Consider the following 57,671-nt stretch of genomic DNA (forward strand, 5'->3'; position numbering starts at 1 on the left):
AAGCCATCCCGAAGAATACATGTTCAGCCGGACGCCGGTGGCCATGGGGGAACAACCCGTCAGCGGCAAGGACGGATACATCGAATATGCATTCAAGCTTCGGGAAGAGCATGATCACCGCCCCCAGGAGACCGAAGACGGCAAAGTGAATTTCAAGGAGCTGCTGAGCCTGAACAACGTCATCAAAGGGCAGCTGATCGCGAAGAGGATCCCGCCCGAACCCGGCAAACCCGGCACCGCGGTCACCGGTGAGCCGATCCCGTTCAAACCCGGAAAAGAGGCTTATTTCAAGGTAGGAAAAAATGTGGTTCTCGATCCGGAGCAAACGGCCATGTACGCGGCCATCGACGGGCTTGTGACGACGACGGAAAAAGGCAAAATCAACGTGTTCCCGGTTTATGAAGTAAACGGCGACGTGGATTACAGCGTAGGAAACATCGATTTCGTGGGCACGGTCGTGATTCGCGGCAACGTGTTGACGGGCTTCCGGGTGAAAGCCGCGGGGGATATCCGCGTCGTGGGCGGCGTCGAAGGCGCCGAGCTGGAAGCCGAAGGTTCGATCGAAATTACAAGCGGCATCATCGGCTATAACAAAGGCAGCGTGCGGGCAGGGAAAAACGTCAAAAGCTCGTTCATCCAGGACGGAAACGTCGTAGCGGGCGAAGACGTCATCGTATCGCAAAGCATCATGCATTCGAATATCCGCGCGGGCAAAAACATCATCTGCAACGGAACGAAAGGTTTGATCGTCGGAGGCAGCATCCAGGCGGGGGAAAGGGTAACGGCCCGTACGATCGGCAACACCATGTCAACGACGACCTCCATCGAAGTGGGCGTCCAGCCCGAGCTCAGAAACGAACTAACGGAACTTCGCCTGCGCTCGAAACAGTTGATGGAAGCGCTTGACAAAGCGGACAAGGCGTTGAACCTGCTAAATCAGCTGGCATCGACGGGGCAGCTGTCCTCGGACAAAATCGCGCTCCGGCTGAAGCTGAATGCGACTAAAAAATCCACGCAGCGCGAGCAGGACGAGGTCAGGGAGCGAATTTTCGAGATCGAAAAAACGCTGGAGGAAACCGTCAAAGCCCGGGTCGACATCATCAAAAAGATTTATGGCGGCTCCAAAATCGTGATCGGCAGGTACACGAGGTTCATCAAGGATCCGGCGGAAAGGGTGTCCTTTTATTTTCACGAAGGCGACATCACGATGATTCCCTACATTTAATTCAGACACGCGGGGTGTATGACGTCGTAAGTCATTTTTTTTGCAGGCAGGTGAATGTTCGTGAGTATGAAACCGGTAGAGATGCAAATCGCCATTCCCCGTACAACGGAAGCAAGCAAAATACAAAACGATATTCATCACCGAACCTCGCAGGAGCAGCAATTTTTGGCGGGGCAGCAGCTTAAGGAAAGCAGGGAGCTCCGCCAGCGGAGCACGGGGGTCGACGAAACGGCCAATGCCGCGGTGCGGGACGAAGGCAAACAGCAATCTTCGCCGAAGAAGGGTTCTTCCCGCCAGCCGTCCAAGCAGGAGCCGGGAGAACATCAGGATGCGGAGCATCCTTATAAAGGACGCCGTCTCGATGTGTCTCTCTGAGTCTCGTCATGTTGTCGGCATGTTTAGAAATTCGCATCTATTCGTATTTATTCGCATTTAAAGGAGAACAAAAGTTTTGGAACCGTGGATGATTGTCGTTATTTTAGGCGCCGCCGCCATTGTGTACGCCCTCATGCTGCCTAAACGGCAAGTCAACAAAACGGCGGACAAGGAGCAAATGGTCCGGGAAGTGGAAGCGACGCTGGAGCAGTACATGGCGGATATCGAAAGAGAAAACGAAGAGCTGGTCGAGCTGATCGGCCAAATGAAGCAGGACATGACCTCCAGGCAGCTTGCCCAGCAGGAGCAGCTTGCCGAGATGAGGCAGCGGCTGGTTCAGCTTGAGCAGCAGCATACGCAGGCTGAAACTCGCCTTTCCGAGGTAGAACAAGGAAACCGGCTTGCGGCTTCCGCTTCCGCCCTTGGTACGCAGCAGGAAACGGCCGCAGCGGCTCAGGAATCCGGCCAATCGGCGGCTAACGATACCGAAACGGATCAAGAGGAGGCGAAACAGCCATCCATCCGGGACCGGTATCCGGAGCTGTTCGAGCTTCACGCCCAAGGGAAATCGATGGAAGCCATCGCAAAATTCACGGGGCTGCAAAAGGGAGAAGTGCAGCTGATCCTGCAGCTGGCGAAACGGGAGGGATCGCTGTGATCAAAAATCGTTCCTTTATGATCGGCCTCGGCAGCGGGCTGCTCGCCGGAGCGCTCCTTTTGCAGCTGATGAACGCGGGAGCGGAGCAGCAGGTTTCGTCCCGGCCCCCGGAGGCCGTGAAGCTGACGAAAGACCAGCTGCAGGAACAGGCCGAAGCCTTGGGCCTGCAAATCATCGACGCCGATGACGATCGGATGACCGAAGAGGAATGGAAGCAGCGGATGATCGACAAAAGCGCGAAACCGCAAGGAAGCGGCGTCAAGGCACCGGCAGCGGGGCAAAAGGCCGAAGCGCCGAAAACGCCCGAAAAACCCGCTGTCCCGGATTCCAAGGCCGCCGGCCAAACCGCGAGCGCGGGGAAAGAAACCGGTTCAGGCGTTAACAAGCCGAAAGCGCCGGAGGCTCCGCCGATCACGGTTAAGATCGCAAGCGGCAGCAACCTGACGGATGTCGCCGACAAGCTGAAAAAATCCGGGGTCATCTCCGACGCAGCCGCTTTCGTGGAAAAAGGGAGAGGGCAAAAAATGAGCACGAAAATCCGCTCCGGAACTTACGAATTTGCTCCAGGCGAAGATTTCACCAGCATCATTGCCAAAATCACGACAAAACCGCCGCGCTGACGCGAACGCAGCCGTTGCGGTTTTTTGGTGCGTCCCGGCAGGCGTTGAAGGGGATGGATAACCCGTCGGGATTATAGCGGCCGCCCGGGTTTGCGACTTGCGAAAATGGTCGTTTTGGAAGGCGTTCCGGGCGGCGGCGAAAATCCCGTGAATAGGCGTTGCATCGGGCATTCACTTATGGTATATTAATTGACGGTGTTAAAACACACGCTGTCGGATTTCGTAAAGGGTGCTTTCCTGATGGAAAGTCTTGACGGGAAATGAAAACAGCGGAGGACACAAAAAAACCAAATTTAGGAGGTGTGTGAAGATGGCAGTTATTTCCATGAAACAGCTTCTTGAAGCTGGCGTTCACTTCGGTCACCAAACTCGTCGTTGGAACCCGAAAATGGATAAATATATCTTCACCGAAAGAAACGGTATTTACATTATCGACCTGCAAAAAACAGTGAAAAAGGTCGAAGAAGCTTTTAACTTCGTTAAGAGCGTAGCTGAAGAGAACGGAACAATTCTGTTCGTCGGCACAAAAAAACAAGCTCAAGACTCCGTGAAAGAAGAAGCTGAACGTTGCGGCATGTACTACATCAACCAACGCTGGCTCGGCGGAACTTTGACAAACTTCGAAACGATCCAAAAACGTATCAACCGTTTGAAAGAACTCGAGAAGTGGGAAGAAGACGGCACATTCGCCGTTCTGCCTAAAAAAGAAGTCATCATTCTCCGCAAAGAGAAAGAACGTCTTGAAAAATTCCTGGGCGGGATCAAAAACATGAAGGGTCTTCCTAGCGCCCTGTTCATCATCGATCCTCGCAAAGAGCGCATTGCGGTTGCCGAAGCTCGCAAATTGGGTATCCCAATCGTGGGCATCGTCGACACGAACTGCGATCCGGACGAAATCGACTACGTTATCCCTGGTAACGACGACGCGATTCGTGCCGTTAAACTGTTGACCGGCAAAATGGCCGACGCTGTGGTGGAAGCTCATCAAGGCGAAGAAACCACTGCCTAAGATCAGCAGGCAAGCTATAGACATGAATTAAATGAAAAGGGTGGTTGGTAGGTGCATAACCTCTCACTGCCCTTTTTTTAAGATATAAGGGAGAAGGCTTCGGAGAATACTCTCCTTATATCGCCAAAAATCAATGAATTAACTTTTGGAGGGAAAATCCTATGGCAGTAAGTGCTAGTGCGGTAAAAGAGCTTCGTGAAAAAACAGGCGCAGGTATGCTGGATTGCAAAAAAGCGCTGGAAGAAGCAAACGGTGACATCACAAAAGCGGTCGAACTTCTTCGCGAAAAAGGTCTGGCAGCGGCAGCAAACAAAGCCGGACGCGTAGCGACCGAAGGTGTTGTCGAATCTTACATCCACGGCGGCGGCCGCATCGGCGTCCTCGTCGAAATCAACTGCGAAACCGACTTCGTGGGCAAAACGGATCAATTCAAAGAGTTTGCTCGCGACATCGCAATGCACATCGCCGCTTCCAGCCCTCGCTACGTAGCGCGTGAAGAGGTGCCTGCGGAAGAAATCGAAAAAGAAAAAGAAATTTTGAAGGCTCAAGCTTTGAACGAAGGCAAGCCTGAAAAAATCGTTGAAAAAATGGTTGAAGGCCGCATCGGCAAATACTTCGAAGAGTTCTGCTTGCTGGAGCAGCCGTTCATTAAAGATCCGGACAAAACCGTCGCTACGTTGCTGAAAGAAAAAATCAGCACGATCGGCGAAAACATCTCGATCCGCCGCTTCGTTCGTTACGAACTGGGCGAAGGCATGGAGAAAAAAGTGGATAACTTCGTTGAAGAAGTTATGGCGCAGGTTAAAAACTAAGCGGGAAGCATGCGCGTTTTATGCGCCCTCGGATGAATATGGAATGATGAAGAGCGGAACACGCCAGTGTTCCCTCTTTTTTCAGAGATCAGTAAAATAACAGCTTTGCGTGGAATGCCGCCTGATCTCGTAAGAAAAACATCCGCTGCAAGGCCGCTACAGCCGGCATCGGAAGTTTTTCTTTTGAGTATGAGCATGACATCAGTTCTGGTAGCTCCGCCCCGCGGAGCGGGAAGCAAAGACGTTTTCTAAACGGGCACCAGACAGGTGCTGTCTTAAAGTGGAGGGTAAACATTTTGAAAGAGCCAATTTTTAAACGAGTTGTCTTGAAAGTCAGCGGGGAATCCCTCGCGGGCCAAAACGGATACGGCATCGATGCGGCGACGATCGCATCCATCGCTGAACAAGTGAAGGAAGTTGTGGAGCTGGGCGTTCAAGTCGCGATCGTTTGCGGCGGCGGGAACATCTGGCGCGGAATCGCCGGAAGCTCCAGCGGCATCGACCGCGCGACGGCGGACTATATGGGCATGCTGGCCACGGTGATGAACTCGCTGGCGCTGCAGGACGCATTGGAGCAGATCGACGTACCGACGCGTGTGCAAACCTCGATTGCGATGCAGCAAATCGCCGAGCCCTACATCCGTCGCAGAGCGATCCGCCACCTGGAAAAAGGGCGCGTCGTCATTTTTGCCGCAGGAACAGGCAACCCGTTCTTCTCGACGGATACGACGGCCGCGCTGCGCGCAGCCGAAATTGAAGCCGAAGTCATCCTGATGGCCAAAAACAAAGTGGACGGCGTATATTCCGCCGATCCTTTCAAAGACAGCACGGCAGAAAAGTATGAGCAGCTGACGTATCTGGACGTACTGAACAAAAACCTGGGCGTGATGGATTCCACGGCATCTTCCCTCTGCATGGATAACAACATTCCGCTTATCGTATTTGCGATTACCGAGCAAGGAAACATTAAACGGGTCGTTCAAGGCGAAAAAATCGGAACGATCGTTAAAGGGAGTGTAGATTAATGCCTCAAACAGTGAAAAAGAACGCGGAAGAGCGCATGGAAAAGGCGATCTCCGCTTTGAAAAGAGATTTGGCGACTTTGCGCGCGGGCCGCGCTACCCCAGCCCTTTTGGATCGGGTACAGGTCGAATATTACGGTGCGATGACACCGCTGAACCAGTTGGCCAACATCAACACGCCGGATTCCCGGACGCTGATGATCCAGCCTTGGGATAAATCCTCGTTGTCGGACATTGAAAAAGCCATTCTGAAATCCGATCTCGGATTGACGCCTGCGAATGACGGAAACACCATCCGCCTTGTCATTCCGCCGCTGACCGAAGAACGCCGCATGGAACTGGTGAAAATGACCAAGAAATTCGGCGAGGAAGCCAAGGTGGCCATCCGCAACATCCGCCGCGATGCGAATGACGACATTAAAAAAATGGAAAAAACCGATATATCTGAAGATGAATCCCGTCGCCATCAGGACGACATTCAGAAAACGACGGATAAATTCATCGCGGAAGTCGACAAAGTGCTCGCAGCCAAAGAAAAAGAGATCATGGAAGTATAAGAGACTTGCGGCCCCTCCTTTTATGGTGGGGTTTATGTCTTTTTTGCAGAAACCCGCATGGAGGAACTAGAATGATCAAACGAGTTCGATCGTGGTGGAAACGGGAAGAGAAAATAGAGCCGCCGGAGCGATCAATAGACAATGTTCCTGAGCATGTCGCCATCATTATGGACGGTAACGGACGCTGGGCGAAACGCCAAGGGCTTCCGCGCATCATCGGGCATCAGAACGGAATGAAAGCCGTCAAGCGGACGACGATTGCAGCGGATAAGCTGGGAATCAAATATTTGACGCTGTATGCCTTTTCGACGGAAAATTGGAAACGTCCGAAGGACGAGGTCGATTTTTTGATGCGTCTGCCGCAGGAATTTCTCGCCATCGAATTGGATGAGCTGGTAGAGAAAAACGTACAGGTTCGGATGATGGGCGATCGGGAAGGGCTGCCTTCCCATACGGTCAAAGCCATGGAAGAAGCCGTCCGCCGTACCGAAACCAATGATGGATTGGTGCTGAATTTTGCCCTCAACTACGGCAGCAGGAAGGAAATTACCGACTGCATGCGCGAATTGGGGCGGAAAATTGAAGCGGGCGCGCTGAACCCGGAAGACATTACGCCTGAAATGCTGGATCGCCATATGCTTTCCGGCGGTCTCCCCGATCCGGATTTAATCATACGTACCAGCGGAGAGATGCGGGTCAGCAACTTTATGCTCTGGCAAATGGCATATAGCGAAATGTGGTTCACCGATATCTATTGGCCTGATTTCAATGAACATTATTTATACGAAGCGGTTGCCGAATATTCGCGCAGAACGCGGAGATACGGCGGCTTGACTTAAGCCATATGGAGGATGGATTATCGTTGAAACAACGACTGATTACCGGTATCATTGCTGGAGTTGTTTTTTTGGGATTATGCCTGCTTGGAAGGCTGCCGTACCATCTGATCGTGCTGGCGATGGCGCTGATCGGCTATTTCGAATTCGTGCGCATGACGAAGGTTTCTCCTTTTAGCGGTACGGCATGGCTGGGATATTTGGGCGTGCTTACGTTCGTGTTTCCATGGAAGCTGCTGGACATCGCTTTTCCGCTGACATGGGATCATGCCATCTGGCTGCTGATGTTCCTGTTCATGCTGGTAACGGTTGTGACGAAAAATAAAATCGGAATACAGCAGGCGGCCATGCTGTTTTTGGGCGCGGTTTACATCGGGGTCGGCTTTGCCTATATCGCCGGTACCCGGAATGCGCCGGACGGGCACGGGCTGTTCTGGACGTTCCTTTTGCTCGTGTCGATTTGGTCCAGCGATGCGGGAGCTTATTTTGTAGGAAAATGGATCGGCCAAAACAAGTTGTGGCCCGCCATCAGCCCGAACAAAACCATCGAAGGCGCCCTGGGAGGCGTCGTTATTGCAATGGTGGCCGCCGTCGTGTTTTCCCTCCTGTCCGGAGGGATCCTGTCGTTCGGACGGGCCCTTGCGATCGGATTGGCCTGCGCCGTGGCGGGACAGCTCGGGGATTTGATCCAATCCGCCTATAAGCGCGTATACGGCATCAAGGATTCCGGCACGCTGCTGCCGGGGCACGGAGGCATTTTGGACCGCTGCGACAGCTGGATCATCGTCTTTCCGTTCGTACATATCGTGATGCTGATGCCTTATTAAAACGAGAGAAGGTTTCGATATGAAGAAAATTAGCGTGCTCGGCTCCACGGGCTCGATTGGAACGCAGACACTGGATGTGGCGGCGAAGCATTCTGAACATTTTCAAATCGAAGGACTTGCTGCGGGCGGCAACACGGACTTGCTGCTTGAACAGGTAAGGCGGTTCAAACCGCGCAAAGTCTCGGTGGCCACGCGCGAGCTGGCTGAACGGATCCAATCCGAGGTCCCGGCAGGCACGGAAGTGTTCTACGGGGATCAAGGCTTAATCGAAATCGCGGCCGGAACGGACGCCGACATGGTCGTCACGGCCGTCATGGGGAGCCTCGGGCTCCCTTCGACGCTGGCCGCGATCGAAGCCGGAAAAACCATCGGCCTGGCCAATAAGGAAACGCTTGTGACGGCCGGCCATATCGTGACGGCGCTCGCGCGGGAAAAAGGCGTCAAGCTGCTCCCGATCGACAGCGAGCATTCGGCGATTTTTCAATGCCTGAACGGAGAAAGTCGCAAGGACTTGGCCTCCATTACGTTGACGGCATCCGGCGGCTCCTTCCGCGACCGGACGCGTGAGGAATTGAAGCGCGTGACGGTGGAGGATGCGCTCAAGCATCCGAATTGGTCCATGGGGGCGAAAATTACGATCGATTCGGCGACGATGGTGAACAAAGGGCTGGAAGTGATCGAAGCGCACTGGCTGTTCGACCTGCCCTATGAGCAAATCAACGTGCTGCTGCATCCCGAAAGCATCATCCATTCTTTCGTGGAGTTCCGGGATACGAGCATCATCGCCCAGCTGGGCAATCCGGACATGCGGGTTCCGATCCAATACGCCCTGACGTATCCGGAACGATGGGATTCGCCGGCGCAGAGGCTTTCGCTGGCCGAGGCAGGCAAGCTTCAATTCCGCGAAATGGATTTCGAACGCTTCCCTTGTTTAAGACTGGCCTATGAATGTGGTAAAATGGGTGGTACAGCCACGACCGCATTTAATGCCGCCAACGAGGTGGCGGTTGCGCGGTTTCTGCGCAAAGAGATTTCATTTTTGCAAATTGAGGATATCATCGAAAGAGTGCTCGAACGGCATCACAACATTCCAGAACCGGAACTTGCGGAAATTGAAGATTGCGACAAGCGCACCCGGGAGGCCGCAGCCAAGCTTTGACCTTTCGAACGGCGCAAAACACCGCAAACATCCACTCTTCTCCCTTATCTAAAAAATGACTCAAAAGTGATTCTCTTGTGCGGGTCCGGAGAATAATGATAATCTATATAGACTGAATCGAGAGACGAGCCTTATACGGGCGCCAGCCCGCACGGCAAGGCTGAAACAGCCCATAACGGAGAATAATTCATTCTATGGGATCGGCGGCCGCCGCCGATCGTGGATTATGAAGCTTCGGCCTCAGACAATAAAGGGGGATGCGTCGAATTGGAAATGGTGCAGGTAGTTTTTTTGACGGTGCTCATGTTTTTCGTCATCGTAACCGTGCATGAATGGGGACATTATTATTTCGCCAAACGCGCAGGCATACTGGTTCGGGAGTTTGCGATCGGTTTCGGTCCGAAACTGTTTTCTTATAAACGGGGGGAAACCCAATTTACGCTTCGTTTGCTGCCGTTTGGCGGTTATGCCCGCATGGCGGGTGAAGATCCGGAGCTGGTGGAAATCCATCCCGGGCAAACGGTGGCCGTCCGGGTCAAAGACGGCGAAGTAAAAAAGATTTATTTGGATCAGTTGGACAACCGTAAAAACGTCATCCGCGGCGAGGTCGAATTCATCGATTTGACCGACAGCCTGAAAATCCGTCTGGATGTGGACGGCGAAGTTCAGCAGTTCCCGATCCATCCGCAGGCGATGCTGGTCGCCAAGTCCCAGGAGACGCAAATCGCGCCGAGGGACCGGCAGTTCGCCAGCAAGACGGTCGGGCAGCGGGCGATGTCGATTTTTGCCGGCCCGCTGATGAACTTTATCCTGGCTTTTATCTTGTTCGGAATCCATCTTCAAATGGCCGGCATTCCGGTCGAAAATCCGACGTACATCGTGATCGGGGACGTTTCGAAAGGAATGCCGGCGGATGAAGCCCATTTGAAAAAAGGCGACATCGTCGAAACGATCGACGGCGTCAGCATCGGCACGGATTATGAGAAGATGATCGATATGACGGCCAAGTCCGAAGGCAAGCCGATGAAGTGGACAATCCGCCGCGGCGACGAGGTGTTCAACGTGACGCTGACCCCTCGGTCGATGGAAGGGCAAGAGGGAGGGAAAATCGGCATCTCACCCGCATTCCCTACGCGCAAGGCCGGCATTGGTGAGACCTTTACCGGGGCAGGTACCGCCATGGTTGATTGGACCAAAATCATTTTCCAGGGTTTCGGCAAGTTGATCAAGCAGTTCAATATGAACGATATCAGCGGACCGGTAGGGACCTTTGAGATTACGGGCCAGATTGCCAAGCAAGGAATTGCCCAGCTCACGCAATGGGCTGCGATATTGAGTTTGTATCTGGGCATTTTCAACCTGCTGCCGATTCCGGCCATGGACGGAAGCCGGCTCGTGTTTCTTGGCGTTGAAGCCGTCCGCGGGAAGCCGATCGATCCGAGCCGGGAAGGTATGGTGCATTTCGTCGGGTTTGCGATGCTGTTCCTGTTAATGATTGTAGTAACTTATAACGACATATTGCGTTTAATCAACGGATAATTGACGATACATTGGGAGGAAGTCCATTTTTATGTCAAACGATAAACAATTTGTGACCGAGATAACGCCGCAGGGGGAAGACTTCTCGCGCTGGTACATCGACGTGATTAAAAAAGCGGATCTTATGGATTATTCGCCTGTGCGCGGATGCATCGTTTTCCGCCCGGACGGCTATGAAATTTGGGAGCATATCCAACAAGAGATGGACCGCCGTTTCAAAGAAACGGGCCACCGCAACGCCTACTTCCCGCTTTTCATTCCGGAGAGCTTTTTCCAAAAGGAAAAAGAGCATGTCGAAGGATTTAATCCGGAGCTGCCTTGGGTAACCGAGGCGGGCGGCGACAAGCTCGAGGAGCGTCTGGCGATCCGTCCGACCTCCGAAACGATGTTTGGCCACATGTATTCGAAATGGATTCAATCCTATCGCGACCTGCCCGTCCTGATCAACCAGTGGGCCAACGTCGTGAGATGGGAAAAACGGACGCTGCCATTCCTGCGCACGAGCGAGTTTTTGTGGCAGGAAGGCCATACCGCCCACGAGACGGAAGAGGAAGCGCGCGAAGAAACGATGAAAATGCTTGAAGTTTACCGCAGCTTCGTGGAAGAATATTTGGCGATCCCGGTCATTACCGGCCAAAAAACGCCGTCCGAGAAATTTGCGGGTGCGGTCGACACGTTCTCCATCGAAGCGATGATGAAGGACGGACGTGCCGTGCAGGCGGGAACGTCGCATTACCTCGGAACGAATTTCGCGGTTGCGTTTGACATTCAATATTTGAGCCGCGAAAACAAGCAGGAATACGTGCATACCACTTCTTGGGGGACAAGCACGCGTCTGATCGGTTCGATGATCATGGTGCACGGGGATGACCGCGGGCTTGCGCTGCCGCCGAAAGTGGCGCCGACCCAAGTCATCATGATTCCGATCGGTCCGCCGAAAACGTGGGACGCGGTCGTGGGACGCACGGACGAGCTGTTCGCCGAACTGAAAAAGGAGGGCATCCGCGTTCGCGTCGATGACCGGAACGACCTGCGTCCTGGCTGGAAGTTCAACGAATACGAGATGCGCGGGGTGCCTGTACGTCTCGAAATCGGTCCGCGCGATATGGAAAACGGCGTTTGCGTGCTGGTATCGCGGATTAGCGGCGAGAAAAAGGTCGTTCAGCAGGCCAACCTCGTGGAAGAGGTTCAAGCGATGCTGGACCAGGTGCAGCGGGAAATGTTCGACCGTGCGAAGCAGTTCATGAACGACCATTTCTACTCCGTGGATACGCTGGAAGAAATGAAGGCGAGCATGGAGGAAAAACGCGGGTTTACGCTGGCCGGCTGGTGCGGGTCGGAAGCCTGCGAAAGCAAGGTCAAGGAAGAGACCGGCGCAACAAGCCGCAACATTCCGTTCAACCCTGCCGAGGAAAAGCATACTTGCCTCGTTTGCGGACAACCGGCCAAACATACGGTTGTGTTTGCTAGAGCTTATTAAGAAGAAGCAATCCGTATCCGCCGGGACCAATTTGCAAAATATCAGGAACTTTATTTTGAACTGTTGTATGGGATAGGTTTTGTACCGATTCAACAATAAACCAATGAGGAGCTTCTGCCAGAAGTAGGCCCGGTGTGCTGTGAACCCGGTATATATGACTGGATTCAGAAGCTTTTCATTTTTAGCAGTGGGAGCAAGGGGGAAGAGAGCATTGGACATGACTGGCGAGAAAAGAAAACGGTTTGAGCTTCTGATGAAGCAGGGCGAAATCCCCCCCGGATTGGTCGACCCTTATTTTTTGGACGGTTACATCGAGCAGGTGGAGACGAGCCGGAGCAATAAAGAGTGGATCATTACGATCGGCAAAGAGACGCTCGTGCCTGCAGAGGTATACCGGAATTTTTGCCTGAAGCTTAGGGAGAAAATGCAGCATATCGCTAAAATCACGTTTATTTTCAAATATGGTTCTGCGGTAGATGCTGGCGAAATCGTCAATACGTACTGGAATTTGTTCTTGGAATGGGTTCACAGGGAAATTCCGTCGGTCAACGGCTGGATGGCCAGAGCGGGACATGAGCTGGACGGGGACTTGCTGCTTGTAAACATGACGGATCCCACCTCGCTCGAGCTTGCGCGCAAAAAGCAGATCGATCAGGCGATCATCCGTTTTTATCAGCAATATTTTGCGCTTCCGCTCAGGGTAAAAGTTCAAGTCGGGGAAATCAACCGGGAAGCCTACGAAGAATTTGAGCAGAAAAAACGCGCGGAAGAGCTTGAAGTGATCCAGCAGATGATGACGAGCATAGAAGCCGAAGCGCGCGAGGCCGAGGATGACGGGGAAGAGGTACGGCTGCAGGTCGGTTACGACATCAAGGACCAGCCGGTGCCGATCCAGGAGATTCAGGACGAGGAGAAAAAGATTACGGTTCAGGGAACCATCTTTGGACTGGACAGCAAGGAGCTCCGCAACGGCAGCACGCTGTTTATGTTCAACCTGACGGACTTCACCGATTCGCTGCAGATGAAAATGTTTGCGAAGACGAAAGAGGATTTGAAGATTTTAGGCTTGCTGGCCAACGGCAAATGGGTGAGAGCGCGCGGACGGGTGGAGTATGACCGGTTCATGCAGGTTCCCGAGCTGGTGATGATTCCATCCGATTTGGTCGAGGTTCAATCCCCTCCCGCCCGAAAGGATGCCGCTCCCGAGAAACGCGTGGAGTTTCACCTGCATTCGACCATGAGCACGATGGATGCGGTGACGCCCGTCGACCAATATATCAAAACGGCGGCCAAATGGGGCCATAAGGCGATCGCGATTACCGATCATGGCGGCGTGCAGAGCTTTCCGGACGCGGCCAAGGCGGCGAAGAAAAACGGCATTAAAATGATCTATGGCGTGGAGGCCAACGTGGTCAACGACTCGGTTCCGGTCGTCATGCAGCCGAAACCGATCGAGCTGAAATCGGCGACATACGTCGTATTCGATATCGAGACCACCGGCCTGTCGATCACGAACAGCAAAATTACCGAGCTTGCCGCGGTCAAAATGCACGAGGGCAAAGAGATCGGACGGTACGCAACGTTCGTCAACCCGCACGAAAAAATCCCTTACCATATTCAGCAGCTCACGAACATTACGGATGAAATGGTGAAAGATGCGCCGGACCTGGAGCCCGTTCTGAAGGAATTCGTCGAATTTATCGGCGACGGCGTGCTCGTGGCCCACAACGCAAGATTCGACGTGGGTTTCATCCAGGCTTCCTTGAAACAATACGGCATGCCGCAGCTGGACAACCCGGCGCTCGATACGCTTGAGCTAGCCCGCTTGCTGCATCCAGGGATGAAAAACCACCGGCTGAACACGCTGGCGGATAAATACAAGGTGCTGCTTGAAAGCCATCACCGGGCGATCGACGATACGGTGGCGCTGGCCGGCATTTTGAACGGATTGTTGGCCGATGCGGAAAAAATCAAGGGGCTGACGATGCTCGACCGGCTGAACGATTACGTCGGCAAGGATCTGTCCAATACCCGTCCGTTCCATTGCGGCATTTATGCGCTGAACCCGATAGGCAAAAAAAATCTGTTCAAGCTGATTTCGTTGTCGCATACCGAATATTTCATGCGGGTTCCATGCATACCGAGATCCAAGCTTGTCGAGCTGAGGGAAGGGCTGCTTGTCATCTCCGGCTGCGAAAAAGGCGAATTTTTCGAGACGGTGCTGAACAAGACGGTCGAAGAAGCGATGGAAGTGGCGGAATTTTACGACGTGCTGGAAATTCAGCCGCTGACGATGTACATGCACCTGGTCGACAAAGGGCTGGTCGGAAGCCCGGCCGAGCTGAAGGCGGCGATCAAGACGATTTGCGATATCGGCGAAAAACTGAACAAGCCGGTTATCGCCACGGGCAACGTCCATTATCTCGATCCGCGCGACAAGCTGTTCCGCGACATTACGATCCACGGCATCACCGGTTTCAGCCCGCTGAAGGATATCCGCAAGCCGGACGCGCATCTGCGCACGACGGACGAAATGCTGGAAGAATTCGAATTTTTGGGCAAGGACAAGGCCTTTGAGGTTGTGGTGAAAAACACCAACGAATTGGCGGACCGTTTCGAAGAGCTCGAACTGTTTCCGGATAAACTCTTTACGCCGATCATCGAAGGCGCGGACGAGGAGATCCGGAACACCTGCTATGAAACGGCGAGGTCGATTTATGGGGAAGACCTGCCGGAAGTCGTCGTCGCCCGGCTGGAGAAAGAGCTGGAGCCGATCATTAAATACGGCTTTTCCGCCAACTATCTGATTTCCGAAAGACTCGTTAAAAAATCCAATCGGGACGGTTATCTTGTCGGCTCCCGGGGTTCCGTCGGTTCTTCCGTCGTCGCCACGTTCCTGGGCATTTCGGAGGTTAACCCGCTCCCTGCGCATTACATTTGCCGGAACGAAGCCTGCAAATACAGCGAGTGGTTCCTCGACGGCAGCGTGCCGAGCGGATTCGACCTTCCGGACAAGGAATGCCCGAAATGCGGCCAGATGCTGAAGGGCGAAGGGCAGGACATTCCGTTCGAAACCTTCCTTGGCTTCAAAGGCGACAAGGTTCCCGATATCGACTTGAACTTTTCCGGCGAATACCAGCCGCATGCGCATAACTACACGAAGGAAATTTTCGGCGAAAAATGCGTGTTCCGGGCGGGAACGATCGGTACCGTCGCGGAGAAAACGGCGTTCGGCTACGCGAAAAAATACGAGGAAGACCATCATAAAAGCTGGCGCGGCGCCGAGCTGAGCCGCCTTGCGGCCGGCTGTACCGGCGTTAAACGCAGCACCGGCCAGCATCCCGGCGGGATCGTCGTCGTGCCGGATTACATGGAAGTGGAAGACATCACTCCGGTCCAATACCCGGCGGACGACACAAGCGCGGAATGGAAAACGACCCATTTCGATTACCACGCCTTTGACGCGAACTTGCTGAAGCTCGATATTCTGGGGCACGATGATCCGACGATGATGCGGATGCTGCAGGATTTGACGGGGGTCGATCCGACCACCATTCCGATGAACGATCCGAAGGTCATGAGCATGTTCAACTCGACCGAGGCGCTTGGCGTCACGCCCGAGCAGATCCGGACCCCGGTCGCCACGTACGGCGTGCCGGAAATGGGAACGAAGTTCGTCCGCCAGATGCTGATCGAATCGAAGCCTTCGTCCTTTGCGGACTTGCTGCAAATTTCGGGCCTGTCCCACGGAACGGGAGTTTGGCTCGGAAACGCCCAGGAACTGATCAAAAACGGCACCTGCAACATCAAAACGGTGATCGGTTGCCGTGACGATATCATGCTCTACTTGATTTATAAAGCCGGCATGGATGCCAGCCTCGCCTTCAAAATTACGGAAAGCGTCCGTAAAGGCAAGGGGCTGACGCCGGAATGGATCGAGGAAATGAAACGATGCAAAGTGCCGCAGTGGTACATCGATTCATGCCTGAAAATCCAGTACATGTTCCCGAAAGCGCACGCCGCGGCATATGTTATTTCAGCGGTGAGAACGGCATATTTCAAGCTCTACTATCCAATCGAATATTACGCGACCTACTTTTCGGTTCGTGCCGAAGATTTCGACATCGAGCTTTGCTGCCAAGGCTACGACGCGATTTACCGCCAGATCGAGGAAATCGAGCAGAAAGGCTTCCAGGCCACCACGAAAGAAAAAAGCATGCTTCCGGTGCTTGAAATGGCGCTTGAGATGACCGCACGAGGCTTCACCTTCAAGAGTCTGGATTTGTACCGCTCGGAAGCGACGCGCTTCATCGTAGATGGTGAATCCCTGATCCCGCCGTTTTCGGCCATGCAGGGCATCGGCGAAAACGCGGCGCGCAACATCGCTGCCGCGCGCGAACAAGGCGAGTTCCTCTCGATCGAAGACTTCCAGCAAAAGTCGAAGGCAAGTAAGTCGATCATCGAGCTGCTGACGCAAATGGGCTGCTTCCGCGGCCTGCCGGAAAGCAACCAGCTCTCGTTGTTTTAATACTACGGACGGATCAATACCCATTTATATCCTCTCTTGACAATGGGGCGATGCCGTGCAGCCCTTGCTGCGACTGGCGGCAGTCAAGGAGTGATACTTGTCAGTGCTGCCAGACTATGTTATAATTTTTTTGGCAATCATGGAGATAAAACCGTTGTTTAAAGAGTGGGGCGACCCACTCTTTACTCTTTGGTATATAGGATATTGAAAGTCTTGGAGGTAATAATCTTTGAGCACACCGAAGATCAAAGGAATTGTAGAGGAAATGGTCCGCTCCTTTCTGGATGAGCATAACTTTGAGCTTGTCGACGTCGAATACGTCAAAGAAGGCAGCAACTACTTTTTGCGCGTCTATGTCGACAAGGAAGGCGGCATTGACATCGATGATTGCGGCATGATCAGCGAATATCTGAGCCAGAAGCTGGATGAGAACGATCCGATTCCCACCGCATATTTTCTGGAGGTATCCTCCCCTGGCGCCGAGCGTCCGCTGAAGAAAAGCGAAGACGTGGCCAAAGCCGTCGGCAAAGATGTGTTTGTGACCGTGTACGAGGCGGTTGACGGCCAGAAAGAATTCGAAGGCCGGCTTCTTTCGTTCGAAAACGACGAACTTGTCATCTCCGTAGGAAAGAAGCAGCACACCATCCCGTACGCTAAAGTTGCCAGTGCCAGACTGGCCATTATTTTTTAAAAATCCAGGAATTTGTTAGGACAAAGCGCCGCTCGTAATTCCCGGATTTTACGTCGCGAAACGCAAGCTTCACCTGTCAAAGACGGCGAAGGCGTTTACGCTTGGGTGCATGTAATGAAAGGGGGAACTGATTTCCAATGAGTATGGATTTTATTGAAGCGATGAATGAACTGGAAAGAGAAAAGGGAATCAGCAAGGATATTCTGTTCGAAGCGATTGAAGCCGCGCTGATCTCCAGCTACAAACGCAACTTTAACACGGCGCAGAACGTGCGCGTCGACATGAACCGCAACTCGGGCGTCATCAAGGTGTATGCCCGCAAGCTGGTTGTGGAAGAGGTGCTTGATCCTCGCACCGAAATTTCCCTGCCCGCGGCAAGGGAGATCAACCCGCATTTCCAAATCGACGATATCGCCGAAATCGAGGTTACGCCTCGCGACTTCGGCCGCATCGCCGCCCAGACGGCGAAGCAGGTCGTCACCCAGCGCATCCGCGAAGCGGAGCGCGGCTTGATCTACAACGCGTTTGTGGATAAAGAAGAGGATATCGTGACCGGCACGGTGCAGCGCCAGGATCTGCGCAACTTTTACGTGGATCTCGGTAAAATCGAAGCCGTGCTTCCGCTCAGCGAGCTGATGCCGAATGAAAAATTCAAGCACGGCGACCGGATCAAGGCTTATATCACCAAGGTTGAAAACACGACGAAGGGACCGCAAATCATGTTGTCCCGCACGCATCCGGGTCTCCTCAAGCGGTTGTTCGAGCTTGAAGTGCCCGAAATTTTCGACGGCGTGGTGGAAATCCGTTCCGTAGCCCGGGAAGCGGGCTTCCGTTCCAAAATCGCGGTTTACTCCCGCAATCCGGAAGTGGATCCGGTCGGATCCTGCGTCGGGCCGAAAGGCCTCCGCGTGCAGACCATTGTCAATGAGCTGCGCGGAGAAAAAATCGATATCGTTCGCTATTCGGAACAGGTGGAGGAATACGTCGCCAACGCCCTCAGCCCGTCGAAAGTGCTGGAAGTGATCGTGTTCGAAGAGGAGAAAATGGCCCGCGTCATCGTGCCTGACTACCAGCTTTCCCTCGCAATCGGGATCAAGGGCCAAAACGCCCGGCTGGCAGCGAAGCTGACCGGCTGGAAAATCGACATCAAGAGCGAAAGTCAGGCGGAACAGGAATTCGGCAGACCGAAAACATCCTCGGTCGAAATGCATCAGGATTCCGTCTCCGTCGATTGACAGCAGGATTCGGAACATCCTGAACCTTAACAAGGACGGGAGGGCTGCGCCATGATCAAGCAAAAAAAAGTGCCGCTGCGCAAATGTGTGGCGTGCCAGGAAATGATGCCGAAAAAAGAACTGATCCGCATCGTGAAGACGCCCGAAGACGAGGTGCTCATCGATCTGACCGGCAAGAAGTCGGGGCGAGGAGCTTACCTTTGCGGGAAAGTCTCCTGTTTTAAGCTCGCGCAAAAAAACAAGTCGCTGGACCGTGCCCTGAAACATCACGTCAAGCCGGAAATTTACGAGCAGCTTGCCGAGGACTTCATATCGGTGGAGGATGAATTTTTGGCGGTAAAGGAAAGCGCGGCCGATGAATAAATTTTTCTCCCGCCTCGGTCTTGCCATGCGCGCGGGAAAGCTGCTGACCGGCGACGAGATTGTGCTGAAATCGATACGGTCTTCGGAAGCCAAGCTAGTCATCCTTGCGGGAGACGCCTCAGCAAATACACAGAAAAAGTTCCGCGACAAATGCGGAACGTACAACATCCCTCTGGTGATCGGATTTGACCGCGAAAGTTTGGGCGCAAGCATCGGTAAACCCGAAAGAGTTGTGCTCGCAATTACGGATCAAGGATTCGCAGAAATGATCTCCAAAAGCTTGGAGATAATGTCGGAGGTGGAGTATATTGAGTAAACAAGACAGTAAAGATAAACTGCGTGTATACGAATATGCAAAATCATTAAATATGAGCAGCAAAGAAATTATTACCATCTTGAAACGGCTGAATATTCCCGTCAACAATCATATGAGCGTGATGGAGAATGATTCGGTCGCAAAAGTGGAACAATTTTTTCGAGATATCAAATCGAATGCCGCTGCGAAAAGAGAAAGCGGGGAAACTCTTACGACAGCTAATACTTCTTCCATAAAAAATGACAACAACCGGACAGATCGAAACCAGGGCAGCCGGCCGGCAGGCCAAAGCCAATCCCAAAAACAACAGGAAAAGCAGGTAAGTATGAATAATAAATCGAATCAAAACACAGCAAACGGTTCCCAGCGAACCCAGGGCGGGCAGGATTCCCGCAGAGGCCACTCGAACCAGGGAGGCCAAAATAACGGTGCAGGCAACCGCAGCCAGGGCGCAGGTGCAGGCAACCGCAATCAAGGATCTTCCCAAGGAAATCGGCCTCAAGGTTCGAATCAGGGAGGCGCAAACCGCGGTCCCGGCGGACAGCAATCCGGTGGGCAGCGGTCGAACAACGGCCGTCCACAGCAATCCGGAGGTCGTCCGCAGCAGTCCGGACCCCGTCCTTCCCAAGAAGGCGGTTCGAGCGATAACTTCTCCAGACCAAACGATAACCGCGGTGGCAATCGCAATCAAGGCAATAACCAAAACCGTGGCAAAAACGGAAGTTCCAGACGGTTTGAAGACGGAAACAACAAATCCGGTTCGTTCAACCGGAATAATCGTGGAGGCAAGAACAACAAAGGCAGACAGCAACACAACCAGCCGCCGCGCGAGAAAATCGATAACACGCCGAAGAAAATCATCGTGCGCGGTAATATGACGGTTGGCGAAACAGCCAAATTGCTTCATAAAGACGCTTCCGAGGTTATCAAAAAGCTGATCCTGATGGGCGTTATGGCTACGATTAACCAGGAGCTTGATATCGATACCATTCTTCTTCTTGCCGGAGAGTTCGGCGTTGAGGTCGAAGTGAAGATTGTTGTTGAGGACGACCGCTTCGAGACCCTTGAGGAGAACGATGATCCAGCGGATCTGAAAGCCCGTCCGCCGGTCGTTACCATCATGGGGCACGTTGACCATGGTAAAACGACCTTGCTCGACGCCATCCGTTCTACGAACGTTACCGGCGGCGAAGCAGGCGGCATCACGCAGCATATCGGCGCTTACCAAGTCGAAATCAACAACAAAAAAATTACGTTCCTGGATACGCCGGGCCATGAAGCCTTCACGGCGATGCGTGCACGCGGAGCGCAAATCACGGATATTACGATTATCGTCGTAGCGGCCGATGACGGCGTCATGCCGCAAACCGTGGAAGCCATCAACCACGCCAAAGCGGCCGAGCTGCCGATCATCGTGGCCGTAAACAAAATCGACAAGCCGTCGGCAAATCCGGACAAAGTAAAACAAGAACTGACCGAATACGGTCTTGTGCCGGAAGAGTGGGGCGGAGACACCATTTTCGTCAATGTTTCGGCAAAGCAAAAAATGGGTCTCGAAGAACTTCTTGAGATGATCCTGCTTGTTGCCGAAGTGAACGAATATAAAGCGAACCCGGACAAACGCGCGCGCGGCGCCGTCATCGAGGCGGAGCTGGACAAAGGCCGCGGCCCGGTGGCACGCGTACTGGTGCAGCATGGTACGCTGAAAATCGGGGACGCCTTCGTTGCGGGCAACTGTTTCGGACGCGTTCGCGCCATGGTGAACGACAAAGGCCGCCGTCTGAAGGAAGCCGGTCCATCCACGCCGGTTGAAATTACCGGTCTGACGGAAGTGCCGCAAGCCGGCGATCCGTTCATGGTTTTCGAAGACGAGCGCAAAGCCCGCTCCATCGCCGAAAAACGCGCGATCACCCAGCGCCAATCCGATCTTGGCAGCAACGTGCGCGTAACTCTCGACGACTTGTTCCAGCATATTAAAGACGGCGAGATCAAAGACCTGAACGTGATCATCAAAGGCGACGTGCAAGGTTCGGTCGAAGCTTTGAAAGGTTCTTTGGCCAAAATCGAAGTGGAAGGCGTACGTGTGAAAATCATCCACAGCGGTGTCGGTGCTATCACGGAATCCGACATCATTTTGGCTGCCGCATCGAACGCGATCGTCATCGGCTTTAACGTTCGTCCGGATCCGCAAGCCGGAGCGACGGCAGAACAAGAGAAAGTCGATATCCGTCTGCACCGCGTCATTTACAATGTCATCGAGGAAATCGAGCAGGCTATGAAAGGTATGCTGGATCCAGAATATAAAGAAGTGGTCATCGGCCATGCCGAAGTCCGCAACCTGTTTAAAATCAGCAAAGTGGGCACCATTGCCGGCTGCATGGTTACTCAGGGCAAAATCACGCGCAACGCTGAAGTCCGTTTGATTCGCGGCGGCATTGTTGTTCACGAAGGAAAAATCGATACACTCAAGCGCTTCAAGGATGATGCTAAAGAAGTTGCCCAAGGTTATGAATGCGGCATTACCATAGAAGGATATAATGACCTTAAGGAAGGCGACGTCATCGAGGCGTTCATCATGGAGGCTGTCGAGCGCAAGTAACTAAAGAGGTGAACATGCATGGCCAAAATACGTGTTGGGCGGGTCGGCGAACAGATTAAAAAAGAACTGAGCCAGCTCATCCAAAGTGAATTAAAAGACCCGCGCATCGGTTTCCTGACCGTAACCGGCGTGGATGTAACTAACGATTTATCCCAAGCGAAGGTTTACCTCAGCGTGCTGGGAGACGAAGAGCAGAAAGAGAACTCGCTGAAAGCTCTGGAGAAAGCCAACGGTTTTCTCCGCTCCGAGCTTGGCAAGCGGATTCGCCTTCGTCACATACCCGAGCTGATTTTCAAGTTCGATGAATCCATTGCTTACGGCAGCAAAATCGAAAAGCTTCTGGGCGAAATCAGCAAAAACGATTCGAACTAATTAAAGTTTAAAGGAGAAGGCGATGCAGACCTATGAACAGTCGCTTGAGCAGGCCAAGCAGTTTCTGCTGAAGCATGATGATTATTTAGTAGTGTCGCATATTCAGCCAGATGGAGATGCAGTCAGTTCCACCGTAGCCGTGGGCTGGCTTCTCTCATGTCTGGGCAAAAAATTCACTCTGATCAATGAGGGGCCGATCCCGGAGAGGATGCGGTTTCTGCTCATGGCGGACCGGATCGTGAACATGGAGCAGCAGCCTCTTGACCGCATGTTCGGACATGTCATCTGCGTGGATTGCGCCGATTTTGCCCGGGTCGGACAAACCGCCCGGTATTTTGCCGAAGATGCGATGATTCTGAATATCGATCATCATCCAACCAACAACGGCTACGGCAGCGTCGCCCTGATTAAGCCGGATGCCGCCGCCACGGCTGAAATTTTGCATGACTTGATCGACGCTTGCGGGCTCGAGTGGACGACGGACATCGCGACAGCGATTTATACCGGGCTTTTGACGGATACCGGGGGTTTCCGCTATTCGAACACGTCGCCGAAGGTGATGAGCATTGCTTCGGAGCTTCTTGGATACGGCGTAAACGGGCCCGAATTATGTGAGACTCTGCTGGAATCGATGTCGTTGCCGCAAATGAAAGTGCTCGTAAAGGCGCTCAGCACGATGGAGATGACGCCTGACGGCAAAATTTGCTGGGTTTACGTCACCCCGGAACATATGCAGGAAGCGGGAGCTTCGAACGAAGATCTGGAAGGGATCGTGAATTATCCCCGGAACATTCAAGGCGTCGAGGTCGGCATTTTATTTAAAGTCATCCATGATCATGCCGTGAAGGTCAGTCTTCGTTCGGCGGGCAACGTCGACGTTGCAGCGCTGGCCCAAAGCTTTGGAGGCGGAGGGCATGTCCGGGCCGCGGGCTGTAGACTCGAAGCCAACCTCGAAAGCTCCATCGAGCAGGTAATAGAGCGGGTGAAGTCGCTGTTATGAGTCTGGAAGGAATTTTGGCCGTTCATAAGCCGGCAGGGATGACCTCGCATGATGTCGTGGCGAAAACGCGCCGCATTTTAAAGATGAAGCGGATCGGGCACACCGGCACGCTGGATCCTGAAGTGACGGGCGTGCTTCCGCTTTGCCTGGGCAGGGCGACGCGGGTCGTCGAATATATGCAGGAGCTGCCGAAAGAATACGAAGCGACGCTGAGGCTTGGGATGGCAACCGACACCGAAGATTTGACAGGCAACGTGACCGCACAGGTCGACCGGGTGAACGTTACCCCGGAGGAAGCGGAAAAGGCGCTGAAGACATTCCTGGGCACCATTTCCCAGGTTCCGCCGATGTACTCGGCGGTAAAAGTCGACGGAAAACGGCTTTATGAGCTGGCGCGCGAAGGCAAAACGGTCGAGCGCAAGAGCCGCGAAGTGACCATTTACGAAATTGAGATGAAAGGCCATGAATGGCATGGGCCGTTTCTCGATATTTCCTTCAGGGCGCTTTGCTCCAAAGGCACCTACATCCGTACGCTTTGCGTCGATATCGGCAAGGCGCTTGGCTTGCCGGCGACGATGGTCCAATTGAAGCGAACGATGTCCGCGGGGATTTCCGACTCGGAATGCCTGACGCTTGCGGAAATCGAACGTTTGATGGACGAAGGCAGGCTGCAGGAGCATCTGATCAAGGTTGACCATGCCATCAGGCATTTACCGGCGCATACCGTATCGGACGAAAAAGCCGCGGCCGCGCTGCAGGGACAGAGGCTCTCCGGAAGGGCGGTAACGCCGGAGGTGCGCTCCCCTGGCTGCATCCGCCTGTATGATAGCGCAGGCGCGTTTCTCGGGATCTTTGAAAAACAGGAAGAGTCTGGGGCCATTGCGCCGGTAAAAGTATTTTTGCCGGGGACATAAGCGGCCGCGAACGGATATTTCAATCGAAATGCAGGTGAGAACGCTGTGAAGACTGTACATTTAACCTATCCTTTGTCCGCCGGCATCATCAGGGAAAACGCGGGTCCGCAAATCGCCGCGATCGGACAATTCGACGGCGTGCATCAGGGGCATGCAAGCGTGATCGGTTCCGCCGTCCGGCTAGCCGGGGAGCAGGGCGTTCCGAGCGCAGTCATGACCTTTCACCCTCATCCGAAGGACGTCATGAAAAAAGGCAACTACGAAGGAAACTTAACGCCGCTATTGGAGAAGCAGGAGCTTTTGGCCGAGCTGGGCGTGGATATTTTGTATGTGGTGGAGTTCAGCGAGGCTTTTTCCAAGCTGAGCCCGCAGGCTTTCGTCGAAGGCATGCTGCTGCAGCTTGGCGTACGGACCGCGATCGTCGGTTTCGACTTCCGCTTTGGCCATAAGGGGGCTGGGGATGCAAACATGCTCCGCCAGCTGGGAGGCGGAAACATGAACGTCGAAATCATCCCGCCTTTCGAGCGGGAAGGCGAAAAAGTGAGCAGCTCTTCGATCCGCAAAGCGCTGCAGAGCGGGGAACTGGATGAAGCGAACCGGCTGCTCGGCAGGCCGTACCGGCTGCGGGGGGTGGTGGTCGACGGCGACAAGCGGGGAAAATCGATCGGATTTCCGACGGCTAACCTGCGCTTGCTCGACCGTTACGTCGTGCCCGCCAAAGGCGTGTACGCGGTCCGCTCGTTTATTGAAGGCGAGTGGGTGCCCGGCGTGATGAATTTGGGAGTCAAGCCGACCTTCCAGGAGAACGTCGCCGCTCCAAGCTTTGAGGTTCATCTCCTGGATTTTGACCGGGACATCTATGGCAAACAGATGACCGTGGATCTGATATCCTACATCCGGGCGGAACGGAAATTCCCTTCCATCCAGGAGCTGATCGCTCAAATTCAGGCCGATACCGAAACGGCGGAAAAGATTTTGAGCCCGTCCCCATAATCGGACTTGGCGAACATTTACTTTTGCTGCCCAAGTATGCTATACTGATAAGCGTCGCTGGAAACAGCGGCGGTAACCTTGGCTTGGTTACACGATCTCACCGACGGTAACGAGGCTAATGGCGATTATCTACTTAAGGAGGTGAACAGGATGGCATTGACTCAAGAACGTAAACAACAACTGATCGAAGAGCACAAAACTCATGAATCCGACACAGGATCCCCAGAGGTGCAAATTGCTATCCTTACGGAGAACATTACGAACCTGACTGATCACTTGCGTACGCACAAGAAAGACCATCATTCCCGCCGCGGATTGCTGAAAATGGTCGGTCAACGCCGTAAGCTGTTGGCATACTTGAAAAACAAAGATGTTAACCGCTACAGCGCTCTGATTGAAAAACTCGGATTGCGCCGTTAATATCCGTATGGTCTACTTAAAGCAGCCTGGTTGTTCGCCGTTTGTCCTTTTCGGAGTGACAGCGGAGCAACCGGGTTGCTTTTTATGCAGGCCTTATATGAATTGACCCAAAGCTGGGAATAATGTGTATTAAAAGGAGGGATTTCATGGAAAGTCGTGTCGAAATGCAGTTGGGCGGAAGACCCCTGATCCTTGAAACCGGACGACTCGCCAAACAGGCCAACGCGGCAGTAATGGTCCGTTATGGGGAAACCGCCGTACTTTGTACTGTGACTGCTTCCAGTGAACCTAAAGATTTGGATTTTTTTCCGCTGACCGTCAACTATGAAGAAAGATTGTATGCGGTCGGCAAAATTCCGGGAGGCTTCATTAAACGCGAAGGACGTCCAAGCGAAAAAGCGATTCTCGCCAGCCGCCTGACGGACCGTCCGATCCGCCCGCTTTTCCCTGAAGGATTCCGCAATGATGTACAAGTCCTTAATCTTGTCATGAGCGTGGATCAAGACTGTTCTCCGGAAATCGCCGCGATGATCGGAACCTCGGCTTCGCTGAGCATTTCCGACGTGCCGTTTAACGGACCGATCGGCGGAGTCGTCGTCGGACGCGTAGACGGACAGTTTATCATCAACCCTACGATCGCGCAGCAGGAAATCAGCGACATTTACGTTGTCGTGTCGGGCACGAAGGACGCCATCATGATGGTGGAGGCCGAAGCCAACGAAGTGCCTGAAGAAATCATGCTTGAAGCGATCATGTACGGTCATGAAGAGATCAAAAAAATCGTCGCAGTCATCGAGGAGCTTGTAGCCAAAGCCGGCAAGCCGAAAATGGAAGTCAAGCTGCATGCGGTGGACGAGGAAGTCAACAAGCAGGTGCGCGAGTATGCCGCAGCCCGATTGGTCGAAGCGGTGCGCATTGCCGAAAAGCATGCCCGCCAAGATGCGATTGACGCCATTAACGACGAAACGGTAGCTTACTTTGAACAGCAATACATAGAGACGCCAGAGCTCTTGAGCGACGTCAAAGAAGTGCTGCATGATATCGTTAAGGAAGAAGTCAGACGTTTGATTACGCATGATAAGGTTCGCCCTGACGGCCGCAAGCTGGATGAAATCCGTCCGATCGAATGCGATACCGGCATTTTGCCGCGCACGCACGGAACGGGCCTGTTTACCCGGGGCCAAACGCAGGCGCTCAGCGTATGTACGCTTGGAGCACTCGGCGACGTGCAAATTTTGGACGGCATCGACCTGCAGGAATCGAAACGCTTCATGCACCATTACAACTTCCCGCCGTTCAGCGTAGGCGAAGCACGTCCGCTCCGCGCTCCTGGACGCCGCGAAATCGGCCATGGCGCCTTGGGCGAAAGAGCGTTGTCGAAGGTTATTCCTTCGGAAACGGAATTCCCGTACACGATCCGTCTCGTTTCGGAGGTGCTGGAATCCAACGGTTCCACGTCCCAGGCGAGCATTTGCGCAAGTACCCTGGCCATGATGGACGCAGGCGTGCCTATTAAGGCTCCGGTTGCAGGGGTAGCCATGGGTCTGATCAAAGACGGGGAGCATGTCTCCATTTTGACCGATATTCAAGGGATGGAAGACCATCTCGGCGATATGGACTTCAAAGTGGCCGGCACCTCGGAAGGCGTAACCGCCATTCAGATGGACATCAAAATCGACGGCATCGACCGCCAGATTTTGCAGGACGCATTAAAACAGGCGAGAGAAGGACGGATGTTCATCCTGAGCAAGATGATGGAAGCCATCCAAAAGCCGCGGGAAACGTTGTCTCCTTATGCGCCTAAAATTATCGTCATGAACATCAATCCGGACAAAATCCGTGATGTCATCGGCGCAGGCGGCAAAATCATCAACAAAATCATCGAGGAAACCGGCGTAAAAATCGACATCGAGCAGGATGGACGTGTATATATCGCTTCTTCGAACGACGAAATGAACCAAAAAGCCCGCTCCATTATCGAAGGCATCGTCCGCGAGGTGCAGGTCGGCGAAATTTACGTCGGCACCGTCAAACGGATCGAGAAATTCGGGGCATTCGTGGAAATTTTGCCGAACAAGGAAGGCCTTGTCCATATTTCCCAGCTGTCCACCGAACGGGTAGCGAAGGTTGAAGACGTCGTGGCCATCGGCGATTCCATTACCGTAAAAGTAACGGAGATCGACCAGCAGGGCCGGATTAACCTGTCCCGCAAGGCGGTTTTGACGGCGGAAGCCAAAACGCAAAAAGCTTAATACAATCGAAAAGATCTTGCAAAGGTCTTGCGAAAGAGGCAGAACGTAACCACTTCTGGCTCTTTTTTTTCCATTTGCCTTCCCTTTACCTCCATTCATATTCCTGTGGACTTGCTCATAAAATGGGACAAAGCGGGTAAGGGAGATGAGCGGAGCTATGAATGGAAGAAGAGGCGCGGTATTGATGGCCTGTTTTGCGATCGTCGTGGGGATTGCCCAGACCGGAGCCGTCGGCGAATACATCCGGGAAACCAGACATCAGGCGGCGGAGGCCAGGACGGCAGAGGCCAGGACAGACGATCCGGCGCAGGATCCCCTTTACAAACAGCTCGTGGAAAAACGGGAGCAGACGAGGATTCAGCCGGTCGACGCGGTCGTGGACCGTGTATGGAAGGCGATTCCAGGGTATAATGGATTGGAAATAGATGTGGACGCAACCTATAAGCAAGCCAAAGCGGCCGGTTCGTCCGCGCCGATTGCATACGTGTACCGCCAAATCCCTCCGAAGGTCAGCCTGGACGACCTGGGCGCGCAGCCGATCTACCGGGGAAATCCGAACAAGCCGATGGTGGGGCTGATGATCAACGTGGCTTGGGGCAACGAATTCATCGTGCCGATGCTGGATATTTTGGATGAGGAGAAGGTAAAGGCTACCTTCTTTTTTGATGGAAGCTGGCTGAAAAAAAATCCTGACCTCGCAAAGGAAATCCAAAAACGGGGCCATGAGCTGGAAAACCATGCTTACACCCATCCCAACATGAGCCAGCTCAGCGAATACCGGGCCACGATGGAGATCAGCAAAACGCAAAAGCTGCTTAAAGAAAGCCTTGGCGTCGACAACAAATGGTTTGCGCCGCCGTCGGGGGATTTTAACCAGCAAACGGTCCGGATTGCCGCCAGCCTCGGCCTGAAAACGGTGCTGTGGACGGTCGACACGGTAGACTGGATGAACCCTTCCCCCGAATCGATCGTGAACAAAATATCGAGGAAAGTGGAGGCGGGCTCCCTCATTTTGATGCATCCGACGTCCTCGTCGTCCCAATCGCTCCGGGGCATGATCCGGGTGATCAAAAACAAAGGGCTGATGCCGGGAACGGTGAGCCAGACGCTTTCGCCCGAACGCGTTCTTCCGCGAAGCGGTTGAGCGGGACTCCGTTTTTTGGTAGGATAGGGGATGCGTTAAAGGCAGTGATTGATATTATTTTAGGAGGGCCTAGCCTTGTGAAAAAAATAAAGCTTACGAACGGCCTTAGGGTGGTCATGGAGAAAATTCCGACTTGCCGGTCGGTTTCTTTTGGGATCTGGGTGAAAACGGGCTCGCGTCATGAAACACCCGATAATAACGGCGTTTCGCATTTTATCGAGCATATGCTGTTTAAAGGCACCGAGCGTTACGACGCCAAAGACATCGCCGAACAATTCGACGCCATCGGCGGCAACGTCAACGCGTTTACGTCGAAGGAGTATACCTGTTATTACGCCAAGGTGCTGGATGAGCATCTGCCGATCGCCGTGGACGTGTTGTCGGATATGTTTTTCCGGTCCGTTCTGGATGAAGGGGAACTCGCCAAAGAGAAAAACGTCATCCTCGAGGAAATCGCCATGTACGAAGATACGCCGGACGATCTTGTGCATGATTTGATGGCGAAAGCCGTATACGGGGGACATCCGCTCGCTTATCCGATTTTGGGCACGAAGCAGCAGTTGGACCCGATGGGGCCGGCGGAGCTCCGGGCTTACATGAAGGAGCATTACACCGTCGAAAATACGGTGATCAGCGTGGCCGGTAACATCGATGACGGCGTCGTGGAGCTGCTAGAGCGCCATTTCGGCCATTTCGGCAACCACCGCGACGTGAAGGGCATTGCCGCGCCGGGGTTCCACAGCGATATTTTGTTCCATAAAAAGAAAACGGAGCAAAACCATATTTGCTTGTCCCTGCCGGGCTGCTCCATTCATGATCCGCTGCAGTACGCCATGATTTTGTTGAACAACACGATCGGCGGCGGGATGAGTTCGAGACTGTTCCAGGAAATCCGCGAAAAGCGGGGCCTGGCTTATTCCGTTTATTCGTACCACAGCTCCAACGAGGACAGCGGATTGTTTACGGTTTATGCAGGCACCGCGCCCAAACAGACCAAGGACGTGCTCGACCTGACCAAAGAGGTGCTTGCGGACATCGCCCGTAACGGCATCACGGAAGACGAGCTCCGCAAAGGGAAGGAACAGCTGAAGGGAAGTTTGATCTTGAGCCTTGAGGGCACGGGCAGCCGGATGAACCGGCTCGGGAAAAACGAGCTGATGCTCGGAAAACACTATTCCTTGGACGAAATGATTGATAAAATAGAGCATGTCGGCATGAAGGACATCGACGACGTTTTGGACAGAATGTTCGGCGAACCTTTTGCGCTGGCGATGGTCGGAGCATCGGACAAAGCAATTGCTGGATTAAGAAGGGATGATTTCGTTGTATTACGTTCAAATTCATAAGCTTCCGGGTCATGACGACGTGAAACTTCCGGAAAAAATGTCCGCGGGCGCATCGGGTTACGACCTGTACGCCGCCGTCGAGGAGCCCGTCGTGCTTCAACCGGGGGAACGCAAGCTGATTCCGACGGGGTTCGCCCTGGCGATGCCGGAAGGCCTTGAAGCGCAGGTTCGTCCGCGCAGCGGGCTTGCTTTGAAGCATGGCATTACATGCCTCAATACGCCGGGAACGATCGACGCGGATTACCGCGGAGAAGTGAAGGTGCTGCTCATTAATTTGGGACAGGAGCCTTTTGCGATCGCCCGGAATGAACGGATTGCCCAAATGGTGTTCCAGGAGGTTCCGCAAATCCGGATCGAACAAGTGGAAACTTTGTCCGAAACCGTCCGCGGAGCCGGAGGATTCGGACATACCGGCAAATAACGGACCAAGGTCCGCCGCATTTTCGCCTGCCGCGAAAGTGACGGCGGATCTTTTATTTTTAACGGGAAGCATCCAAGCCAAGACCGCTGTCGAAGGTTATTTTATCCGCATTTTCACCGAATGGTAGGCTGCCGCATAAGATGCTCCATAACCGTGTTTTTTGAAAGGAGTGACATCCTTATGCTGACAGGAGTCCAAATCGTATTCCTAGGCGGGGATGCGCGGCAGATCGAGGTGATCCGCAAATGTTCGGAGATGGATGCCACCGTCAGCGTCGTCGGTTTTGACAATCTGAAGGAAAAACTCCAGGGAGTGACCAGGGATCATCTGACGGCTGAGCTGCTCGCTGGCGCGGATGTACTGGTCCTTCCTGTCGTGGGCTGTGATGATAACGGCATCATCCATACGCAATTCTCGAATGAGTCGCTCAAACTGCAGGATGAGCATATGGCTGCGCTGCGCAGAGGGTGCAAAATATATACCGGCATGGCAAAGCCTTATTTGCGAAGTTTGTGCGCGCATCACGAGATCAAGTTGGTCGAGCTGCTGGACCGGGATGAGGTGGCGATCAGCAACTCCATTCCGACGTCCGAAGGCGCTCTGGTGATGGCGATTCAGAATACGGATTTTACGATACATGGATCCAGTTGCATGGTGCTGGGACTGGGCAGGACGGGATTCACGATGGCCAAAAGCCTGCAGGGTCTGGGAGCGAATGTCAAAGTGGGAGTCCGCAGCGAAAAGGACGTCGCCCGAGCGGAGGTGATGGGCTGGGAGCCTTTCCTGACAAGGGATTTGGCGGATCATGTGCGCAATATCGACTTGATTTTTAATACGATTCCGACTATGATAGTCACAGCACAAATCCTGTCTAGAATGCCTCAAAGCGCCGTCATTATTGACCTCGCTTCCGCTCCCGGGGGATGCGATTTCCGGTATGCGGAGAAGCGGGGAATCAAGGCGCTGCTTGCCCCAGGCCTTCCCGGAATCGTGGCTCCCAAAACGGCTGGTTCGATCATCGCGAACACGTTGGTACAGTTGATTTCGGATGAGTCCAAAACTCGGGGGGATGGAGTATGAATTGGCAGGGTAAAACGGTAGGTTATGCAGTTACAGGATCGCACTGCACGCTTGAAGAAATCATGCCGCAGGTGAAGCGGTTTGTGGACGGCGGCGCCAACGTGGTGCCGATCGTATCCGGCTCGGTGCAAACGACGGATACACGTTTTGGTACGGCTCAGAATTGGCTTCAGCAGCTTAAAGAAATGACGGGAAACGACCTTATTTCCTCGATTGTCGAAGCGGAGCCGCTGGGACCGTCCAAATTGCTCGATGTGCTGGTCATTGCCCCATGCACCGGAAATACGACAAGCAAGCTGGCCAACGCGATGACCGACAGCCCGGTTCTTATGGCCGCCAAAGCCCAAATGAGGAACCAGCGCCCGCTTGTGCTGGCGATTTCCACGAATGACGGGCTTGGGCTCAATGCTTCCAACATCGCTAGGCTTTTAATTACGAAAAATATTTATTTTGTTCCGTTCGGTCAAGATAACCCTTATCAGAAGCCGAATTCGCTTGTGGCCCAAATGGATTTGATCCCTGAGGCCTGCTACGCAGCACTGGAAGGAAGACAGCTTCAGCCCATGATCCTGCAACGGGTGTTTTCGGCTTAAGCGGTCTATATCCCTCCGCTGCTTCACCATCCTGAAGGCAGCCGCATGAACGGTCCGCGGCCGGTCATTTCGGTGCGTACCGTCCATGCGACGGCAGCATGCGGCCGTAACCCTGTCGTTTGCGGTCACTTTGAAACTGTTTTTGACGAACTAGAGAAAGACTATGAACTTGAAGACGTGAAATTGTTGGAGGAAGCGCCGGAGTTTGCCCGCTCGGCTGCCCCGCTTCCCGCACCTATCCGCTTGCGACAGATGCCGCAGGAAACCGGACGTTGTACGTAGGGCGATTGCGCCGTAATCCCGGCGACAACCAGCCCGAAATATCCTATGTTTATCGATATTTCCGTAGCAGGGTGCAGGCGCTTCAATGCTGTCCGGGGTAGCCGAGAACTGCAGCCAAACGTTCCGCGCGTTCTTAGTCGTATGGAGGAATGGAAATGAGTATTTTAGTACAAAAATTCGGTGGTACATCGTTGTCAACGCCGGAGGCAAGAGAGTTTGTTATAGGCCACATCAAACGCGAACTGTCCGCCGGATATCAGCTGGTCGTCGTTGTGTCGGCAATGGGGCGCAAAGGCGAACCGTATGCTACAGACACGCTCTTGGACTGGGCGGCCCAAAACGGCGATGCTCTCCCTGCACGCGAAAGGGATTTATTGCTGTGCTGCGGTGAAATCATATCCGCAGCCACCTTGTGCAGCCTGCTTGAGCGCGAAGGGATCCGTTCAACCGTGTTGACGGGAGCGCAGGCCGGTTTCGTGACCGACGACCACTTCGGCAACGCCCGCATCAAGGATGTTCGTCCGGAGCGGGTGCGTACCGAGCTGGAGACCCATCAAGTCGTCATCGTAACGGGCTTTCAAGGCCAGGCGGAATCGGGCGACTTCACGACGCTGGGAAGGGGAGGAAGCGACACCTCCGCTACGGCGCTCGGCGCGGCGCTTCATGCGGAAATGGTTGATATCTATACGGACGTCAACGGCATTTTGACCGCCGATCCAAGAATTGTCGAGGACGCCAAACCTTTGCCTGTCGTCAGTTATGCGGAAATATGCAACATGGCGCAGTACGGAGCCAAAGTGATCCACCCGCGTGCCGTCGAAATCGCCATGCAGGCCCAAATCCCCGTGCGGGTGCGTTCAACGTTTTCCGAGGATGAGGGGACGCTGGTGACTCAGCCGGAAGGCTTTAAGGATGTTCAGCTTGGCATCATGGACCGCTACGTGACGGGTATCGCTTACGTAAGCAACGTTACGCAAATTACGGTCGACTGCGAAGATGGAAGCCATAATCTTCAGCTCCAAGTATTTAAAGCGATGGCCGAAAATTCCATAAGCGTCGACTTTATTAATGTTACCCCAACCGGGGCGGTCTATACGGTATTTGACTTCGATTCGGACCGGGCGTTAACGGTCCTGCGGGAACTCGGCTTTGAGCCCAAGGCCCTGTCGGGCTGCGCCAAGGTTTCGGTGATCGGCGGAGGCATCAACGGGGTGCCGGGAATCATGGCCAAAATCGTCGAATCGCTCAGCGAGCAGAACATACAAATTTTGCAATCCGCGGATTCGAACACGACGATCTGGGTGCTCGTGAAAAAAGAAGATATGGTGCAGGCTCTGCGTGCTCTTCATACCAAATTCGAACTTCATAGATAAAACGAAAACGCCGAGCAGCCGGGCGGGAAAAGGCTCCGCTTTTTCCGGCGCCGAAGGCATGCCCGGGCAATGATATAAAAAACCGCTGCTTGCAAGAGCACGTCCCATCGTTTTGAGGAGGTAATACAAGTGGATTTCGGAAGATTGATAACGGCCATGGTCACGCCATTCGACGAACAGGGAAAAATCAACTGGCAGGAAACGTCGAATCTGATCGATGATTTGATCGAAGAGCAAAAATCGGATTCTCTTGTCGTTTGCGGAACGACGGGCGAGTCTCCGACGTTAAGCGATGAAGAGAAGCTGGAGCTGTTTTCGTTTGCGGTGGAGCATGCGAAAGGCCGCTGCAAAATCATTGCCGGTACCGGCAGCAACAATACGGAGCATTCCATCCATCTGACCCGGGAAGCCGAAAAGCTGGGCGTCGATGGCGTTTTGCTCGTTGTGCCTTATTACAACAAGCCGAGCCAGGAAGGGATGTACCGCCATTTTGAGGCGATCGCGCGCAGCACGAGCCTGCCGGTCATTCTTTACAACGTGCCGGGACGCACCGCTGCAAGCCTTTCGGCCGAAACGACGCTTCGCCTGGCCCGGATTCCGAACGTCGTCGCGACGAAGGAATGCGCGTCCTTGGAACAAGTGACGCTAATCGCTTCCGGAGCACCCGAACATTTCAAGGTTTATTCAGGGGACGATTCCGTCACGCTGCCGGCCATTGCCGTCGGGGCATACGGTATTGTCAGCGTGGCCAGCCATTTGATCGGTTCTTCAATGAAGGACATGATTCAAGCGTATTTGAACGGAGAGGTTGCCGAAGCGGCGAAGCTGCATCAGAAGCTGTTCCCGGTATTCAAGGGATTGTTCGAATGCCCTCATCCTTTGCCGAATCCTTCTGCTTTGAAATACGCGCTGAATCTGCGGGGCAGCTTCGTAGGCGGCGTGCGTTTGCCGCTGATCGATCCGAACGAATCCGAAGCGGCGTTTATCCGAGATCTTGTCGCTTCCCTGAAAGCATAGTGTTTTATTGATAACCGTAACCGAAAAAAATGACAGCGCCCGTCAGGGCGCTGTTTTTTGTACAAATAGAGCCTGCGCTTTCGGGGAACGTTAACACTTACGTGAAGGGTGACTTGTGTTTTACGTTTTTGATCATGTATAATGGGGTCAAGTGACTGGGTGCGGTATATTTTTGAAATTCAAATACTATAAAATGGTACGACGTCCAACACCATAGGAGGTTTAGATTCATTTGTCTAAAAAAAATAATAACGATAAATTGACGATATTTGCATTGGGCGGCGTCGGTGAAATCGGAAAAAACATGTATGTCATTCAATACGCGAATGATATCGTTGTCGTGGATGCCGGCTTGAAGTTCCCTGAAGAGGACATGCTGGGCATCGACATTGTCATCCCCGACATCAGCTACTTGACGGAGAACCGCGACAAAGTGAGAGGCATCTTGCTGACACACGGACACGAGGATCACATCGGCGGATTGCCTTACGTCCTGAAACATCTGAACGTTCCCGTATACGGAACGAAGCTGACGCTGGGCCTCGTCGAGAACAAGCTGAAGGAAGCGAATCTGCTTGGCGAAACGAAGCGGATCCTGATTCACGAGGACTCGGTGGTTCAACTGGGCGCGACGCTCAAGGCGACGTTCTTCAGAACGAACCACAGCATTCCGGATTCGGTCGGCATTTGCATCGCGACGCCGGAAGGCAATGTCGTTCATACGGGCGACTTCAAGTTCGATCATACGCCGGTGAACGGGCAATACGCGAACTTGCAGCGGATGGCTGCCATCGGCGAAGAAGGCGTTTTAGCGCTGTTATCCGACAGCACCAACGCGGAGAAACCTGGATTCACCCCATCGGAGAAAAACGTGGGCATCGTCCTTGAGGATATTTTCCGGAAAGCGTCGCAGCGCGTCGTAATCGCCACGTTTGCTTCCAACGTTCATCGGATTCAGCAGGTCGTCAACGCTGCGGAATCGACTGGACGCAAAATTACGGTCATCGGCCGAAGCATGGTCAATGTCGTGTCCATCGCCGCCGAGCTCGGCTATCTGCATGTGCCGGACGGCATGCTGATCGAGCCGGAAGAAGTGAACAAGATGGCTGCCGATCGGGTCGTCGTATTGTGCACAGGAAGCCAAGGCGAACCGATGTCGGCGCTGACCCGCATGGCCCGCTCTACCCATCGCAAGGTCGATATTTTGCCTGGTGATACCGTTATCATCGCGGCAACCCCGGTACCGGGTAACGAGAAATACGTCGGCCGGACGATCGACGAGCTGTTCCGTTTGGGTGCCGAAGTTATTTACAGCGGCTCAAACTCCGGCGTTCACGTTTCCGGCCACGGCAGCCAGGAAGAACTGAAGCTCATGCTCAACCTGATGAAACCGAAATTTTTCCTTCCGATCCACGGGGAGTACAGAATGCAGCGCAGACATGCGCTCCTGGCGGAATCGGTGGGAGTCGACCCGGACAACATTTTTATTACCGATATCGGCGAAGTGGTCGAGATCCAGAACGGAATGGCGCGGAAAGCCGGTAAAGTTACGGCCGGGAACGTGCTTATCGACGGCCTGGGCGTGGGCGATGTAGGCAATATCGTGCTGCGCGACCGCAAGCTTTTGTCCCAGGACGGCATTTTGGTTGTCGTTGTTACCCTGAGCAAACAGGACGGCACGATTATGTCCGGTCCGGACATTATTTCGAGAGGTTTCGTATATGTGCGCGAATCCGAAGGTTTGCTTGACGAAGCGAACCGCATCGTTTCGAGCACGCTGCAGAAGCTGATGAGCGAGAATGTGAACGAATGGGCTTCCCTCAAAACGGGAGTCAAGGATGCGCTAGGACGTTTCCTCTATGAGCAAACCCGCCGCAGACCTATGATTTTACCGATCATTATGGAAGTGTAACGTTGTTGACATGAAGTGGCAAATGCTTTATATACCAGCACTTTCTTTTACCGTGTTCGTCACTTGACCGGATTTGGCCACATTCACTCATCTACCCTCCCTTCCGTGCAGGTCAAAGTTATGGACGAGGCTTTCCTGCATCCTGATGGGAAAACAACATCAAAAAATGACAGAGCGCAGCATTCCGATTGTTTTCGGGGCTGCGCTTTTTTGCCTCCTTCTGAATAACCGGGAATCCATATGGGGAACAATACGGGGGAATTTCCCATGAGGAGGATCAATCAAACATGACTTTAGTTCGCGACTGCATGACAAAAGACGTTCAGGTATGCGCACCGCACGACACGGCAACGTCGGCCGCAAAAATGATGCGCGACATCAACTGCGGATCGCTTCCGGTTTGCGAAGGCAAAAAAATTATGGGCATGATCACCGACCGCGATATCGTGCTGAAATGCGTGGCCGCCGGCAAGGATCCGGACAGCGTGCACTGCCATGATTGCATGACAAAAGACGTTATCACCTGCTCGCCCGACACCGATGCCCATGAATGCGCCCGTTTGATGGCCGACCATCAAATCCGCCGCATTCCGGTTGTGGAAAACGGAGAAATCGTCGGCATTTGCGCCATCGGCGACCTTGCGACGATCAACATCCATATCAATGAAGCAGGGGAAGCGCTCAGCGAAATTTCCGAACAACAGCAGCTCCATTAGGTTTTCATTACAAAAGCACCCGAAGCGGGTGCTTTTTTTCATCCATGCAATTTCAAGGTACGACAAGGAATAATACCACGCCGATGACCCCCATACTAAACAGAATGAACAACCTTTGATTTGAAAGGATGGGGAAGACAAACATGGCAAATGAAACAGGGCATTTCCGGATGGAGGAACCGGCACCGCCGGAACAGCAGCCGGAAAATCAAACGAAGGCCGCGGTAGAGGCGATTCAGCAGCTCGGTCAAATGAATGTTCCGGCCGCAAACGAGACCAACATCTTTTGTTTGACCATCGTCGGGCAAATTGAAGGCCATATCGTTTTGCCGCCGCAAAATAAAACGACGAAATACGAACATATCATCCCGACGCTCGTTGCAGCCGAACAAAACAAAAATATCGACGGGCTGCTCATTATTTTGAACACCGTCGGCGGCGACGTCGAGGCCGGACTGGCCATCGCCGAAATGATCTCCTCGCTGACCAAACCGACGGTGACGGTCGTTGTCGGCGGGGGACACAGCATCGGCGTTCCGATCGCCGTGTCGTCCACGTATTCGATCATTGCGGAAAGCGCGACGATGACGATTCATCCGATCCGGCTGAACGGGCTGGTCATCGGCGTTCCGCAAACCTTTGAATACATGGAAAAAATGCAGGAACGCGTCGTCCGTTTCGTTACGTCCCATTCACGAATCACGGAATCCCAATTCAAGGAGTTGATGTTCCGAACGGGGGAACTCAACCGGGACGTCGGAACGCCGGTCGGCGGAATCGACGCGGTGAAATACGGCTTGATGGATGAAGTCGGCGGCATCGGGCAGGCCATCACCAAGCTCAATCAACTCATCGACGAACGCAAACGAACCGGGGAAACGGAGGGAATCAAGCAATGACGCTGCATACGGTCATGCCTCTGGAGGCGGTTTGGGAAAAACAAGGCGAGGATGCGCCGACGACGGAGGTGCGGATTCGGGGCATATTGATGGAAGTGAAGCCGATGGATTATAACCGTGTACAAGTTGTCCGTTTGCTGGACGGTCCTCTTGACTCCTACCTGGACCCGTCGTATGCTCCCGGCAGCATCATTCAATATGCTCCTGTAACGTAAAGCGATTTCGAAAAACAGAACATAGGTGCCCACGGTATTATATGGTATAATGAGGTTCCGGGGGTGACATTTCTTGGCTAAACGGAAAAAAAGGAAAAAGGCTTTGCTGACCAATGTTCTGAAATACGAAATATACGGGATCATCCTGATCACCCTGTCCGTCATCGCCCTATCCGGCGAAGCGGCGGTGGGGTGGTCGTTATCTAAAATGTTTGGGCTTGTGCTTGGACGGTTTTATTTTGTCATTCCGTTAATCGGCATTTATTTGGGATTAAGCGTCATGATTCAGCGCAAGTGGCCCAACCGGTGGAGCACCCGCAAAAGCGGGATCGTTTTGCTCGTGCTGGCGCTTACGCTCATGAGCAGCGTCGCATCGCTGGAAAGGAAGCTGTCCCACGTTCCCGGCGTGAGCGCCGGGCATATCATCACCCAAATACATAACGATTTGGAAGGTTCGCTGCTGTCTTCCGCGGCCGCCAAAGACCATTCCATGATGAACAAGGACATTAGCGGCGGATATGCCGGAGCGCTGCAATACGCCGTTTTGTTTTGGCTGTTCGGCAACACGGGAACGAAGCTGATGCTCATCGTCATGTTTATTATCAGCTTTATGCTGATTACGAACCTTTCTTACGTCGATTTGATGCGGATTGTGCGCAAACGGATGGTTCAGGCCGGAACCAATATGCAAAAACGGATCGCGGCCCAAAAACCGCAAACCGTCGCTTCCTCCGCAAAAACGCCGCGCAAGCGGGGGCATGCGCTGCTGCCGGATGAGGATGAGGAGGACGAGCTCGACGACTTTGTGCCGCCGAAGGATAAACGCGCCGCGCCGGTGTTTTTTCAGCTGTTTGGCAACAAGATCGCCAAGCCGGCACCGGATCCGGCCGCGGATGCCGATGACGATCTGGACGGAAGCGACATTTTGGAGCCTGTCGGCAAGCATGCGGATACCGGGTCGAAGCAGGTTTACAGCTACGAACCGCAGCCGGTAGAAACGGCGGATCATGAAAGCCCATGGGATCGCGTGGAGCCGGAACCTTCGTCGCCGATCATTCGCGATTTCTTCGAGCAGGTGAAATCCGAAAACGGCTTGGAGGAAGAGGAGTGGGACGATCAAGAACCCGTCGCGGCAGCGTCTTCTTCGGCTTTGCGTGAAACCGGACAAGAAGGGCACGACCCGCTTCCTATCGAGCAGGAACAGACGGCAAACGGCTTATCCGCGGAGGGAACGGCAGAAGCCGGGGAAGAAGCTGCCGGTGCGCCCGAAACGAAACCTCCCGCTCCGCCTCCCAAACCGTACAAGCTGCCTCCGTTCCGCCTGCTGGCCAAACCGCAAAACGGCGGCAAAGCCGGGGATCAGAACGACTACATGCAAACGGCGCGCAAGCTGGAGGCCACGCTCGAGAGCTTCGGCGTGCGGGCCAAGGTGCTGGAGGTCGTGCGCGGCCCGGCGGTTACGCGTTATGAAATCCAGCCGGATATCGGGGTGAAGGTCAGCCGGATCGTTAGCCTCACCGACGACATCGCGCTGGCCTTGGCTGCAAAAGACATCCGGATGGAAGCGCCGATTCCGGGCAAATCGGCGATCGGCATCGAAGTTCCGAACAACGAGGTGTCGTTGGTTACGATGCGCGAGGTCATGGAAACGCCGGTGTTCCAGGACGCCCAGTCGAAATTGTCCATTGCGTTCGGCAGGGACATTTCGGGCCAAACGATCGTCGGCAACCTGGCAAAAATGCCTCACTTGCTGGTCGCCGGGGCAACCGGTTCGGGGAAATCCGTCTGCATCAACGGCATCATTACGAGCATTTTGTATAAAGCGAAACCGGACGAAGTCAAATTTTTGATGGTCGATCCGAAGATGGTCGAGCTGAACGTATACAACGGCATTCCGCATTTGATGGCTCCGGTGGTAACGGACCCGAAACGGGCGTCGCTTGCCTTGAAGAAAATCGTCGTCGAGATGGAAAAGAGGTACGAGCTGTTTTCCAAGTCGGGCACCCGGAACATCGAGGGCTACAACAACCTGATGAAGGACAATTTGCCGGCCGTGCTGCCTTACATCGTCGTCATCGTCGACGAGCTTGCCGACCTGATGATGGTAGCGGCGCATGACGTCGAGGAAGCCATCACAAGGCTGGCGCAAATGGCGCGTGCCGCCGGCATCCATCTGATCATCGCGACCCAGCGTCCTTCGGTGGACGTCATTACGGGGGTTATCAAGGCCAATATTCCTTCACGGATCGCCTTCGGCGTATCGTCCCAGGTGGATTCGAGGACGATTCTGGACATGGCCGGGGCGGAAAAGCTGCTTGGACGCGGCGACATGCTCTTTATGCCGATGGGCTCTTCGAAGCCGATTCGCGTTCAGGGCGCATTTATGACCGACCAGGAAGTGGAAACGATCGTCAATTACGTGCGTGAACAGGGCGAAGCCCAATATGACGAGTCGATCGTTCCCGAAGTGGATGAAACGCAGCCGGAAGGCGATGAAGAACTGGATGAACTGTACGATCAAGCGGTTCAAATCGTGCTTGAAGCCAAGCAGGCATCCGTATCGCTGCTGCAGCGGAGAATGAGGGTCGGTTATACGCGCGCGGCGCGATTGATCGACTCGATGGAAGCCCGGGGCATCATCGGTCCTTATGAAGGAAGCAAACCCCGCGAGGTTCTGGTATCCCTTGAACAGTATCAGCAGCAGAACCGGATCAGCTCATAATCAAACGGTAAGGAACGACCCGTATAACAAAAAAACGTGCAGCCGCGGTTTGCCAAACCGTGCTGCACGTTTTTTGCTTTTTGAAAATTGTTTACCTATTTACTCTCTCGCCGCTCCGTTTAGAAATCGAAGTTGTCGGGATCCGGACCGACGCGGCGGTCTTGGTTCAGCGCATCGATGCGCTCCATATCCTCGCGTGAAAGCTCGAAGTCGAAAATCGACGCGTTTTCGATGATGCGATGCTCCTTGATCGATTTTGGAATGGTGACGACTCCCTTTTGAAGGTCCCATCTCAAAATCACTTGGGCCACCGATTTGCCGTGGTTCGCGGCGATTTCCTGAAGCACCGGCTGATTCAACAGCTCGCCCTGCATTAATGGGGACCAGGCTTCAAGCTGAATGCCATGCTCTTTCGTAAAAGCAAGAAGATCGTTTTGGGCAAGGTAGGGGTGGAACTCCACCTGATCTACCATCGGCTTGATTTCAGCCGTTGCCAGCATATCCTGCAAGTGGTGAACATGGAAGTTGCTGACGCCGATCGCCCGTACGCGCCCGTCCTTATACAGCTTTTCCAGGGCTCTCCACGTGTCTTTATATTTGCCTGCAACCGGCCAGTGAATAAGATACAGGTCAAGTACGTCCAGACCGAGTTTGGACAAGCTTGTGTCAAAGGCTGCCAACGTTTCCTCGTATCCTTGGTCCTCGTTCCATACCTTGGAGGTTACGAACAGTTCTTCTCTGGCAAGGCCGTTTTCTTCCAGCGCTTCGTGGATGGCTTGACCCACGCCGCTTTCGTTTCCATAAATCGCCGCCGTATCGATGCTGCGGTATCCGTGCTTGATGGCAGCTTTTATAGCCGCGGAAAGATCCTCGCCTTCCTCTACCTTGAATACGCCCAGTCCGAACCAAGGCATTTCTACTCCGTTAGCAAGCTTTGTTGTGCTTTGCAGATGCAATTTCATCATGTGTTCCTCCTCGAGTTAATCCTTCTCTATTTTGTGTTGAAACGTTTGTTTCTTTTCTTTGCAAAATATAACTCCATCCGGTAAGAATAACGGCAGCCGCAACCATCACGGCACCGACCCACCCCGTATGAACAAGACCGAGCGAATCCGTCACCCGTCCGCCCAAATAAGCGCCAAGGGCGATTCCGGCGTTAAACGCGGCGATGTTGATCGCCGAGGCGACATCCACCGCTTTCGGCACATACCGTTCGGCAAGCGTCAAAACATACGACTGCAAGCCGGGTACGTTCATGAATGCAAGCAAACCCATCAGGAAGACGGTGATCAAAGCCGCGATTTTGAACGGCGCCGTAAACGTAAGCAGCAGCAGAACCGCCGCCTGCAGGATAAACATGACGAGCAGCGCCGATAACGGCTTGCGGTTGGCCGCTTTGCCGCCGATCATGTTGCCGATGGCGATGGCGATCCCGTATAGAAGCAGAATAAGCGCCGTCGTGGATTCGGCGAACCCTGTTATTTGGTGAAGCAATGGGGATAAATAAGTGAAGACCGCAAAAGTCCCCCCGTATCCCAGGGCCGTAATCAGAAAAGCAAGCAGCAATCTTCCGTTGGCAAAAAGCTTAAGCTGCTCGCGAACCGGCGTTTTGGCGCCCTTACGAAGATGGGAAGGGACCAGCGCAAGGTTAGCGAACAAAGCGACCAAGCCGACTGCGGCGATGGAGATGAACGCGGCCCGCCATCCCAGCTGCTGTCCGAGAAACGTTCCGATCGGCACGCCGGTGACGGTGGCGATGGTCAAGCCCGAAAAAAGGATGGCAATCGCGCTGGCGCGGCGATTTTCCGGAACGATGTCGGCGGCGATCGTCGTACCGATGGACATGAACACGCCATGGGCAAGCGCGGAGATGATCCGTCCCACCAGCAGCATGACGATTCCGTTTGCCAATGCGGCCGTGCTGTTGCCCGCGATAAACACGAGCATGATTCCTATCAGAAGCTTTTTACGCGACATCTTTATCGTCATCGAAGTCAGCACCGGCGCGCCGAAGGTGACTCCGAGGGCATACAAAGTTACGGTCAAACCAGCCAGCGTAAGCGAAATATGCAGATCCTCCGCAATCAGGGGCAGCAAGCCAACGCTGATAAATTCGGTCGTTCCGATGGCAAATGCGCTGATGGCTAAAGCCAGAAGCGCAAATCTGCTTTTTTTGTTATCTTGAGGCATTCTTTTCACTCCTGTTCTAGTCATCCCGGCCGGTATGTGCTATTATGAATCCAAAGAAACAATTTGAATAGTACGTACTTTAAGGTGCTATAGGCACTAAAAAGTTCCTTAGACGAAATGGAGGGGGAAACCTCATGAAAAAATACAATATATCCGTTGAAGCAACGCTTGAAGTGATCGGGGGGAAATGGAAATGCGTCATTTTGTGCCATTTGACCCAAGGCAAAAAACGAACGAGCGATTTGCGCCGGCTGATGCCCGGCATAACCCAGAAAATGCTGACGCAGCAGCTCAGGGAGCTGGAGGAAGACGGGATCGTGAACCGCATCGTTTATAACCAAGTTCCGCCGAAAGTCGAATATGAGCTGACGGAATACGGATGGAGCCTTCAATCGATATTGGACGCTTTATGCAACTGGGGAGAGCAGCATATTATCCGCGAATACGGCGATAAATTTTTGGTGCTTGAGGACAATGTGTTGAACCGGCCGGGGGAGCCCGTCACGTAACAAGCGGTTTATATCATTAAGAACATACAAAAAACGGAAGAAAAAACCAACATCGGCCTGCCGTACAAGCGATTGTACCGCTGGCCGTTATTTTTAGGCGCGGATGTCTTTTCCATGTTTCCTTTCCGGGTTTCGACCTTTCTTTTGCGATGTGCATAGTTCATGGTGGGTCTTGTCATAATAACCGTAGCCATCCTAGTCAAACTCACAAGAGAAAGGTAGAGCTGTCAAATGAGAAAAAAGAAATTGTGGATCATGTCAGGACTCCTGGTCCTTTTGTCAGCGGCGGTCATAGCAGGGGTGCAGCCCCTGATTCAGGATCGGGCCGCGTCCGATCAACAGAGCCCGGTTTCCAAAGAAGCGGTTCCGACGTTCGGAACGACCGTGCTGAAATACGGTTCCTCCGGTCAGGACATCTATGAGCTGCAGGGACGCTTGAAATTTCTCGGTTTCTATAACGGCAACATCGACGGCCAATTCGGCTGGGCGACGTTAAAATCCGTCAAATGGTTCCAGTCCGAATTCGGGATGAAGGTCGACGGCACGGTCGGCGCAAAAACGAAGCTGAAGCTGTACAACGCGACGAAAAACTGGCAGCCGTCCGGAACGGCTGCGGGCAACCAGCAGGCACCGGCCAACACCAACACCGACGGCAACAAAAGCGAACCTCTCGCTTCCGCCAACACGATGGGCTTGTCCGAAAACGACCTGAAGATTATGGCCAATGCCGTGTACGGGGAATCCCGCGGCGAACCGTTCGAAGGACAAGTAGCCGTCGCGGCGGTCATTTTGAACCGGGTCAAATCCCCAAGCTTCCCGAATACAGTACATGGCGTCATCTTCCAACCGGGCGCGTTCACGGCGGTGGCCGACGGCCAAATTTGGCTTACGCCGAACGAAGTGGCGCGCAAAGCCGTCCAGCAGGCGTTAAACGGATGGGATCCTACCGGAGGATGCCTGTATTATTTCAACCCGAAGACAGCGACCTCGAAGTGGATCTGGTCCCGTCCGCAGGTAAAAACCATCGGACAGCATATCTTCTGCATGTAGGCCGTTCTGCCGCCACAGAAAACAGCAACCGGAGGGTTTGTCTTCGGTTGCTTCTTCACTTTGGAATGGTATAGAATGGAACATATTCATCTTCGCAACGTCAGACAAATTCAATGGCTAAAGGAGTTTTGGACCTTGAATAAAACAGCATTTCAACATGGAAACGCAAGAAAAATGCGGATTCACGTTTTGCCATCGAAACGCTTTAAAACGTTCGCCATATCGCTTTATGCGGGCATCCCGCTTGCGGAGGATACGGTAACGGGTACGGCCTTGACTCCGTTTGTCTTAAGACGCGGAACCGCTTCTTACCCGGAAACGAGACAATTTCGCGAAGCGCTCGAGCAGATGTACGGGGCGGGTTTCGGTTTTGACGTATATAAAAGAGGGAATTACCAGATCGTTCAGTTCCGCATGGACACGATCAACGATTCGTTTGTGAAAAGCAAGGAGAGCCTGTTGGAATCGTCTTTCGCTTTTCTCGGCGAAGTGGTGACGCGACCCGCGCTGGAGGGGGGGCATTTCCGAAGCAGCTACGTGCAGGCGGAAAAAGAAAACGTCCGCAAAAAAATGGAAGCCATCGTCAACGATAAAATCCGGTATGCGTCGGAACGTTGCATCGAGGAAATGTGCCGAAACGAGCCGTACCGCCTTCATCCGCTCGGACAACGCAAAGATTTGGAGGGCATTACCCCGCAAAGCCTTTACGAAGCGTACCGCCATTGGCTGGATCATGCGAGCCTCGATCTGTACGTGGTAGGAGACACGTCGCTTGAAGAAGTCGAAAAGCTGGTCGGCAAACATTTTGATTTGAGCGATCATGCGGCGGAAGCGGCTTATAGGCATGAATCCGACATCCGCAAGCCCGACGAGGTCCGCACGGTCGTCGAAAAAATGAACGTAAGCCAAGGCAAGCTCAACATGGGGCTTCGCACTTCCATTACATACGCCGACGAGCGATATGCCGCTGCGCTTATGTACAACGGGATTTTGGGCGGATACCCGCATTCCAAGCTGTTTATGAACGTCCGTGAAAAAGCGAGCCTCGCCTATTACGCGTCTTCGCGCTACGACGGGCATAAAGGAATCGGCACCATCCAATCCGGCATCGAAATCCAAAACTACGAAAAGGCGCTGGAAATCATAAAAAAACAGCTGGAAGAGATGCGCGCAGGCAACATCACCGATTTGGAAATGTCCCAAACCAAGGCGATGATCCGCAATCTTCTGCTGGAAATCGACGATTCCGCCTTCGAAATGATCGCCTACGATTTCAACCGCCAGTTTTCCGGCAAAGACCGGCAGCGCGCCGAACTGCTGCAGCAGGTGGAAGCGATCCGGATCGAGGACGTAAAAGCGGCTGCAGACACCTTTGAGCTGGATACGATCTATTTCCTGAAGGGCCAGAAGGAGGAATAACGGTGGAAAAACTTCAGTTCGACAACTTGCAGGAGACGCTGTACAAGGAAGTGATGGACAACGGGCTGCATGTATACGTTTTGCCTAAGCCGGGCTTCCAAAAGACATATGCCACGTTCGCGACCAAATACGGATCCGTCGATAACCATTTTCGCGTCGAAGGGCAGGAAGAGGTTTCCGTGCCTGACGGCATCGCCCATTTCCTGGAGCATAAAATGTTCGAGGAGCCGGAAGGGGACATTTTCGCCACGTTCGCTTCGAACGGAGCCTCCGCCAACGCGTTTACGAGCTTCGACCAAACCGTATACCTGTTTTCGGCAACGGAGAACATCAAGAAAAACCTCGAGACGCTGATCAATTTCGTTCAGCATCCTTATTTTACGGACCAAAACGTCGAGAAGGAAAAAGGAATCATCGGGCAAGAAATCAACATGTACCTCGATAATGCCGATTGGCGTGTCTACTTCGGCCTCATCGAAGCCATGTACAAAATCCATCCGGTCCATATCGACATCGCCGGCACGGTGGAGTCGATCGGCACGATTACAAAGGAGACGCTGTATACGTGCTATAACGCTTTTTACCATCCGAGCAACATGCTGCTGTTTGTAGTGGGCGGGGTCGATCCGGAGGAAGTGTTCGAGCTGGTCCGCGCCAACCAGGCGGCGAAAGATTACAAGCCGCAAGGTGCGATCGAACGCCTATTCGAGCCGGAAACGGTGGAAGTGGCCGAGAAACGCCGCGTAGCCAAATTGGCCGTTTCGATGCCGAAATGCCTGTTCGGCTTTAAGGAAAAGAAAGTCGGATATACCGGCAGCGAATTGCTCCGCCGCGACTTGACGACGAAGCTGATGCTCGATTTGCTGTTTGGTTCAAGCACCGAGCTTTATCAGAAGCTGTATGACGAAGAGCTTATTTCGGACAGCTTTTCCCATGAATACAGCAGTTCGCCGCAGTATGCCTTTTCGGCAATCGGCGGCGACACGCCGGATCCGGACAAATTGCTTGCAAGAGTCCGCGAGGAAGTCGACCGCGTTTTGAAAAACGGCTTCAAAGAATCCGATTTCGAGCGGGCGCGCAAAAAGAAAATCGGCGGGTACCTCCGCATGCTCAATTCACCGGAAAATATCGCCCACGAATTTACCCGTTACCAGTTCCGCGGCAGCGATTTCTTCTCCGTCGTTCAGGTATATGAATCCATTACGCTGCAGGAAGTCAACGACCGCCTGAAGGAACATGTGGATTGGAATCAGATGGCGGTATCGATCGTGGTGAATCCATAATGGCGTTTACGGGAGAGGAGAACCTGGCGAAAGCGATCGGCGATACCACCGTGCTCGTGACGGGGGCCAGCAGAGGGATAGGCGCTGCCATTGCTGAACGTTTCGCGCAGGTCGGGATGAACGTCGTCATCCATTACGGCGTTTCACACGAAGCGGCCAACGACGTGGCCCGCCGCTGCATGCAGCACGGGGCCAAGGTATTGACGGTTTCCGCGGATCTGAGGGATAAGCAGCAGATTTCCCGCATGAAGGATAAGCTTGAAAGCCATGGGCTGATGCCGGACATTTTAATTAACAACGCCGGCATTTCGCATTACGGCATGCTGGCGGACGTGACGGAAGATCAGTGGGACGAGGTCATGTCCGTCAACTTGAAAGGATTGTTTTTGTGCACGCAGGCTTTTATGCCGCATATGGTCACGCAGCGATACGGCCGCATCATCAACATGTCTTCGGTGTGGGGAATGTCCGGCGCCTCCTGCGAAGTGCTGTATTCCACGACCAAAGGGGGCATCAACGCTTTTACCAAAGCGCTTGCGAAAGAGCTTGCGCCGTCGGGAGTAACGGTCAATGCCGTCGCTCCGGGCGCGGTGGATACGGAGATGCTCGGGCATTTGGATGCGGAGGAAAAACGGATGCTGGAGGATGAAATTCCGGCGGGCAGGCTGGCTACCCCGGACGAGATTTCTTCGCTGGTCTATTTTCTGGCGCTGCCGGAATCCGGCTATATCAACGGCCAGGTGATCAGTCCCAACGGAGGCTGGATTACCTGAAGCTGCTAACGGTCATGCGACTGTCTGTCTGCATAGGCGAGCGTTGTTGAGGTTATATTACAATTGTTGATTTTAAATCTCATGCGCTACAGCCAAGGGAGGACTTATCAATGACCGTAATCAAAAATTTTGATACCTGGAAAAAATTTCTGGGAGAGCGCGTCGTCCAAGCCGAAAAGATGGGAATGAGCGAAGAAACGATCGCCAATCTCGCGTATGAAATCGGCGATTTCCTGGATGCGAAGGTCGATCCCCAAAACTCCTCGAACCGCGCTTTGAAAGAGTTATGGGAAGTCGGCAACAAAGAGGAGCGCCGCACGATCGCGCGCTTAATGGTTAAACTGGCGAAGAAAAACATTTGATTTGTTTGGGGCGCTTCACGACAAACCATCGCTTATCCGATTCCATACCATTAGAGAAAAGCCCCCGTCAGGGGGCTTTTCTCTAATGGTTACAGTATTGAACTTGTTTTTCACTAGCATTTTATATATCATTAACGTGACCCGACATTACGGCGTTTCTATGGAGTTTCTTCCGAACAGCCTTGGGCTGAATTTGTCGAAATGTGCGGGAAAAGCTCAGATGGGGTGTCATGGTGGAAGCAAATCAAACGAAACAACCGAAACAGTGGTATATGGAGTATCGTATACATAAAAACCGTCCGGGCCTGCTCGGGGATATCGCGTCCCTGCTGGGCATGCTGGAGGTTAACATATTAACGATCAACGGGGTGGAAGGCAAAACGCGCGGCATGCTGCTTGAAACCGACGATGACGAAAAGATCCGCCTAATGGGCGCGATGCTGAAAAAAGTGGACAATATTACGGTTTGCGCCCTGCGCGAACCGAAACTCGTGGATATTTTGGCCGTTCGGCACGGACGGTACATCGACCGGGACTCGGACGACCGGAAAACGTTCCGGTTTACCCGGGACGAGCTCGGATTACTCGTCGATTTTTTGGGTGAATTATTTAAAAGAAGCGGCAACCAAGTTATCGGGCTTCGCGGGATGCCGCGGGTAGGCAAAACCGAATCGATCATCGCGGGAAGCGTATGCGCCATGAAACGCTGGACCTTCGTGTCTTCCACGCTCCTTCGCCAGACGGTCAGAAGCCAGCTTTCCGAAGACGAGATGAATCCGGCCAACGTGTTTATCATCGACGGCATCGTCAGCACGATCCGTTCGAACGAGCGCCACTACAATCTGCTGCAAAACATTATGCGGATGCCGAGCACCAAAGTGATCGAGCATCCGGACGTATTTGTCCAGGAATCCGAATATACGTACGACGATTTCGACATCATCGTCGAACTGCGCAACAATCCGAACGAAGAAATCATATATGATACTTTTACCAGTTCCTATAATGACGACATATAAACATAATTATGGATGAGGAGGTGATGGCATGTCCGAACTGGGACAGCAATTGAGAGAGGCCAGACTGCAGAAAGGCATGAGTCTGGACGACGTGCAGGAAATGACGAAAATTAGAAAAAGATATCTGGAAGCCATCGAAGCAGGGGATTATAAGGTATTGCCCGGGAGCTTTTACGTGAGGGCTTTCATTAAAACATATGCTGAAACGGTGGGCCTCGACCCGGATCTTCTGCTTGAAGGACATAAGCAGGAGGCACCGGCCGATCCCGAACCGGTTATGGAGCCGGTCATTCAGAAACGAAGCAGCACCCGTTCTTCGGAGCGCAACGTCAAATGGCTTTCCACGACACTGATGTGGATTTTCCCGATTCTGATCATCGTCGTGATTTGGTGGTATGCCAGCAGCGTGTCGCATCCGAAGTCCAACAGCGTCGACCCGTCGAAGGTAACCCAAAATCAGCAGGATCCTTCGCAAAACGAAGCCAATACGACGACGACGCCTCCGGCCGACCAAGGCAAAGCAGCCGACAACAAGGACAACACGGCGCAGGGGCAAACCGACAATGGCGGAGGAACGGCAGGCGGCAACCAAACCGCAACGCCACCGGATAACGCTACAAACACGACGACCGATAATGGCAACACGACAACCGATAACGGCAATGCCGCTACGGATAACGGGACAACCACGCCTTCGGGAGATCAGTCGTCGGTTACCGTACAAAAAGACCGGAAAAAAGGCAAGGACACCATTTTCAAAGTCGCCGCTCCTGCAGGAACGCCGGTGACCGTTGAAATCAAAGCGACGGGGGAAAGCTGGCTGGAGGTTTACAAAGGCCAAAATATCCATGGCGAGAAGCTGGCTTTCGGCAAAACCCAAAGCGGCGATACCAAAACGTTTACCCTGGATTCCGCAGGCTTGTACATCAAATCCGGTTACTCGCCGGCAACGACGATCACGGTGGGCGGCCAGACGGTCACCGATGGCAAATCGGTATCCCGCATATTGCTGAACCTGGTAGATGCCGGCAGTTTGAACGCGAACGGCGACCAGTCTTCCAACAGCAATGCCGGAGACGGCAATTCGACGGACGGCAGCGATTCTAATTCCACGACCGGCAACGATTGATCGGTGGGCTTTATGAACGAATAATCGCGCGCTTGCAGGGGGAGAATAGGACTAGACTCAAATTTTCCATCCGGTTCTTATCTCTCACAGTGAAGCGAGGTGTATGGATGATGGCAATCAGCTGGATCGTAACCGGCATCGGCGTTATTGTCAGCCTCCTGGGGTACTACTTGACACCCAATGCTTGGGGGTACGGCATATTAGGCTTCGGGCTCGCGTGGATCGTGCTTGGGATTCTTAACATGTTCAGACAACCGGTCCCGGACCGTCGCTAAAAAAGTCAAGCCAAGCTTAAAAGAGACATTCCATTCGGGGGATATTCCCCTTAGGAATGTCTCTTTGGCGTTTGTTGGCGCGGGGTTAGACGCCGCGAGGCAATATTTCAATAAATAAATTAGACTTGTACGCAACATTTTCATATAATATGTCATGAAGTTTTATGAAAGGACGTGTGGCAATGGCTTCTGAAAATTCATTCGATATCGTTTCCAAGCTGGACATGCAGGAAATGAACAACGCCATCAACCAAGCGGAACGGGAAATCGAAACCCGCTTTGACTTTAAGGGCAGCAAAAGCAGCCTGAAACTGGAAAAAGACGCGCTGATCATCGTTTCGGACGATGAATACAAGCTGAAGTCGGTCATCGACATTTTGCAGTCTAAAATGATCAAGCGGGGGCTTTCCCTGAAAAACGTCGATTACGGAAAAATTGAGCCGGCTTCGATGGGAACCGTGCGCCAGCGTATCGGCTTGAAGCAGGGAATCGACCAGGAAAACGCCAAAAAAATCAACGTGCTCATCCGCGATTCCAAGCTGAAGGTTAAAAGCCAAATCCAGGGCGACCAAATCCGCGTAACCGGCAAAAGCAAGGATGACCTGCAGGCCGTCATGCAGCTTTTGCGCAAGGCCGACCTTCCGCTCGATCTGCAGTTCACGAACCTCAAGTAACCCGCAAAGCAGGCAAGTTCCGGGGAGTCGGCCCCCAGAAACCGCGTTCTGATGGTTTTTGACAGGGAATAAAACGTTATATTATACTTGTGGAGAAGTGAATGTGGATGTTTTTACATAGGTATTTCCGGCCGACGGGTACCGATCATTTAAATTTTTAACTTCAAGTTTGCTTGATCCGGGGAGGGTGCACATTGAATTTGCCCAACCGTATTACCATTGCAAGAATTTGCTTGATTCCGATCATGATGGTTTTCCTTTTGGTGGACTTCAGCTTCTATCCGGAACCCTTGGTCTGGAATTCTTACGAGCTGCCTTTGAATCAGCTGATTGCGGCATTGATTTTTGTATTGGCAGCCAGCACAGACGGTATAGACGGTTATTTGGCGCGCAAGAACAACATGGTTACAAATCTGGGTAAGCTGCTTGACCCTTTGGCGGATAAACTTCTGGTGGCGGCGGTGCTGATCTCCCTCGTCGAAATGGGAAAATGCGATTCATGGATCGCCGTCGTTATTATCAGCCGCGAGTTTGCCGTGACGGGACTGCGCCAGATCGCCCTTTTGGACGGGTCGGTCGTGGCCGCAAGCAAGTGGGGAAAAGCGAAAACGGTTGTTCAAATCGTTGCCATCATCCTGATGCTCATCAACAACTTCCCATTTGAGTTGATCGGTATTCCGCTCGATACGATCGCAACATGGGCGGCTGCATTGATCACGATTTATTCAGGAATCGATTATTTCATCAAAAACAAACATCTGCTTCGGCTAACCAATGCGTAAACAGGCAATAGGTCCATTCCTATTGCTTTTTCTTTCCGTCCTTGAAAAGAATGTCGCGGTTTCAAGATGTTATAGGGATGTTTATTTTTATTGGGGGCGCAAGGGGCTGATCCCGCCGGCTTGTTCTAAACCGGACGGGAGCTTAAGAAAAGCGCCGTTTTAGGAGGAGTGACAGCATGAAAGCGGAAATTATCGCGGTTGGAACCGAATTGCTGCTTGGACAAATTTTGAATACGAACGCGCAGTATTTATCCCGTGAGCTTGCGTCCATGGGCATCGACGTCTATTTTCAAACGGTTGTCGGCGACAACATGGGCCGGCTTCGGCATGCGATCGAGCTTGCGGCGGAACGGGCGGATATATTGCTTCTGACGGGCGGGATCGGGCCTACCCAGGATGACCTTACCAAAGATGCGCTTGCGGCCGCATTGGGCTGTTCGCTGCATATCGATCCGCCGGCGATGGAGCAGGTGGAGCGCTTTTTTACCAGCCGCGGCAGGGAAATGACGGAAAACAACCGCCGCCAAGCGCTGGTCATCGACGGCAGCACCCCGCTTCCGAATGAAACGGGGTTGGCGGTCGGGGTCGCCATCGAACAGAACGGCAAATTTTATATCGTTCTTCCGGGGCCGCCGAAGGAAATGAAGCCGATGTTCGACAATCAGGCGAAACCTTGGCTCCGTCAGCATGCTTTGACGAACGAAATGCCGATTTATTCCACCATGCTGAAGTTTGCGGGTATAGGCGAATCGCTGCTTGAGGATAAGCTGCTCGACCTGATCCAGGCTCAAAGCGATCCGACCATTGCCCCTTATGCCAAGGAAGGCGAGGTTTCGGTGCGGATCTCGACGAAAGCCTCCACCGAGGCGGAGGCGCTGAAGAAGCTGGAGGCGATGGAAGCCAAAATCCGGGAACGTCTTCCGGAGCATTTGTATGCCAACACGGACGTGCCGATCGAGCAGACGATCGTGGAGCTGATGACCGAGCGCGGACTGACGCTGAGCGCGGCCGAAAGCTGCACGGGCGGACTGCTGATGGAGAGCATTACGGCGATTCCCGGCAGCTCGGCGATGTTTCTCGGCGGGATCGTATGTTATTCCAACCAAATGAAGGAAAAGCTTCTTCATGTGCCCCATTCGCTGCTCGAGGGCGACGGGGCCCCGGGGGCGGTCAGCCCCGAGGTGGCGGAGGTGCTTGCCGAGCAGGTTAGAGCCGTTACGGACAGCGATTTCGGGCTCTCGGTAACGGGCGTCGCCGGTCCTGGCGATTCCGAAGGCAAGCCGGCCGGCCTGGTTTATGTCGGGCTCGCGGAGCGGGGACGGAAGACCGAGGTGTTCGAGCTGCGGTTCAGCGGCAACCGGGAATCGGTCCGGCTCCGTTCGGTCAAAGCGCTGCTTTACCAACTGTGGCTGAAATTAATTTCCAAATAGAACGGCTTTCGGCTTGATGGGAAGTTGTGTTCGAACCTGGTAAAGAGGTATAATAGTGGTATGCGGAAGAACCGTGCAAATATTGAATTTGCTGCGGTTCTTTTCGTTTCCGGACCGCAAGCTCCCTTACTGAAAGGAGAATGCACCGGAATAAAAAAACGAATGTATGTTCGAAAAAATGCTTGGCAAACGTTCCAAAACAAGGTATGATATCAATATAAACGGTGAAGGATGTGAGTTTATTGTCAGATCGTCGTGCTGCGCTTGAAGTCGCGCTTCGTCAGATAGAGAAACAATTCGGTAAAGGTTCTATTATGAAGCTGGGTGAATCGACACATATGCAGGTGGAAGTCGTTCCCAGCGGTTCCCTTGCTTTGGATATAGCATTAGGCATCGGCGGCCTGCCTAGAGGCCGTGTCATTGAGATATACGGACCGGAATCCTCCGGTAAAACGACAGTGGCGCTCCATGCCATTGCGGAAGTTCAGAAGGTTGGCGGACAAGCCGCTTTCATCGATGCGGAGCACGCTTTGGATCCGCTTTACGCGAGCAAGCTGGGCGTTAATATTGACGAACTTCTGTTATCCCAGCCGGACACGGGCGAGCAGGCGCTGGAAATCGCGGAAGCGCTCGTTCGCAGCGGAGCGGTCGACATTATTGTCGTCGACTCGGTTGCGGCGCTTGTTCCCAAGGCCGAAATCGAAGGCGAAATGGGCGACTCCCACGTCGGTTTGCAGGCACGCCTCATGTCGCAGGCGCTGCGCAAGCTGTCCGGTGCAATCGCCAAATCGAAGACCATTGCCATCTTTATTAACCAGCTGCGCGAGAAAGTGGGCGTTATGTTCGGCAACCCGGAAACAACCCCGGGCGGCCGCGCTTTGAAATTCTACTCCTCGGTGCGCCTTGATGTGCGCCGCGTCGAGAGCATCAAAATGGGCAATGACGTTGTCGGCAACCGGACCCGGATCAAAGTCGTCAAAAACAAGGTCGCGCCTCCGTTTAAACAGGCGGAGATCGACATTATGTACGGAGAAGGCATTTCCAAGGAAGGCAGCATTATCGATATCGGTACGGAGCTGGATATCGTCAACAAGAGCGGTGCCTGGTATTCCTTTGATGGCGAACGTTTGGGCCAAGGCCGCGAAAATGCGAAACAATTTTTGAAAGAAAATACGCAAATTTGCGATACGATCGAGATGAAAATTCGCGAAGCAAGCAATCTTACGACTGTTGTTCCGTCTCCGACGGCCAGCGAGCTGGAAGCGGAGCAGCTGGAAGAACAGGAATTGCTGGAGCTCGAATAAAAGTTAAGCCTTAATCCAAGGCGCCCTGGCGAACCGTCAGAGCGCCTTTTCTTTCATTTCGGATACGGTGGAGGGATGCGAACGTGCAGGAACAGAAGTTGCGGATGCAGCCGGAAATAACGGATATCAGCCGGTTCCCGGAAGGCGAGGATTTGGTCATCACTGCTGTAGAGCGGCATCCGAAGCAAAGGGGACAATACCAAATCTCTTTCGGTGAATACATGCTGCTTATCCATGAAGATACGATGATCAAATTCCGGATGCTGAAGGGCAGCGTTTTTACAAAGCAGGAGCTTGAAGAGATCGTGCTGGCCAACGAGAAGCAGCGGGCATACGTTCAAGCGCTGAAATTTTTGGAGCGCAAGCAGCGGACGAAAAAGGAATTGGAGGAACGGTTGCGGCAGAAGGAATTCGGGCAAGCTGTTACGGAGCAAGCGCTCGAGAGGCTGGAGCGTGAAGGATTGATCAATGACGAGCTGTACGCGAAGCAGTGGGCCGAGCAGCGGATTTCCAGCCAGCGGAAGGGGAGAGCCTGGGTCAAGCAGGAACTGCGCCAGAAGGGGATCGACAGCCTTCTAATCACCGAAGCGTTGGCGGAAGTGAGCGAAGAGCAGGAATTTGAAAGCTGCTTGGTCATCGGAAGGAAAAAATGGAGACAGACCCGCGGCGACTGCATGGACCGAAAACGGAAAACGGGCGCCTTTTTAATGCGAAGAGGTTATTCCGGGGAGCTGGTTCGAAGAGTGATTAACCGGTTGGTTCGCGAAGACGGCGAAGCCGGGGAGAACGAGGAGCCTTTTGCGTTCGATTAAGGCAAATGTTAACATATTATGAAAGCCTCTCTCTTGACAATATCTTTTCACAAATACTAAAATGAATATGAATCTTGTACCGAAAAGAGCCCTTTTTCCTTCCAAAAAAGGCTCGTTTCTGTAAGATTCAGCAACGCTATTTCATATGGATAATGCCCGTTTTCACGGGAAATTAGAATCGTTGATTTGCGATTAGTGTAATGATGAAACGTGTTGAATGGACAACTGCAGAAAATCCCAAGGAATACCTTGGAGGAACCAACGAGGGGGTGAAATTATGCCTAATCCATTGCTTTGGATCATTCTCGTTGTTGCCGGATTGTTCTTGGGGTTCGTGATTGGATATTTTATTCGCAAATCTCTTGCAGAAGCTAAAATTTCCAGTGCTGAGCATGCTGCATTGCAAATTGTTGATAATGCGAAGAAGGAAGCTGAAGCACTGAAAAAAGAAAAGGTATTGGAGGCCAAGGACGAAGTCCATAAAATCCGTACCGAAGCTGAAAAAGACACTCGTGAGCGTCGAAATGAAATTCAACGGCAAGAAAGACGATTGTTGCAGAAAGAAGAGTCGCTGGATAAAAAGATTGAATCGCTGGAACGCAAAGAAGAACAAGTGGCTAACAAAGAGAAGCGCATCGAAGAAACTCAGCAGCAGATCGATTTGATTTATAAAACCCAGGTCGCTGAGCTCGAGCGGATCTCCAACCTTACGATGGAAGATGCCAGAAGCATCATTCTGAACAATGTGGAACAGGAAGTAAGGCATGAAACCGCACAAATGATCAAAGACATCGAACAGCAGGCGAAGGAAGAAGCGGACAAGAAAGCGCGCGAAATCGTGACTCTTGCCATCCAGCGCTGCGCTGCCGACCATGTCGCCGAAACGACGGTGTCTGTCGTGACATTGCCGAACGAGGAAATGAAAGGTCGGATTATCGGCCGCGAGGGCCGGAATATCCGCGCACTTGAAACCCTTACTGGTATTGATCTCATTATTGATGATACGCCCGAAGCCGTCATTCTTTCCGGATTCGATCCGATCCGCAGGGAAATTGCGCGCACTGCCTTGGAAAAACTCGTGTCGGATGGCCGAATTCATCCGGCTCGGATTGAAGAAATGGTGGAAAAATCACGCAAA

General features: G+C 53.2%; 54 protein-coding genes (2 of these 54 only partly in view). 52 read left to right on the forward strand and 2 right to left on the reverse strand.

The features are described 5' to 3' along the window. From RJP21_RS13215 to RJP21_RS13395, 37 genes are all read left to right on the forward strand, one after another. A protein-coding gene (locus RJP21_RS13215) for a flagellar assembly protein A (RefSeq protein WP_310859671.1) crosses the window boundary here: on the forward strand, positions 1 to 1,225 show its 3' portion. The gene continues 185 nt to the left of window position 1, outside the view; 1,225 of the gene's 1,410 nt are visible here — the last part of the coding sequence; its start codon lies beyond the left edge, outside the window; the stop codon is at positions 1,223 to 1,225. Positions 1,226 to 1,291: 66 nt separating this feature from the next. Continuing rightward, positions 1,292 to 1,600: a hypothetical protein gene (locus RJP21_RS13220; RefSeq protein ID WP_236575396.1), complete on the forward strand. Its 309-nt coding sequence runs from the start codon at positions 1,292 to 1,294 to the stop codon at positions 1,598 to 1,600. Positions 1,601 to 1,676: 76 nt separating this feature from the next. Further along, positions 1,677 to 2,258, forward strand: a complete 582-nt coding sequence (locus RJP21_RS13225) for a DUF6115 domain-containing protein (RefSeq protein ID WP_310859672.1) — start codon at positions 1,677 to 1,679, stop codon at positions 2,256 to 2,258. Next, positions 2,255 to 2,878 (forward strand): peptidase, encoded by a 624-nt coding sequence (locus tag RJP21_RS13230; protein WP_310859673.1) that lies wholly within the window; start codon positions 2,255 to 2,257, stop codon positions 2,876 to 2,878. The genes RJP21_RS13225 and RJP21_RS13230 overlap by 4 nt, the downstream gene beginning before the upstream one ends. A 310-nt stretch (positions 2,879 to 3,188) precedes the next feature. After that, the gene (rpsB, locus tag RJP21_RS13235) at positions 3,189 to 3,887 is read left to right on the forward strand and encodes a 30S ribosomal protein S2 (RefSeq protein ID WP_310859674.1); all 699 of its coding nucleotides are present in this window, start codon (positions 3,189 to 3,191) and stop codon (positions 3,885 to 3,887) included. Between the two features lie 161 nt (positions 3,888 to 4,048). Next, positions 4,049 to 4,699, forward strand: a complete 651-nt coding sequence (gene tsf / locus RJP21_RS13240) for a translation elongation factor Ts (RefSeq protein WP_036706956.1) — start codon at positions 4,049 to 4,051, stop codon at positions 4,697 to 4,699. Positions 4,700 to 4,995: 296 nt separating this feature from the next. Beyond that, positions 4,996 to 5,724: a UMP kinase gene (gene pyrH / locus RJP21_RS13245; protein WP_036706960.1), complete on the forward strand. Its 729-nt coding sequence runs from the start codon at positions 4,996 to 4,998 to the stop codon at positions 5,722 to 5,724. Then, entirely contained in the window at positions 5,724 to 6,278 is a 555-nt protein-coding gene (frr, locus tag RJP21_RS13250; protein WP_310859675.1) for a ribosome recycling factor, read from the forward strand. The genes pyrH and frr overlap by 1 nt, the downstream gene beginning before the upstream one ends. 71 nt (positions 6,279 to 6,349) lie before the next feature. Continuing rightward, positions 6,350 to 7,117 carry an undecaprenyl pyrophosphate synthase gene (locus RJP21_RS13255; RefSeq protein ID WP_160037407.1) on the forward strand — a complete coding sequence of 256 codons (768 nt, stop codon included), beginning with the start codon at positions 6,350 to 6,352 and terminating at the stop codon, positions 7,115 to 7,117. Between the two features lie 23 nt (positions 7,118 to 7,140). Beyond that, positions 7,141 to 7,941, forward strand: coding sequence for a phosphatidate cytidylyltransferase (locus RJP21_RS13260; protein WP_310859676.1), 801 nt, complete (start codon positions 7,141 to 7,143; stop codon positions 7,939 to 7,941). Positions 7,942 to 7,960: 19 nt separating this feature from the next. Then, positions 7,961 to 9,100 (forward strand): 1-deoxy-D-xylulose-5-phosphate reductoisomerase, encoded by a 1,140-nt coding sequence (locus RJP21_RS13265; RefSeq protein ID WP_310859677.1) that lies wholly within the window; start codon positions 7,961 to 7,963, stop codon positions 9,098 to 9,100. A gap of 267 nt (positions 9,101 to 9,367) precedes the next feature. Continuing rightward, positions 9,368 to 10,639, forward strand: coding sequence for an RIP metalloprotease RseP (gene rseP / locus RJP21_RS13270; RefSeq protein ID WP_310859678.1), 1,272 nt, complete (start codon positions 9,368 to 9,370; stop codon positions 10,637 to 10,639). Between the two features lie 31 nt (positions 10,640 to 10,670). Continuing rightward, a complete protein-coding gene (gene proS, locus RJP21_RS13275) occupies positions 10,671 to 12,119 on the forward strand; it encodes a proline--tRNA ligase (protein ID WP_310859679.1) in 1,449 nt (482 codons plus the stop codon). 217 nt (positions 12,120 to 12,336) lie between these two features. Next, positions 12,337 to 16,647: a PolC-type DNA polymerase III gene (locus RJP21_RS13280; RefSeq protein ID WP_310859889.1), complete on the forward strand. Its 4,311-nt coding sequence runs from the start codon at positions 12,337 to 12,339 to the stop codon at positions 16,645 to 16,647. 229 nt (positions 16,648 to 16,876) lie between these two features. Next, positions 16,877 to 17,338, forward strand: coding sequence for a ribosome maturation factor RimP (gene rimP / locus RJP21_RS13285; protein WP_310859680.1), 462 nt, complete (start codon positions 16,877 to 16,879; stop codon positions 17,336 to 17,338). A gap of 137 nt (positions 17,339 to 17,475) precedes the next feature. Then, positions 17,476 to 18,573, forward strand: a complete 1,098-nt coding sequence (nusA, locus tag RJP21_RS13290) for a transcription termination factor NusA (protein WP_036706975.1) — start codon at positions 17,476 to 17,478, stop codon at positions 18,571 to 18,573. Positions 18,574 to 18,627: 54 nt separating this feature from the next. Continuing rightward, on the forward strand, positions 18,628 to 18,936 hold the full coding sequence (gene rnpM / locus RJP21_RS13295; RefSeq protein ID WP_160038423.1) for an RNase P modulator RnpM: 309 nt from the start codon (positions 18,628 to 18,630) through the stop codon (positions 18,934 to 18,936). Beyond that, entirely contained in the window at positions 18,929 to 19,252 is a 324-nt protein-coding gene (locus RJP21_RS13300; RefSeq protein ID WP_160037414.1) for a YlxQ family RNA-binding protein, read from the forward strand. The genes rnpM and RJP21_RS13300 overlap by 8 nt, the downstream gene beginning before the upstream one ends. Then, positions 19,245 to 21,851 carry a translation initiation factor IF-2 gene (infB, locus tag RJP21_RS13305; RefSeq protein ID WP_310859681.1) on the forward strand — a complete coding sequence of 869 codons (2,607 nt, stop codon included), beginning with the start codon at positions 19,245 to 19,247 and terminating at the stop codon, positions 21,849 to 21,851. Before RJP21_RS13300 ends, infB begins: the two co-directional genes overlap by 8 nt. A gap of 18 nt (positions 21,852 to 21,869) precedes the next feature. Further along, the gene (gene rbfA / locus RJP21_RS13310) at positions 21,870 to 22,223 is read left to right on the forward strand and encodes a 30S ribosome-binding factor RbfA (RefSeq protein ID WP_160037416.1); all 354 of its coding nucleotides are present in this window, start codon (positions 21,870 to 21,872) and stop codon (positions 22,221 to 22,223) included. Between the two features lie 22 nt (positions 22,224 to 22,245). Then, complete coding sequence (locus tag RJP21_RS13315) at positions 22,246 to 23,223, forward strand: DHH family phosphoesterase (RefSeq protein WP_310859682.1); 978 nt, start codon at positions 22,246 to 22,248, stop codon at positions 23,221 to 23,223. Next, positions 23,220 to 24,137, forward strand: coding sequence for a tRNA pseudouridine(55) synthase TruB (truB, locus tag RJP21_RS13320; RefSeq protein WP_310859683.1), 918 nt, complete (start codon positions 23,220 to 23,222; stop codon positions 24,135 to 24,137). The genes RJP21_RS13315 and truB overlap by 4 nt, the downstream gene beginning before the upstream one ends. Positions 24,138 to 24,182: 45 nt before the next feature. Further along, positions 24,183 to 25,130: a bifunctional riboflavin kinase/FAD synthetase gene (locus RJP21_RS13325; protein WP_310859684.1), complete on the forward strand. Its 948-nt coding sequence runs from the start codon at positions 24,183 to 24,185 to the stop codon at positions 25,128 to 25,130. 150 nt (positions 25,131 to 25,280) lie between these two features. Continuing rightward, positions 25,281 to 25,550, forward strand: a complete 270-nt coding sequence (gene rpsO / locus RJP21_RS13330; RefSeq protein ID WP_160037420.1) for a 30S ribosomal protein S15 — start codon at positions 25,281 to 25,283, stop codon at positions 25,548 to 25,550. 146 nt (positions 25,551 to 25,696) lie between these two features. Further along, positions 25,697 to 27,802 carry a polyribonucleotide nucleotidyltransferase gene (gene pnp / locus RJP21_RS13335; RefSeq protein WP_310859685.1) on the forward strand — a complete coding sequence of 702 codons (2,106 nt, stop codon included), beginning with the start codon at positions 25,697 to 25,699 and terminating at the stop codon, positions 27,800 to 27,802. 157 nt (positions 27,803 to 27,959) lie between these two features. Continuing rightward, on the forward strand, positions 27,960 to 28,946 hold the full coding sequence (locus RJP21_RS13340) for a polysaccharide deacetylase family protein (protein ID WP_310859686.1): 987 nt from the start codon (positions 27,960 to 27,962) through the stop codon (positions 28,944 to 28,946). A 77-nt stretch (positions 28,947 to 29,023) separates the two neighbouring features. Then, complete coding sequence (locus tag RJP21_RS13345) at positions 29,024 to 30,292, forward strand: M16 family metallopeptidase (RefSeq protein ID WP_310859687.1); 1,269 nt, start codon at positions 29,024 to 29,026, stop codon at positions 30,290 to 30,292. Further along, positions 30,261 to 30,713, forward strand: coding sequence for a dUTP diphosphatase (dut, locus tag RJP21_RS13350; protein ID WP_310859688.1), 453 nt, complete (start codon positions 30,261 to 30,263; stop codon positions 30,711 to 30,713). The genes RJP21_RS13345 and dut overlap by 32 nt, the downstream gene beginning before the upstream one ends. Before the next feature lie 180 nt (positions 30,714 to 30,893). Next, positions 30,894 to 31,793, forward strand: a complete 900-nt coding sequence (gene dpsA, locus RJP21_RS13355) for a dipicolinate synthase subunit DpsA (RefSeq protein ID WP_160037425.1) — start codon at positions 30,894 to 30,896, stop codon at positions 31,791 to 31,793. After that, positions 31,790 to 32,386, forward strand: coding sequence for a dipicolinate synthase subunit B (locus RJP21_RS13360; protein ID WP_160037426.1), 597 nt, complete (start codon positions 31,790 to 31,792; stop codon positions 32,384 to 32,386). The genes dpsA and RJP21_RS13360 overlap by 4 nt, the downstream gene beginning before the upstream one ends. 437 nt (positions 32,387 to 32,823) lie before the next feature. Further along, the gene (dapG, locus tag RJP21_RS13365; RefSeq protein WP_160037427.1) at positions 32,824 to 34,041 is read left to right on the forward strand and encodes an aspartate kinase; all 1,218 of its coding nucleotides are present in this window, start codon (positions 32,824 to 32,826) and stop codon (positions 34,039 to 34,041) included. Between the two features lie 129 nt (positions 34,042 to 34,170). Further along, a complete protein-coding gene (dapA, locus tag RJP21_RS13370) occupies positions 34,171 to 35,058 on the forward strand; it encodes a 4-hydroxy-tetrahydrodipicolinate synthase (protein ID WP_310859689.1) in 888 nt (295 codons plus the stop codon). A gap of 232 nt (positions 35,059 to 35,290) precedes the next feature. Further along, on the forward strand, positions 35,291 to 36,970 hold the full coding sequence (locus RJP21_RS13375; protein WP_310859690.1) for a ribonuclease J: 1,680 nt from the start codon (positions 35,291 to 35,293) through the stop codon (positions 36,968 to 36,970). 287 nt (positions 36,971 to 37,257) lie between these two features. Next, positions 37,258 to 37,686, forward strand: a complete 429-nt coding sequence (locus RJP21_RS13380) for a CBS domain-containing protein (RefSeq protein WP_310859691.1) — start codon at positions 37,258 to 37,260, stop codon at positions 37,684 to 37,686. Positions 37,687 to 37,829: 143 nt separating this feature from the next. Beyond that, positions 37,830 to 38,585 (forward strand): ClpP family protease, encoded by a 756-nt coding sequence (locus tag RJP21_RS13385; protein WP_397386212.1) that lies wholly within the window; start codon positions 37,830 to 37,832, stop codon positions 38,583 to 38,585. Continuing rightward, positions 38,582 to 38,800 (forward strand): YlzJ-like family protein, encoded by a 219-nt coding sequence (locus tag RJP21_RS13390; RefSeq protein ID WP_310859692.1) that lies wholly within the window; start codon positions 38,582 to 38,584, stop codon positions 38,798 to 38,800. Before RJP21_RS13385 ends, RJP21_RS13390 begins: the two co-directional genes overlap by 4 nt. Positions 38,801 to 38,873: 73 nt before the next feature. Then, positions 38,874 to 41,522, forward strand: coding sequence for an FtsK/SpoIIIE family DNA translocase (locus RJP21_RS13395; RefSeq protein WP_310859693.1), 2,649 nt, complete (start codon positions 38,874 to 38,876; stop codon positions 41,520 to 41,522). Between the two features lie 119 nt (positions 41,523 to 41,641). Here RJP21_RS13395 and RJP21_RS13400 read toward each other — a convergent pair whose 3' ends face one another. Then, the gene (locus RJP21_RS13400) at positions 41,642 to 42,484 is read right to left on the reverse strand and encodes an aldo/keto reductase (RefSeq protein WP_310859891.1); all 843 of its coding nucleotides are present in this window, start codon (positions 42,482 to 42,484) and stop codon (positions 41,642 to 41,644) included. Continuing rightward, positions 42,447 to 43,712: an MFS transporter gene (locus RJP21_RS13405; protein WP_310859694.1), complete on the reverse strand. Its 1,266-nt coding sequence runs from the start codon at positions 43,710 to 43,712 to the stop codon at positions 42,447 to 42,449. Before RJP21_RS13405 ends, RJP21_RS13400 begins: the two co-directional genes overlap by 38 nt. A 134-nt stretch (positions 43,713 to 43,846) precedes the next feature. Here RJP21_RS13405 and RJP21_RS13410 point away from each other — a divergent pair, with 134 nt between their 5' ends. From RJP21_RS13410 to rny, 15 genes are all read left to right on the forward strand, one after another. Continuing rightward, positions 43,847 to 44,221 carry a winged helix-turn-helix transcriptional regulator gene (locus tag RJP21_RS13410; RefSeq protein ID WP_310859695.1) on the forward strand — a complete coding sequence of 125 codons (375 nt, stop codon included), beginning with the start codon at positions 43,847 to 43,849 and terminating at the stop codon, positions 44,219 to 44,221. A gap of 231 nt (positions 44,222 to 44,452) precedes the next feature. Then, complete coding sequence (sleB, locus tag RJP21_RS13415; protein WP_310859696.1) at positions 44,453 to 45,271, forward strand: spore cortex-lytic enzyme; 819 nt, start codon at positions 44,453 to 44,455, stop codon at positions 45,269 to 45,271. Between the two features lie 135 nt (positions 45,272 to 45,406). Then, positions 45,407 to 46,690 carry an EF-P 5-aminopentanol modification-associated protein YfmF gene (gene yfmF / locus RJP21_RS13420; RefSeq protein ID WP_160037436.1) on the forward strand — a complete coding sequence of 428 codons (1,284 nt, stop codon included), beginning with the start codon at positions 45,407 to 45,409 and terminating at the stop codon, positions 46,688 to 46,690. A 2-nt stretch (positions 46,691 to 46,692) separates the two neighbouring features. After that, complete coding sequence (gene yfmH / locus RJP21_RS13425) at positions 46,693 to 47,973, forward strand: EF-P 5-aminopentanol modification-associated protein YfmH (protein ID WP_310859697.1); 1,281 nt, start codon at positions 46,693 to 46,695, stop codon at positions 47,971 to 47,973. After that, positions 47,973 to 48,746, forward strand: a complete 774-nt coding sequence (ymfI, locus tag RJP21_RS13430) for an elongation factor P 5-aminopentanone reductase (RefSeq protein WP_310859698.1) — start codon at positions 47,973 to 47,975, stop codon at positions 48,744 to 48,746. The genes yfmH and ymfI overlap by 1 nt, the downstream gene beginning before the upstream one ends. 110 nt (positions 48,747 to 48,856) lie before the next feature. Next, a complete protein-coding gene (locus tag RJP21_RS13435) occupies positions 48,857 to 49,108 on the forward strand; it encodes a DUF3243 domain-containing protein (protein WP_310859699.1) in 252 nt (83 codons plus the stop codon). A gap of 230 nt (positions 49,109 to 49,338) precedes the next feature. Beyond that, positions 49,339 to 50,127 carry a DUF3388 domain-containing protein gene (locus tag RJP21_RS13440; RefSeq protein WP_310859700.1) on the forward strand — a complete coding sequence of 263 codons (789 nt, stop codon included), beginning with the start codon at positions 49,339 to 49,341 and terminating at the stop codon, positions 50,125 to 50,127. Positions 50,128 to 50,155: 28 nt separating this feature from the next. After that, the gene (locus RJP21_RS13445; RefSeq protein ID WP_310859701.1) at positions 50,156 to 51,256 is read left to right on the forward strand and encodes a helix-turn-helix domain-containing protein; all 1,101 of its coding nucleotides are present in this window, start codon (positions 50,156 to 50,158) and stop codon (positions 51,254 to 51,256) included. Positions 51,257 to 51,363: 107 nt separating this feature from the next. Beyond that, positions 51,364 to 51,531 carry a hypothetical protein gene (locus tag RJP21_RS13450; RefSeq protein ID WP_160037442.1) on the forward strand — a complete coding sequence of 56 codons (168 nt, stop codon included), beginning with the start codon at positions 51,364 to 51,366 and terminating at the stop codon, positions 51,529 to 51,531. 182 nt (positions 51,532 to 51,713) lie between these two features. Continuing rightward, positions 51,714 to 52,205: a YajQ family cyclic di-GMP-binding protein gene (locus RJP21_RS13455; RefSeq protein WP_160037443.1), complete on the forward strand. Its 492-nt coding sequence runs from the start codon at positions 51,714 to 51,716 to the stop codon at positions 52,203 to 52,205. A gap of 194 nt (positions 52,206 to 52,399) precedes the next feature. Then, complete coding sequence (gene pgsA / locus RJP21_RS13460; protein WP_160037444.1) at positions 52,400 to 52,987, forward strand: CDP-diacylglycerol--glycerol-3-phosphate 3-phosphatidyltransferase; 588 nt, start codon at positions 52,400 to 52,402, stop codon at positions 52,985 to 52,987. A 176-nt stretch (positions 52,988 to 53,163) separates the two neighbouring features. Next, positions 53,164 to 54,417, forward strand: a complete 1,254-nt coding sequence (locus tag RJP21_RS13465; protein WP_310859702.1) for a competence/damage-inducible protein A — start codon at positions 53,164 to 53,166, stop codon at positions 54,415 to 54,417. 242 nt (positions 54,418 to 54,659) lie between these two features. Further along, complete coding sequence (gene recA / locus RJP21_RS13470) at positions 54,660 to 55,721, forward strand: recombinase RecA (protein WP_310859703.1); 1,062 nt, start codon at positions 54,660 to 54,662, stop codon at positions 55,719 to 55,721. A gap of 104 nt (positions 55,722 to 55,825) precedes the next feature. After that, entirely contained in the window at positions 55,826 to 56,533 is a 708-nt protein-coding gene (locus RJP21_RS13475) for a regulatory protein RecX (protein WP_310859892.1), read from the forward strand. A 277-nt stretch (positions 56,534 to 56,810) separates the two neighbouring features. Continuing rightward, positions 56,811 to 57,671, forward strand: partial view of a ribonuclease Y gene (gene rny / locus RJP21_RS13480; RefSeq protein ID WP_160038431.1) — the 5' portion only. Its footprint extends 684 nt past the window's final position; 861 of the gene's 1,545 nt are visible here — the first part of the coding sequence; its start codon is at positions 56,811 to 56,813; its stop codon lies beyond the right edge, outside the window.

The organism is Paenibacillus sp. VCA1 (genome assembly GCF_031583795.1).
GTDB classification, from domain to species: Bacteria; Bacillota; Bacilli; order Paenibacillales; family Paenibacillaceae; genus Paenibacillus_AQ; species Paenibacillus_AQ albilobatus.

What these genes read in the sequence shown, in the direction of transcription:
- RJP21_RS13220 (WP_236575396.1), top strand. Translation starts at nt 1,292, where the DNA reads ATGAAACCGGTAGAGATGCAAATCGCCATTCCCCGTACAACGGAAGCA.
- rpsB (WP_310859674.1), top strand. Translation starts at nt 3,189, where the DNA reads ATGGCAGTTATTTCCATGAAACAGCTTCTTGAAGCTGGCGTTCACTTC.
- tsf (WP_036706956.1), top strand. Translation starts at nt 4,049, where the DNA reads ATGGCAGTAAGTGCTAGTGCGGTAAAAGAGCTTCGTGAAAAAACAGGC.
- frr (WP_310859675.1), top strand. Translation starts at nt 5,724, where the DNA reads ATGCCTCAAACAGTGAAAAAGAACGCGGAAGAGCGCATGGAAAAGGCG.
- RJP21_RS13255 (WP_160037407.1), top strand. Translation starts at nt 6,350, where the DNA reads ATGATCAAACGAGTTCGATCGTGGTGGAAACGGGAAGAGAAAATAGAG.
- RJP21_RS13265 (WP_310859677.1), top strand. Translation starts at nt 7,961, where the DNA reads ATGAAGAAAATTAGCGTGCTCGGCTCCACGGGCTCGATTGGAACGCAG.
- proS (WP_310859679.1), top strand. Translation starts at nt 10,671, where the DNA reads ATGTCAAACGATAAACAATTTGTGACCGAGATAACGCCGCAGGGGGAA.
- RJP21_RS13280 (WP_310859889.1), top strand. Translation starts at nt 12,337, where the DNA reads ATGACTGGCGAGAAAAGAAAACGGTTTGAGCTTCTGATGAAGCAGGGC.
- nusA (WP_036706975.1), top strand. Translation starts at nt 17,476, where the DNA reads ATGAGTATGGATTTTATTGAAGCGATGAATGAACTGGAAAGAGAAAAG.
- RJP21_RS13300 (WP_160037414.1), top strand. Translation starts at nt 18,929, where the DNA reads ATGAATAAATTTTTCTCCCGCCTCGGTCTTGCCATGCGCGCGGGAAAG.
- rbfA (WP_160037416.1), top strand. Translation starts at nt 21,870, where the DNA reads ATGGCCAAAATACGTGTTGGGCGGGTCGGCGAACAGATTAAAAAAGAA.
- RJP21_RS13315 (WP_310859682.1), top strand. Translation starts at nt 22,246, where the DNA reads ATGCAGACCTATGAACAGTCGCTTGAGCAGGCCAAGCAGTTTCTGCTG.
- truB (WP_310859683.1), top strand. Translation starts at nt 23,220, where the DNA reads ATGAGTCTGGAAGGAATTTTGGCCGTTCATAAGCCGGCAGGGATGACC.
- rpsO (WP_160037420.1), top strand. Translation starts at nt 25,281, where the DNA reads ATGGCATTGACTCAAGAACGTAAACAACAACTGATCGAAGAGCACAAA.
- pnp (WP_310859685.1), top strand. Translation starts at nt 25,697, where the DNA reads ATGGAAAGTCGTGTCGAAATGCAGTTGGGCGGAAGACCCCTGATCCTT.
- RJP21_RS13340 (WP_310859686.1), top strand. Translation starts at nt 27,960, where the DNA reads ATGAATGGAAGAAGAGGCGCGGTATTGATGGCCTGTTTTGCGATCGTC.
- dut (WP_310859688.1), top strand. Translation starts at nt 30,261, where the DNA reads ATGATTTCGTTGTATTACGTTCAAATTCATAAGCTTCCGGGTCATGAC.
- dpsA (WP_160037425.1), top strand. Translation starts at nt 30,894, where the DNA reads ATGCTGACAGGAGTCCAAATCGTATTCCTAGGCGGGGATGCGCGGCAG.
- RJP21_RS13360 (WP_160037426.1), top strand. Translation starts at nt 31,790, where the DNA reads ATGAATTGGCAGGGTAAAACGGTAGGTTATGCAGTTACAGGATCGCAC.
- dapG (WP_160037427.1), top strand. Translation starts at nt 32,824, where the DNA reads ATGAGTATTTTAGTACAAAAATTCGGTGGTACATCGTTGTCAACGCCG.
- RJP21_RS13380 (WP_310859691.1), top strand. Translation starts at nt 37,258, where the DNA reads ATGACTTTAGTTCGCGACTGCATGACAAAAGACGTTCAGGTATGCGCA.
- RJP21_RS13385 (WP_397386212.1), top strand. Translation starts at nt 37,830, where the DNA reads ATGGCAAATGAAACAGGGCATTTCCGGATGGAGGAACCGGCACCGCCG.
- RJP21_RS13390 (WP_310859692.1), top strand. Translation starts at nt 38,582, where the DNA reads ATGACGCTGCATACGGTCATGCCTCTGGAGGCGGTTTGGGAAAAACAA.
- RJP21_RS13400 (WP_310859891.1), bottom strand. Translation starts at nt 42,484, where the DNA reads ATGAAATTGCATCTGCAAAGCACAACAAAGCTTGCTAACGGAGTAGAA.
- RJP21_RS13405 (WP_310859694.1), bottom strand. Translation starts at nt 43,712, where the DNA reads ATGCCTCAAGATAACAAAAAAAGCAGATTTGCGCTTCTGGCTTTAGCC.
- RJP21_RS13410 (WP_310859695.1), top strand. Translation starts at nt 43,847, where the DNA reads ATGAAAAAATACAATATATCCGTTGAAGCAACGCTTGAAGTGATCGGG.
- sleB (WP_310859696.1), top strand. Translation starts at nt 44,453, where the DNA reads ATGAGAAAAAAGAAATTGTGGATCATGTCAGGACTCCTGGTCCTTTTG.
- ymfI (WP_310859698.1), top strand. Translation starts at nt 47,973, where the DNA reads ATGGCGTTTACGGGAGAGGAGAACCTGGCGAAAGCGATCGGCGATACC.
- RJP21_RS13435 (WP_310859699.1), top strand. Translation starts at nt 48,857, where the DNA reads ATGACCGTAATCAAAAATTTTGATACCTGGAAAAAATTTCTGGGAGAG.
- RJP21_RS13440 (WP_310859700.1), top strand. Translation starts at nt 49,339, where the DNA reads ATGGTGGAAGCAAATCAAACGAAACAACCGAAACAGTGGTATATGGAG.
- RJP21_RS13445 (WP_310859701.1), top strand. Translation starts at nt 50,156, where the DNA reads ATGTCCGAACTGGGACAGCAATTGAGAGAGGCCAGACTGCAGAAAGGC.
- RJP21_RS13450 (WP_160037442.1), top strand. Translation starts at nt 51,364, where the DNA reads ATGATGGCAATCAGCTGGATCGTAACCGGCATCGGCGTTATTGTCAGC.
- RJP21_RS13455 (WP_160037443.1), top strand. Translation starts at nt 51,714, where the DNA reads ATGGCTTCTGAAAATTCATTCGATATCGTTTCCAAGCTGGACATGCAG.
- RJP21_RS13465 (WP_310859702.1), top strand. Translation starts at nt 53,164, where the DNA reads ATGAAAGCGGAAATTATCGCGGTTGGAACCGAATTGCTGCTTGGACAA.
- RJP21_RS13475 (WP_310859892.1), top strand. Translation starts at nt 55,826, where the DNA reads ATGCAGCCGGAAATAACGGATATCAGCCGGTTCCCGGAAGGCGAGGAT.